At 62.9% G+C, this 57671-nt stretch carries 48 protein-coding genes and 1 pseudogene (1 of these 49 running past the window's edge); 22 read left to right on the forward strand and 27 right to left on the reverse strand.

What is annotated here, in order from left to right; translation table 11 throughout:
* Positions 1-107: 107 nt before the first annotated feature.
* From HU766_RS16175 to HU766_RS16200, 6 genes and pseudogenes are all read right to left on the reverse strand, one after another.
* A protein-coding gene (locus tag HU766_RS16175; protein WP_186658759.1) for an IS5 family transposase occupies positions 108-964 on the reverse strand; the annotation gives its coding sequence in 2 pieces (ribosomal slippage) (positions 108-616 and positions 616-964; 858 coding nt in all).
* Between the two features lie 1250 nt (positions 965-2214).
* Entirely contained in the window at positions 2215-2853 is a 639-nt protein-coding gene (locus HU766_RS16180) for a hypothetical protein (RefSeq protein ID WP_186658762.1), read from the reverse strand.
* Between the two features lie 148 nt (positions 2854-3001).
* Positions 3002-4903 carry a sulfate adenylyltransferase subunit CysN gene (cysN, locus tag HU766_RS16185; RefSeq protein ID WP_033702857.1) on the reverse strand — a complete coding sequence of 634 codons (1902 nt, stop codon included), beginning with the start codon at positions 4901-4903 and terminating at the stop codon, positions 3002-3004.
* A gap of 53 nt (positions 4904-4956) precedes the next feature.
* Positions 4957-5297 (reverse strand): annotated as a pseudogene (locus HU766_RS16190) (four helix bundle protein).
* 103 nt (positions 5298-5400) lie between these two features.
* Positions 5401-6318, reverse strand: a complete 918-nt coding sequence (gene cysD / locus HU766_RS16195) for a sulfate adenylyltransferase subunit CysD (protein ID WP_095064192.1) — start codon at positions 6316-6318, stop codon at positions 5401-5403.
* A 174-nt stretch (positions 6319-6492) separates the two neighbouring features.
* Positions 6493-7251 carry a Nif3-like dinuclear metal center hexameric protein gene (locus HU766_RS16200; protein ID WP_047582657.1) on the reverse strand — a complete coding sequence of 253 codons (759 nt, stop codon included), beginning with the start codon at positions 7249-7251 and terminating at the stop codon, positions 6493-6495.
* 214 nt (positions 7252-7465) lie between these two features.
* On the opposite strand from HU766_RS16200, the gene algW reads away from it, so the two are divergent.
* Positions 7466-8626: a Do family serine endopeptidase AlgW gene (algW, locus tag HU766_RS16205; protein WP_033702860.1), complete on the forward strand. Its 1161-nt coding sequence runs from the start codon at positions 7466-7468 to the stop codon at positions 8624-8626.
* Positions 8627-8667: 41 nt separating this feature from the next.
* On the opposite strand, the gene HU766_RS16210 is transcribed toward algW, so the two are convergent.
* The 4 genes from HU766_RS16210 to HU766_RS16225 all read right to left on the reverse strand — a co-directional run bounded on the left by HU766_RS16210 (position 8668) and on the right by HU766_RS16225 (position 12825).
* Positions 8668-9432 carry an amino acid ABC transporter ATP-binding protein gene (locus HU766_RS16210; protein WP_033702861.1) on the reverse strand — a complete coding sequence of 255 codons (765 nt, stop codon included), beginning with the start codon at positions 9430-9432 and terminating at the stop codon, positions 8668-8670.
* Positions 9433-9442: 10 nt separating this feature from the next.
* Positions 9443-10540: an amino acid ABC transporter permease gene (locus HU766_RS16215; protein ID WP_033702862.1), complete on the reverse strand. Its 1098-nt coding sequence runs from the start codon at positions 10538-10540 to the stop codon at positions 9443-9445.
* A gap of 10 nt (positions 10541-10550) precedes the next feature.
* Positions 10551-11729 carry an amino acid ABC transporter permease gene (locus tag HU766_RS16220; RefSeq protein WP_186658765.1) on the reverse strand — a complete coding sequence of 393 codons (1179 nt, stop codon included), beginning with the start codon at positions 11727-11729 and terminating at the stop codon, positions 10551-10553.
* A gap of 67 nt (positions 11730-11796) precedes the next feature.
* Positions 11797-12825, reverse strand: a complete 1029-nt coding sequence (locus HU766_RS16225; protein ID WP_186658768.1) for an amino acid ABC transporter substrate-binding protein — start codon at positions 12823-12825, stop codon at positions 11797-11799.
* A gap of 332 nt (positions 12826-13157) precedes the next feature.
* Between HU766_RS16225 and HU766_RS16230 the strand changes: the two genes are divergently transcribed.
* On the forward strand, positions 13158-13814 hold the full coding sequence (locus HU766_RS16230; RefSeq protein WP_186658771.1) for an alpha/beta fold hydrolase: 657 nt from the start codon (positions 13158-13160) through the stop codon (positions 13812-13814).
* A 100-nt stretch (positions 13815-13914) separates the two neighbouring features.
* Positions 13915-15384, forward strand: a complete 1470-nt coding sequence (gene rhlB, locus HU766_RS16235; protein WP_186658774.1) for an ATP-dependent RNA helicase RhlB — start codon at positions 13915-13917, stop codon at positions 15382-15384.
* A gap of 161 nt (positions 15385-15545) precedes the next feature.
* Here the strand turns inward: rhlB and moaE are convergent, their stop codons facing one another.
* From moaE to HU766_RS16260, 5 genes are all read right to left on the reverse strand, one after another.
* Positions 15546-15992, reverse strand: a complete 447-nt coding sequence (gene moaE, locus HU766_RS16240; protein WP_033702867.1) for a molybdopterin synthase catalytic subunit MoaE — start codon at positions 15990-15992, stop codon at positions 15546-15548.
* 2 nt (positions 15993-15994) lie between these two features.
* The gene (gene moaD / locus HU766_RS16245; RefSeq protein ID WP_033703011.1) at positions 15995-16240 is read right to left on the reverse strand and encodes a molybdopterin converting factor subunit 1; all 246 of its coding nucleotides are present in this window, start codon (positions 16238-16240) and stop codon (positions 15995-15997) included.
* Positions 16240-16710, reverse strand: a complete 471-nt coding sequence (moaC, locus tag HU766_RS16250; RefSeq protein WP_033702868.1) for a cyclic pyranopterin monophosphate synthase MoaC — start codon at positions 16708-16710, stop codon at positions 16240-16242. The genes moaD and moaC overlap by 1 nt, the downstream gene beginning before the upstream one ends.
* 181 nt (positions 16711-16891) lie before the next feature.
* Entirely contained in the window at positions 16892-18286 is a 1395-nt protein-coding gene (locus tag HU766_RS16255; RefSeq protein WP_033702869.1) for a PhoH family protein, read from the reverse strand.
* Positions 18287-18552: 266 nt separating this feature from the next.
* Positions 18553-19689 carry a polysaccharide deacetylase family protein gene (locus HU766_RS16260; RefSeq protein WP_186658777.1) on the reverse strand — a complete coding sequence of 379 codons (1137 nt, stop codon included), beginning with the start codon at positions 19687-19689 and terminating at the stop codon, positions 18553-18555.
* A 135-nt stretch (positions 19690-19824) separates the two neighbouring features.
* Between HU766_RS16260 and yaaA the strand changes: the two genes are divergently transcribed.
* From yaaA to HU766_RS16335, 15 genes are all read left to right on the forward strand, one after another.
* The gene (gene yaaA, locus HU766_RS16265; RefSeq protein ID WP_033702871.1) at positions 19825-20604 is read left to right on the forward strand and encodes a peroxide stress protein YaaA; all 780 of its coding nucleotides are present in this window, start codon (positions 19825-19827) and stop codon (positions 20602-20604) included.
* A gap of 799 nt (positions 20605-21403) precedes the next feature.
* Positions 21404-22720, forward strand: coding sequence for a UDP-glucose/GDP-mannose dehydrogenase family protein (locus tag HU766_RS16270; protein WP_095064190.1), 1317 nt, complete (start codon positions 21404-21406; stop codon positions 22718-22720).
* A gap of 81 nt (positions 22721-22801) precedes the next feature.
* Positions 22802-24283 carry a glycosyltransferase family 2 protein gene (locus HU766_RS16275; protein WP_177326484.1) on the forward strand — a complete coding sequence of 494 codons (1482 nt, stop codon included), beginning with the start codon at positions 22802-22804 and terminating at the stop codon, positions 24281-24283.
* A gap of 36 nt (positions 24284-24319) precedes the next feature.
* Entirely contained in the window at positions 24320-25486 is a 1167-nt protein-coding gene (locus HU766_RS16280; protein WP_033702874.1) for an alginate biosynthesis protein Alg44, read from the forward strand.
* A 12-nt stretch (positions 25487-25498) separates the two neighbouring features.
* Positions 25499-26926: an alginate biosynthesis TPR repeat lipoprotein AlgK gene (algK, locus tag HU766_RS16285; RefSeq protein WP_186658780.1), complete on the forward strand. Its 1428-nt coding sequence runs from the start codon at positions 25499-25501 to the stop codon at positions 26924-26926.
* Positions 26923-28401, forward strand: a complete 1479-nt coding sequence (locus tag HU766_RS16290; protein WP_047582654.1) for an alginate export family protein — start codon at positions 26923-26925, stop codon at positions 28399-28401. The genes algK and HU766_RS16290 overlap by 4 nt, the downstream gene beginning before the upstream one ends.
* 22 nt (positions 28402-28423) lie before the next feature.
* Positions 28424-29983 carry a mannuronan 5-epimerase AlgG gene (algG, locus tag HU766_RS16295; protein ID WP_033702877.1) on the forward strand — a complete coding sequence of 520 codons (1560 nt, stop codon included), beginning with the start codon at positions 28424-28426 and terminating at the stop codon, positions 29981-29983.
* Between the two features lie 13 nt (positions 29984-29996).
* A complete protein-coding gene (locus HU766_RS16300; protein WP_186658783.1) occupies positions 29997-31436 on the forward strand; it encodes an alginate O-acetyltransferase in 1440 nt (479 codons plus the stop codon).
* Between the two features lie 7 nt (positions 31437-31443).
* Positions 31444-32547, forward strand: coding sequence for a mannuronate-specific alginate lyase (locus tag HU766_RS16305; RefSeq protein ID WP_186658786.1), 1104 nt, complete (start codon positions 31444-31446; stop codon positions 32545-32547).
* Positions 32548-32743: 196 nt separating this feature from the next.
* The gene (locus HU766_RS16310; protein WP_033702881.1) at positions 32744-34201 is read left to right on the forward strand and encodes an MBOAT family protein; all 1458 of its coding nucleotides are present in this window, start codon (positions 32744-32746) and stop codon (positions 34199-34201) included.
* 11 nt (positions 34202-34212) lie between these two features.
* Positions 34213-35370 carry an alginate O-acetyltransferase gene (locus tag HU766_RS16315; RefSeq protein WP_186658789.1) on the forward strand — a complete coding sequence of 386 codons (1158 nt, stop codon included), beginning with the start codon at positions 34213-34215 and terminating at the stop codon, positions 35368-35370.
* A gap of 21 nt (positions 35371-35391) precedes the next feature.
* Positions 35392-36039: an alginate O-acetyltransferase AlgF gene (locus tag HU766_RS16320; RefSeq protein WP_033702883.1), complete on the forward strand. Its 648-nt coding sequence runs from the start codon at positions 35392-35394 to the stop codon at positions 36037-36039.
* Between the two features lie 37 nt (positions 36040-36076).
* Entirely contained in the window at positions 36077-37531 is a 1455-nt protein-coding gene (locus HU766_RS16325) for a mannose-1-phosphate guanylyltransferase/mannose-6-phosphate isomerase (protein ID WP_033702884.1), read from the forward strand.
* 152 nt (positions 37532-37683) lie between these two features.
* Positions 37684-38148 (forward strand): hypothetical protein, encoded by a 465-nt coding sequence (locus HU766_RS16330; protein ID WP_033702885.1) that lies wholly within the window; start codon positions 37684-37686, stop codon positions 38146-38148.
* A gap of 67 nt (positions 38149-38215) precedes the next feature.
* On the forward strand, positions 38216-39040 hold the full coding sequence (locus tag HU766_RS16335; protein WP_095064187.1) for an SDR family oxidoreductase: 825 nt from the start codon (positions 38216-38218) through the stop codon (positions 39038-39040).
* A gap of 28 nt (positions 39041-39068) precedes the next feature.
* On the opposite strand, the gene HU766_RS16340 is transcribed toward HU766_RS16335, so the two are convergent.
* The 4 genes from HU766_RS16340 to HU766_RS16355 all read right to left on the reverse strand — a co-directional run bounded on the left by HU766_RS16340 (position 39069) and on the right by HU766_RS16355 (position 44168).
* Complete coding sequence (locus tag HU766_RS16340; RefSeq protein WP_186658792.1) at positions 39069-40520, reverse strand: efflux transporter outer membrane subunit; 1452 nt, start codon at positions 40518-40520, stop codon at positions 39069-39071.
* Entirely contained in the window at positions 40517-41578 is a 1062-nt protein-coding gene (locus HU766_RS16345) for an HlyD family secretion protein (protein ID WP_186658795.1), read from the reverse strand. Before HU766_RS16345 ends, HU766_RS16340 begins: the two co-directional genes overlap by 4 nt.
* Positions 41579-41605: 27 nt before the next feature.
* Positions 41606-43147, reverse strand: coding sequence for an MFS transporter (locus HU766_RS16350; RefSeq protein WP_033702889.1), 1542 nt, complete (start codon positions 43145-43147; stop codon positions 41606-41608).
* A gap of 115 nt (positions 43148-43262) precedes the next feature.
* Positions 43263-44168, reverse strand: a complete 906-nt coding sequence (locus HU766_RS16355; protein WP_033702890.1) for a LysR family transcriptional regulator — start codon at positions 44166-44168, stop codon at positions 43263-43265.
* A gap of 169 nt (positions 44169-44337) precedes the next feature.
* Between HU766_RS16355 and HU766_RS16360 the strand changes: the two genes are divergently transcribed.
* Positions 44338-44787, forward strand: a complete 450-nt coding sequence (locus HU766_RS16360; protein ID WP_033702891.1) for a universal stress protein — start codon at positions 44338-44340, stop codon at positions 44785-44787.
* 126 nt (positions 44788-44913) lie between these two features.
* Here HU766_RS16360 and HU766_RS16365 read toward each other — a convergent pair whose 3' ends face one another.
* From HU766_RS16365 to HU766_RS16380, 4 genes are read right to left on the reverse strand one after another with little or no spacing between them, the layout of a single operon-like run.
* Complete coding sequence (locus HU766_RS16365) at positions 44914-45774, reverse strand: HlyD family secretion protein (RefSeq protein ID WP_033702892.1); 861 nt, start codon at positions 45772-45774, stop codon at positions 44914-44916.
* A 10-nt stretch (positions 45775-45784) separates the two neighbouring features.
* Entirely contained in the window at positions 45785-45985 is a 201-nt protein-coding gene (locus tag HU766_RS16370; RefSeq protein WP_027595286.1) for a DUF1656 domain-containing protein, read from the reverse strand.
* A 4-nt stretch (positions 45986-45989) separates the two neighbouring features.
* Positions 45990-48167, reverse strand: coding sequence for an FUSC family protein (locus tag HU766_RS16375; protein ID WP_186658798.1), 2178 nt, complete (start codon positions 48165-48167; stop codon positions 45990-45992).
* Positions 48164-49693, reverse strand: a complete 1530-nt coding sequence (locus tag HU766_RS16380) for an efflux transporter outer membrane subunit (protein WP_186658801.1) — start codon at positions 49691-49693, stop codon at positions 48164-48166. Before HU766_RS16380 ends, HU766_RS16375 begins: the two co-directional genes overlap by 4 nt.
* A 191-nt stretch (positions 49694-49884) precedes the next feature.
* Between HU766_RS16380 and HU766_RS16385 the strand changes: the two genes are divergently transcribed.
* Positions 49885-50832, forward strand: a complete 948-nt coding sequence (locus HU766_RS16385; protein WP_033702895.1) for a LysR family transcriptional regulator — start codon at positions 49885-49887, stop codon at positions 50830-50832.
* Between the two features lie 115 nt (positions 50833-50947).
* On the forward strand, positions 50948-51922 hold the full coding sequence (locus tag HU766_RS16390; protein WP_033702896.1) for a D-glycerate dehydrogenase: 975 nt from the start codon (positions 50948-50950) through the stop codon (positions 51920-51922).
* Between the two features lie 9 nt (positions 51923-51931).
* Here the strand turns inward: HU766_RS16390 and HU766_RS16395 are convergent, their stop codons facing one another.
* Positions 51932-52828 carry a DMT family transporter gene (locus tag HU766_RS16395; RefSeq protein WP_186658804.1) on the reverse strand — a complete coding sequence of 299 codons (897 nt, stop codon included), beginning with the start codon at positions 52826-52828 and terminating at the stop codon, positions 51932-51934.
* 181 nt (positions 52829-53009) lie between these two features.
* On the opposite strand from HU766_RS16395, the gene HU766_RS16400 reads away from it, so the two are divergent.
* The gene (locus tag HU766_RS16400) at positions 53010-53885 is read left to right on the forward strand and encodes an AraC family transcriptional regulator (protein ID WP_186658807.1); all 876 of its coding nucleotides are present in this window, start codon (positions 53010-53012) and stop codon (positions 53883-53885) included.
* 36 nt (positions 53886-53921) lie between these two features.
* Here HU766_RS16400 and HU766_RS16405 read toward each other — a convergent pair whose 3' ends face one another.
* The 3 genes from HU766_RS16405 to HU766_RS16415 form a co-directional block, all read right to left on the reverse strand.
* Positions 53922-56312, reverse strand: a complete 2391-nt coding sequence (locus HU766_RS16405) for a TonB-dependent receptor (protein WP_186658810.1) — start codon at positions 56310-56312, stop codon at positions 53922-53924.
* Between the two features lie 116 nt (positions 56313-56428).
* Positions 56429-57412 (reverse strand): FecR domain-containing protein, encoded by a 984-nt coding sequence (locus HU766_RS16410; RefSeq protein ID WP_186658813.1) that lies wholly within the window; start codon positions 57410-57412, stop codon positions 56429-56431.
* Positions 57409-57671, reverse strand: partial view of an RNA polymerase sigma factor gene (locus HU766_RS16415; RefSeq protein WP_033702901.1) — the final stretch only. The gene runs 313 nt beyond the window's last position; 263 of the gene's 576 nt are visible here — the last part of the coding sequence; its start codon lies beyond the right edge, outside the window; its stop codon occupies positions 57409-57411. Before HU766_RS16415 ends, HU766_RS16410 begins: the two co-directional genes overlap by 4 nt.

Here is a 57671-nt window from a genome sequence, read left to right on the forward strand (position 1 = left end):
GAAGCCATTTCGGTGGCACAAGAAGGCCGAGGACATCCTTGCCTCAGTCGCTCGCGCGGCGCGAGCGCTGGGCAAATGATTTTCAGTGGTATTTCTGAAACACCACACTAGGCTCTGTCTGAAAAAAGCCGTCGCATACACCGCATGACACAAGCCAGCGAGACCATCGCGGCGTAACTTTTTGCGAGCTTGTCGAAGCGCGTGACGATCCGGCGGTTCTCTTTCAGCCAGCCAAACATGCGTTCGATGATGTTGCGCTGTCGGTATTTGGGCCGGTCGAACAGTCTGGGTAAGCCAGGCTTGGGCTTGCGCTTCATCGAGCGCAGCGGGATGACGGGTTGCATTCGATATTGATCGCAGTAGCGGCGTAGCGCTTCGGCGTCGTAGCCCTTGTCGGCAAGTAGCCATTTACAGCGCTTGCGCGGGCGGCCACGTTGGCTCGATGGAATGCTGACCTCGTCCAGCAGTGGTTGTGCGTAGCTGATGTCACTGGCTTGACCGCCAGAGAGGAGAAAGCGCAACGGTATCCCGTTGGCGTCGCAGAGCATGTGGATTTTGGTTGTCAGGCCGCCACGACTTCGGCCTAGAGCGTGATCGGCAGGCTCGTCAGGCCCCCTTTTTTCCGCGCTCCAGATGAAGCACGGGTTGCTCTAACAGCGGTCGAATCGATCATCCAGGTGTGGGGATCGATCAAGCCTTTGTCATTGATTCTGAGGTGCAATCGTCTGAGCATCTGATCGAACGTTCCGCGGTTTCGCCAGACTCGGAAGCGGTGATAGACAGTCGCCCAAGACCCGAAACGCTCGGGCATATCTCGCCAGGCTGCTCCTGAGCAGAGCACCCAGAGAACACCATCGAGCATCAAGCGATCACTGCTGCGGGGCCTGCCCCTGACGTGGACTGCCGTAAAGAGGTCGGCGACCACCGCCCACGCTTCATCCGAGAGCTCATAACGCTTTGCCATCACAGAATTCCTTTCCGTAGATGGTCGGCGACTGTACCGAACCTGGGCTGTTCCGGGGCCACATTTCAGTTTCTTGGGATTTCAGACAGAGCCTAGGAGGGAGCAATACCCCACCCGAACCAAGGAACGGCTGATAGCTTATTTTTCGATACTTACCTCTTCCCATTACACACCTCAGGTCTATTGGCACACATGGCCCGCTTATTAAGCGATCCACGACCATGATGGCTATATAACGAGCACAATAACACGTAGAACTGCTCCCCCACTAAAGCTGGAAAAAATCCCTACAAACTAAAGCGAAATCCCCTTCACCTATTAGCCCAGATCAATCTTGAAAAACCAGCCATAATTCAAGCTCAGAAAGACATCCACGAGGACCCAAAAAGACCAGCCCATACTGAAACACTTAATTTCCCCACCAAAATAACAACTTTCGCGCACGCAAATATACGCCATGAAAAAGCTAGCCATCATGATTCTAATTGTTCTTAACGGATGCACCCACGAGATGCCTATATTATTCCCTGACAAACAAGACATCCATTTCAAATGCGACATGGACCCGTACAAGCAGGGTTGCGAGCGCCAGATGGATTACCAAGAGCACTTTCGATGGATGAATAACATAAAAAAGAAAAACAGTCAGGATGATGACTTGGAGCACGTACCATAAAAGAGTAGCGCGCAGCCAACGATAAACCAGGATTTAAAGCAGCGTGAATATAACACCCCACTCCTGCGGGGTGTTACTTCTTATAACCCATTATAGACGAAGCTCAGCAGGTGGCCACGCACTGCCTATGTCGCCGACCAACAAGCATTCAGCCAGATTAACTTTGGCCTTCACCCTCCTGCCCCCAAACGGCATATGAAGCGTATAAATGACCCCCAACATTTACGATTACAGAAATTTCCTACAGCTCAACAGAAAAGCGGCTAAAACACTCGCAGATCCCCAATGGAAAAAGTTGCGCTAGGATAAAAACCGAAAAAACAGCCAGGCATGCATGTACCAAAGCGGGGTTGATGGGCTGCTTTATCAGTCAGCGGTTTATACCGTCACCGGCTCCATGCAGGGGTGCAATCTCGTCTTGAACACAGGTCGCTCAACCCAGGTGGAAGCACTGAGCTATCAACCTCTCATGCAGGCGCTGCTGTCTAACGGTGAAACGGCCGTTGAATTCCTGGACAGCCTAGGTGTAGTGCTGGAGTAAACGTACAAGAAGCCTTGTAGACAGCCCCGGCTTTCACTGCCCCGCCGTCAAGGCATTCACATAGTCACGCGTGATGATCCTCAGGGCCACACTGTCATCCAACAATTCGAACCGTGGCACTTCATTGCTTGGCTCCCCTGGGTCTGAGTAATCCATTTTGCCGACCAGGTGCTGAACCAGAAAATTCATGGCTTCAAGGTCGGCAGGGTCTACCTCTAGCGCTTTGATCAGCCTTGCAACAACTGCCCGTGGCTTGTTATTGGCAAACTGAAACGTTGGGTAGAATTTTCTGCGGTTATCGGAATTTGTGTACGCAAGCAGGTTTCCAGCTTTTGTCTTCTGGCTCAGTGCCTGCTTTGTAATGCCCAGTATTTCGCAGGCCGCCTTGGCGTCCAGTAACTCGCAACGACCGTCGACCCGCTCGAACGCACGCGCGTTCATCCTGGACACGGCTTCCTGGTTGCGCGTTGCGATACTGCGTTTAGTCTCAACCTCTACCTTGGCAAGCGCCGCGAATGCTTTTTCGTCCGTAAGGGCCACAGCTTTCAGCACCACCGCTTCCGAAGCACGAGCAAGGTGCTCCTCAAAGCGCTCACGCAATGCGGCCTTCGCAGCTTCGATACGACCGATTTCCGGATGGAGTACTTCATGTGTGGTTGTCCCCTGTACCAACAGACTAGACCGGCCCTTGAAGAGCTATCAACTTGTCAACTTGTCAACTTGTCTATCCGTCAAGTCGCTAACTGATCGCCGTGCGTGTGCTTTAATCACAGCCATAAAAAAACCCGCCGAAGCGGGTTTTTTCATGCAGCTTCAGCGCTTAGATCGCGCCGCGCTGACGCAGCACATCCAGCACCTGCTTCACGCCTTCATCGACGCTGGTAGCCTGGGTATCAATCACCAGGTCAGCATCCAGCGGTACATCGAACGGGAAGCTCTCGCCCGGGATGTTGTCGCCACCGGCCGCATACAGGCCCTGCGGGTCGCGCTCGCGGCAGGCGATAGGCGAGGCCTGGACGTAAACGGTCACCAGGCGCTCCTTGCCGATCAGCGCCTTGGCCTGTTCGCGGCCTTCGGCATCCGGGGCAACGAACGCAGCCAGGGTCAGCATGCCGGCTTCGTTGAACTGGCGCGCCACATGGGCGGCGCGGCGCCAGTTTTCAGTACGGCCGGCGCGGTCCTGTGGCAGGCCCTTGTTCAGGTCGTGGCGCAGGTTCTGGCCATCGAGCACGTAAACAGCACGGCCCATGTCGAACAGCTTGCGCTCCACGGCATAAGCCAAGGTGCTCTTGCCAGCACCGGACAAGCCGCTGAACAGCACGGTGGCCGGCTGCTGGCCGAAGCGCAGGGCGCGCTCTTCGGTGGAAACGTGGGCCTGCTTGCCGTGCTGGCCGGTGCTGCCGTGTGGCAGTACTGGCGGCGCGATGATCATGCCGGCGCCGACGGTGCCATTGGTCAGGCGGTCGATGACGATGAACGCACCGGTGGTGCGGTTGCTGTCATAGCCGTCCAGCGCGATGGCGCTGTCCAGGGACACCTTGACCCGACCGATCTCGTTCAGTTGCAGCGCACTGGCAGCGTCTTTTTCGAGGGTATTTACATCGACCTTGTGGGTGATGCTGGCGATCGAGCCCGGCACATAGCTGGTGGCGCGCTTGATGTCGTATTTCTTGCCCGGGAGCATCGGCTCTTCAGCCATCCACACCAGCATCGCGTCAAACTGGTCGGTTACCGGCGGCACGTTGTCGGCATGCACCAGCAGGTCGCCACGGGAGATATCGATCTCGTCTTCCATGGTCAGGGTCACGGCCTGGCCTGGGCCGGCGTTTTCAAGCTCACCTTCGTAGGTGACGATGGACTTGACCCGGCTGCTCTTGCCCGACGGCAGCACGACGATTTCGTCACCCTTGTGCACCACGCCGCTGGCAAGGGTGCCGGCGAAGCCGCGGAAGTTCAGGTTAGGGCGGTTGACGTACTGCACCGGGAAGCGCAAGTCGGTGAAGTTGCGGTCGGCCGCGACTTCCACGGTCTCGAGGATTTCCATCAGCGCAGGGCCGGTGTACCACGGCGAACGCTCGCTGCGGTTGACCACGTTGTCGCCCTTGAGCGCCGACATCGGCACGAAGTGCAGGCTGCTCGGCGTCAGGTTGATGGCATCGGCAAACTTCAGGTAGTCGGCCTTGATTTCTTCGAAGACGCCCTCGTCGAAACCTTTGAGGTCCATCTTGTTGACCGCGACGACGATGTGCTTGATGCCCAGCAACGAGGCGATGTAGCTGTGGCGACGGGTCTGGGTCTGCACGCCATAGCGGGCATCGACCAGGATGATCGCCAGGTCACAGGTGGACGCACCGGTGGCCATGTTACGGGTGTACTGCTCGTGGCCCGGGGTGTCGGCAATGATGAACTTGCGCTTGGCGGTGGAGAAGTAGCGGTAGGCGACATCGATGGTGATGCCCTGCTCGCGCTCGGCCTGCAGGCCGTCGACCAGCAGCGCCAGGTCGACTTCTTCGCCGGTGGTGCCGGACTTCTTCGAATCACGGGTGATGGCTTCGAGGTGGTCCTCGTAGATCATCTTCGAGTCGTGCAGCAGGCGCCCGATCAGGGTGCTCTTGCCGTCGTCGACGTTGCCGCAGGTCAGGAAACGCAGCAGTTCCTTGCGCTCGTGCTGGGCCAGGTAGGCGAGGATGTCCTCGCTGATCAGATCAGATTGGTGACTCATTGCATTCAAGCTCCAAGCTGTAAGCTTCAAGCAGCAAGCTTGTCGGCGTACAGCTAGTTAGAAATTTTGTTGATCAACCCTGCAAGCATTCTGGAGAGCTCACGGGTTTCAGTAATCCAGTCGTTGGCCAATTCAGAAGGCAAGTAACCCATTTCACCGGCAATTATCAGTTGCGCCCGCACTCTGCGCAGGAAGCTTTCGCCACGCTTAGGAACCACGTCTTCTCCCGCGACCCTCTGCGCTCCATCCCTTCGGTAATGTTGGAAGGAACTGAAACCGCTGCACGGGTGATCTGAGATCTGAATCCAAAATCCCGGCAGTCGGCAAATGCCTGATACATCACAACGGCTAAGTTTTTACTTCTCTGCCAAACCAGCAACTTCTCAAAATCCACTGCAGACACTCCCTGTGCGCCCGCAGTGCAGGCGGCAGTCCACAAAAATCAGAAGCTACTCGTTCTGCTTCTGTCTTGCAGCTTGCCGCTTGTAACTTGAAGCTTAGAAATAGCCTTGGCGTTTCTTGTCTTCCATGGAGCCGGCGCCATCGTGGTCGATGACACGGCCCTGGCGTTCGGACGTACGGGTCAGGAGCATTTCCTGAATGATGTCCGTCAGGGTCTCGGCTTCCGACTCGACAGCGCCCGTCAACGGGTAGCAACCGAGGGTACGGAAACGCACCTTCTTCTTGACGATGCGGGCTTTCTCTTCCTCGGAGAGGTGCTCGAGAATGCGCGCGTCGTCGATCATGATCAGGGTGCCATTCTTCTCGATCACTTCACGCTCGGCGGCGAAGTACAGCGGCACGATCGGGATGCCTTCGAGGTAGATGTACTGCCAGATGTCCAGCTCGGTCCAGTTCGACAGCGGGAAGACGCGGATCGACTCGCCCTTGTTGACCTTGCCGTTGTACACGTTCCACAGCTCGGGGCGCTGGTTTTTCGGGTCCCAGCGGTGCTTGCTGTCACGGAACGAGTAGACGCGCTCCTTGGCCCGGGACTTTTCTTCGTCACGGCGGGCACCACCGAAGGCGGCGTCGAAACCATGCTTGTCCAGCGCCTGCTTGAGGCCCTGGGTTTTCATGATGTCGGTGTGCTTGGAGCTGCCATGGGTGAAGGGGTTGATGCCCTGCGCCACACCCTCGGGGTTGACGTGGGTGATCAGTTCCAGGCCCATTTCCTCGACCATCTTGTCGCGGAAGCTGTACATCTCCTGGAATTTCCACTGGGTGTCGACGTGCATCACCGGGAACGGCAGCTTGCCCGGGAAGAAGGCCTTGCGCGCCAGGTGCAGCATCACGGCGGAATCCTTGCCGATCGAGTACAGCATCACCGGGTTGTCGAACTCGGCGGCCACCTCGCGGATGATGTGGATGCTCTCCGCCTCCAGCTGTTTCAAGTGCGTCAGTTTGTCGACCATGGCTACTCACGAAAAACGATCTTATGGACGGCCTGCGGGCCGTGTTCGAGCGAGCCACTTTATCACAGCGGCTGCTTCTATTTAGGAGGCGGGCTAGATCGAAACAATCTAACGATATGACTGGGGGTTTGGGGGAAATGGGGCCGCTTTGCGGCCCTTCGCGGGCAAGACCGCTTAGATAGGGTTGGGGCAATCGATGAACAGGTGTTCTACGGCAAACCGCCGTGCCAGGTAATCGCCGAGTGCCTGTACGCCATAGCGCTCGGTGGCATGGTGCCCGGCGGCAATGAAGCTGATGCCGTTTTCGCGGGCACTGTGGTAGGTCTGCTCCGACGCTTCGCCACTGATGAACAGGTCGACACCGGCGGCAATCGCGGTATCGATATAGCCCTGCCCGCCCCCCGTGCACCAACCGACCCGGCGAATCATCTGCTCGCCTTCGACCAGCAACGGCTCGCGCCCCATCACCTCTTGCACCCGTCGGGCAAAATCGCGCGCCGTGATCGGTTCGGCCAGCGAACCGACCAACCCGACCACTTTTGGGTTTTCAGGGTCCAGTGGCCCCTCCACGGTAATGTCCAGCTGGCGCGCCAACTGCACGTTGTTGCCCACCTCCGGGTGCACGTCCAGCGGCAGGTGAAACGCCAGCAGGCTGATGTCGTGCTTGAGCAGGGTCTTCAGGCGCCGCTGCTTGATACCCGTGATGCAAGGGTTCTCGCCCTTCCAGAAGTAACCATGGTGAACCAGCACCAAGTCAGCCTCGGCCTCGACGGCGGCATCCAGCAACGCCTGGCTGGCTGTGACGCCGCTGACGATGCGGCTGACCTGCGGGCGGCCCTCGACCTGCAGCCCGTTGGGGCAATAATCCTGGATCTTCGCGCTGCCCAGGTAGCGCTCGGCTTCCTCGACCAGGGTGTTCAGAGCGACGGCCATGAAAATCTCCTCGAAATCTGCGTTTTTGCCGGGTTCAACACCCGTATACTGGCCGCCATTATGAGCCGTCGCCGGCCTTGGGGAAACCGGCGGCAGCCGCATGAGGGCAGGCCAGACAAGCCATCGCCGATCAGCGGTTTCAGGTGTATGATCGCGCGCGCTCGCGCCCCGTGGCGCGGCTACTTGGCTCCCGCCCTACTCCCAGGATTCGTTCATGTTCAAGGCTCTGCGTTACTTTGGCTGGCCCCTGCTCACCGGTGTGCTGATCGCCATGCTGATCATCCAGCGCTTCCCGCAATGGGTCGGCCTGCCAAGCCAGGACGTCAACCTGCAGCAGGCACCGCAGACCTCGCGGATCATGCAGGGCCCGGTGTCGTACGCCGACGCCGTGACCCTGGCCGCGCCGGCGGTGGTCAACTTGTACACCACCAAGGTGGTGAACAAGAGCGCCCACCCGCTGTTCGAAGACCCGCAGTTCCGCCGTTTCTTCGGCGACAACCTGCCCAAGCAGAAGCGCTGGGAATCGAGCCTGGGTTCGGCGGTGATCATGAGCCCCGAGGGCTACCTGCTAACCAACAACCACGTCACCAGTGGCGCCGACCAGATCGTGGTGGCGCTCAAGGATGGCCGCGAGACCTTGGCCCGGGTGATCGGCAGCGACCCGGAAACCGACCTTGCGGTACTGAAGATCGACCTCAAAAGCCTGCCGGCCATCACTATCGGCCGCTCCGACAACATCCACATCGGCGACGTGTCGCTGGCCATCGGCAACCCCTTCGGCGTCGGCCAGACCGTGACCATGGGCATCATCAGCGCCACCGGCCGCAACCAGCTGGGCCTGAACAACTACGAAGACTTCATCCAGACCGACGCGGCGATCAACCCCGGCAACTCCGGTGGCGCACTGGTCGATGCCAACGGCAACCTGATCGGCATCAACACGGCCATTTTCTCCAAGTCCGGTGGCTCCCAGGGCATCGGCTTCGCCATCCCGGTGAAACTGGCATTGGAGGTGATGAAGTCGATCGTCGAGCACGGCCAGGTGATTCGTGGCTGGCTGGGCATCGAAGTGCAGCCGCTGAGCCAGGAGCTGGCCGAATCGTTCGGCATGCAGGACCGCCCGGGCATCGTTGTGGCGGGGATCTTCCGCGAAGGGCCGGCGCAAAAAGCCGGGTTGCAGTTGGGTGACGTGATCATGAGCATCAACGGCGAGCCGGCCGGTGACGGGCGCAAGTCGATGAACCAGGTGGCGCGGATCAAGCCCAATGAGAAGATCACCATCGAGGTGATGCGCAACGGGCAGCAACTGAAGCTGATTGCCGAGGTGGGGCTGCGGCCGCCGCCTGCGCCGGCTGCCAATCCGGAAGAGAAGTAAAGCTGCATGGGGCCGCCCCGATGGGGCGGCCCCTGGTTACATCAATGCAGGATCTGGCTCAGGAACAACTTGGTCCGGTCACTGCGCGGCCGGTCGAAGAACTCATCCGGGGCCGCCTGCTCCACGATCTCCCCCTTGTCCATGAAGATCACCCGGTTCGCCACGGTGCGGGCAAAGCCCATCTCGTGGGTCACGCACAGCATGGTCATGCCATCCTCGGCCAGGCCCACCATGGTATCGAGCACCTCCTTGACCATCTCCGGGTCCAGCGCCGAAGTCGGCTCGTCGAACAGCATGATCTTCGGCTTCATGCACAGCGCCCGGGCAATCGCCACGCGCTGCTGCTGCCCGCCAGACAACTGCCCCGGGTACTTGTGCGCCTGCTCCGGAATACGCACCCGCTCCAGATAATGCATGGCGATTTCCTCGGCCTTGCGCCGTGGCATCTTGCGCACCCACATCGGCGCCAGCGTGCAGTTCTCCAGGATGCTCAGGTGCGGGAACAGGTTGAAGTGCTGGAACACCATGCCCACCTCACGGCGGATCGCCTCGATCTGCTTGAGGTCGTTGGTCAGCTCGACGCCATCGACGACGATGCGCCCCTGCTGATGTTCCTCCAGGCGGTTGAGGCAACGAATGGTCGTCGACTTGCCCGACCCGGACGGCCCGCACAGGACGATGCGCTCGCCTTGGCGCACATTCAGGTTGATGTCCTTGAGCACGTGGAACTGGCCGTACCATTTGTTCACACCCTGCATCTGGATGATGCCTTCGGGGCCAGCAGGCTGCTTGATCGCTTCACTCATTTCGAAACTCCTAACGCTTGTGGCCAGTGTCCAGCTTGCGCTCCAGATGCATGGAGTAGCGGGACATACCGAAACAGAAAATCCAGAACACCAGGGCGGCAAACACATAACCCTCGGTCGCCATGCCCAGCCAGGCCGGGTCGGCCGCGGCCTGCTTGACGCTGTTGAGCAGGTCGAACAGGCCGATGATGATCACCAGGCTGGTGTCCTTGAACAGGGCGATGAAGGTGTTGACGATGCCGGGGATCACCAGCTTCAGTGCCTGGGGCAAAATCACCAGCCCCATCGCACGCCAGTAGCCCAGGCCCATGGCCGCAGCCGCTTCGTATTGCCCCTTGGGGATGGCCTGCAGGCCGCCACGCACCACCTCGGCGATGTACGCCGACTGGAACAGGATCACGCCGATCATCGCCCGCAGCAGCTTGTCGAAGCTCATGCCCTCAGGCAGGAACAGCGGCAGCATCACCGACGACATGAACAGCACGGTGATCAACGGTACGCCGCGCCAGAACTCGATGAAGGTCACGCACACCACCTTCACCGCCGGCATCCTGGAGCGCCGCCCCAATGCCAGCAAAATGCCCAGCGGCAACGCACCGACGATACCCACCGTGGCGATCACCAGGGTCAGCATCAGCCCGCCCCACTGGCTGGTCGGCACGCTTTCCAGGCCCAGGTAGCCGCCATGCAGCAGCGTGTAGGCAAGGACCGGGTACAGCACCAGGAAGCCCAGGCCATACACGGCCTTGCGCGGGAAGCGCTTGATGAACAGCGGCGCGGCGCCAAGTACCGCCAGCCACACGGTCAGGTCTACGCGCCAGCGCAGTTCCGCCGGGTAGTAGCCGTACATGAACTGGCCGAAGCGCTGCTGGATGAACACCCAGCAGGCGCCCTCCTTGGTGCAATCGGCGCGGGTCGTGCCGACCCAGTTGGCGTCGATCAACGCCCACTGCACCAGCGGCGGCACGATCAGCCACACCAGGTAGACGGCGAACAAGGTCAGCAGGGTGTTGAGCCAGCTGGAGAACAGGTTGGCCCGCATCCATGCGAGCACGCCGACGGTTTTTACCGGTGGCGGCATGTCAGGTTTGAAAACATGAGCATTCACGGGCGTATCCTCACCGCTCGATCAGCGCAATGCGCTTGTTGTACCAGTTCATCAGCAGCGAAATGCTGATGCTGATGGCGAGATAGACACTCATGGTGATGGCAATCACCTCGATGGCCTGGCCGGTCTGATTAAGCACGGTACCGGCGAACAGCGAGACCATCTCCGGGTAGCCGATACCGGCCGCCAGCGACGAGTTCTTCGCCAGGTTCAGGTACTGGCTGGTCAGTGGCGGAATGATCACCCGCAGTGCCTGGGGGATGATCACCTTGCGCAGGGTCGGGCCCTCGCGCAGGCCAAGCGAACGCGCAGCTTCGGTCTGGCCATGGCTGACCGAACGGATGCCCGAGCGCACGATTTCGGCGATGAACGCCGCGGTATAGATGGTCAGCGCCAGGGTCAGGGCCAGCAGTTCGGGAATCAGCACCCAGCCGCCAACGAAGTTGAAACCCTTGAGCTGCGGCACTTCCAAGTGCACCGGGCTGCCAAACAGCAATACGCACAGACCAGGGATGACGACCAGCAGCGCCAGCCCTGCCCAGAACTTGTGGAACGGCTTGCCGGTCTCGTTGAAGCGTTTGTTGGCATAGCGCACCATCGCCACCGTGGCCACGATCGCCAGCCCCAGGGCAACGGCAAACGGCCAGAAGCCCTCGGCCATCGAGGCACCGGGCATGTTCAGCCCGCGGTTGCTGATGAAGAACATGTCGTCGAAGTTGATGCTGCCCCGCGGTCCTGGCAGGGTCAGAAACACCGCGAAGTACCAGAACAGGATCTGCAACAACGGCGGGATGTTGCGGAAGGTCTCCACATACACGGTCGCCAGCTTGTTGATCATCCAGTTGGGTGACAGCCGCGCCACGCCGATGATGAACCCCAGGATCGTCGCCAGGATGACGCCGATGAAGGTGACCAGCAGGGTGTTGAGCAGGCCGATGACGAACACCCGCGCGTAGCTGTCGGATTCCACATAAGGGATCAGGTGCTGGGCGATGCCGAAGCCGGCACTGCGGTCGAGGAAGTCGAAGCCGGAGGTAATGCCCCGGTGCTGCAGGTTGGTTTGCGTGTTGTGAAACAGGTACCAGCCCAGGCCCACCACGAACAGGATCGTGAGTACCTGGAACAGCCACGCGCGCACACGTGGATCACTCAGGGATAGCCCCTTTTGTGCGCCGATTCGATTTTGCATGAAGTGCCCCGGAAAGTAGGGATTCGAACAGCCTGCGACGGCGGAATGCCGCCGCAGGGTGCAACCATCAGCGCACAGGTGGCGCGTACTGGATGCCGCCGTTGTTCCACAGGGCGTTCATGCCACGGTCGATCTTCAGGTCGGTGCTCTGGCCCAGGTTCTTCTCGAACACTTCGCCATAGTTGCCGACTTGCTTGACGATCTGGACTACCCAGTCTTTGGGCAGCTTGAGGTCTTTGCCGTACTCGCCGTCAGCGCCGAGCAGGCGGGCGTTGTCCGGGTTCTTGGTGGACTTGGCCTCGGCTTCGACGGTTTTCGAAGTGATACCAGCCTCTTCGGCATTGATCATGGCGAACAGGGTCCACTTGACGATGCTGAACCACTCTTCGTCGCCCTTGCGCACCACCGGGCCCAGCGGTTCCTTGGAGATGGTTTCCGGCAGCACCACGTAGTCGGTCGGCGCGGCCAGCTTGGAGCGCTGGGCGAACAGCTGCGACTTGTCCGAGGTCAGCACGTCGCAACGGCCCGATTCCAGCGACTTGGCGCTTTCGTCGGAGGTGTCGAAGGTGATCGGGATGTACTTGAGGTTATTGGCGCGGAAGTAGTCGGACACGTTCAGTTCGGTGGTGGTACCGGCCTGGATGCAGATGGTCGCGCCGTCGAGCTCCTTGGCGCTGGATACACCCAGCTTCTTGTTGACCAGGAAACCGACGCCGTCATAGTAGGTGACACCGGCAAACACCAGGCCCATGCCGGCATCGCGCGAGCTGGTCCAGGTAGTGTTGCGCGACAGCACGTCGACTTCGCCGGACTGCAGTGCGGTGAAGCGTTCCTTGGCGTTGAGCTGGCTGAACTTGACCTTGGTCGCATCGCCGAACACGGCGGCGGCCACGGCGCGGCAGACATCGGCGTCGATACCGACGATCTTGCCTTGCGCATCAGGTACCGAGAAGCCTGGAAGACCGTCGCTCACGCCACACTGGACGAAGCCCTTCTTCTTTACCGCATCAAGCGTGGCGCCGGCCTGGGCGGTAGTCACGGCGCCCAGCGCAGCGGCAGCGGTCAGGACTGCCAGGGTGGTTTTCAACATCTTCATTCACAACCTCCAAATCGCTCTTGTTGTACCGAGCCGGAATTGCACCGCACCCTTTTGAGGCGTATCCGACCCGTGTTGGCTTGTTATTGGGTCAATTGGCGCAATGGGCTGTTCTATGACAGCCTTCGCTTGCAAAGGGTGTTACCGTCACGGCCTGACCCTTGCATCGTATGTTTCGTAGCAAAGGGCGTACCACAGTTGGCGGCTAAAGCGTTTAAGCGCACGTCAAGTAGGCAAAGTTGTATCGTTGCGACATTATTTTTCCGACAATCATTTGCAGCGCCTTCTTTTTAAGCACGCCATAACAAGACCCGCACATTTTCGGAGCAGTCATGACCAACCCGCTGATTCTCGAACCGCAGAAAACCGCCGACGCCTGTGTGATCTGGTTGCACGGCCTGGGCGCCGACCGTTACGACTTCCTACCGGTTGCCGAATTCATGCAGGAACGACTGCTCAGCACCCGCTTCATCATGCCCCAGGCCCCCACCCGCCCCGTGACCATCAACGGCGGCTATGCCATGCCCAGCTGGTACGACATCAAGGCCATGACCCCGGCACGTGCCATCGACGAGGCGCAGCTGGAGGAATCGGCCGAGCAGGTCATCGCCCTGATCAAGGCAGAACAGGCCAAGGGCATCAACCTGACGCGGATTTTCCTGGCCGGCTTCTCCCAAGGCGGCGCGGTGGTACTGCACACGGCTTATATAAAGTGGCAAGAAGCCCTGGGCGGCGTGATCGCCCTGTCCACCTATGCCCCGACCTTCTCCGACGCCCATGAACTGAGCGCCTGCCAGCAACGCACCCCGGCCCTGTGCCTGCATGGTGTGCATGACCCAGTGGTGATCCCCTCGATGGGCCGCACCGCGTTCGAGTACCTCAATACCTGGGGTGTCGCCGCCCGCTGGCACGAGTACCCGATGGAACACGAAGTGGTGGTCGAAGAGCTGGGCGACATCCATGACTGGTTGAGCAAGCAGCTGCAATAAGCCTGATCGCCTGTAGTTGTGGGTGTATTCCGCTACGCCGCGTCGGGATCTTGCTTTACACTGCCCGGCGTACATTCCTTAACCAGTTGATGAGACGATCGTGCTCAAGGCACTCAAAAAAATATTCGGCAAAGGAGACGCCGCGCCCCAGGCCGTCGATCCCGCTGCCAGCGTGAAAACGCCCGAGCCTGCGCCCGCTGCTGTGGCTCAGCCCCAGCCTCAGCCAGCGCCCCAGCCGGCCCCACAACGCGCCGACGCCAGCCAACAGGCCCAAGCGCCTGCCGCTGCCGACAACCCGGCCAAGGACAAACCGCGTCGCGAACGCAAGCCCAAGCCAAAGCCACAGGCCAGCCTGTGGAAGCTGGAAGACTTCGTGGTCGAGCCGCAGGAAGGTAAAACCCGCTTCCACGACTTCAAGCTGTCCAACGAAGTGATGCACGCGATCCACGACCTGGGCTTCCCCTACTGCACGCCGATCCAGGCGCAGGTATTGGGTTACACCCTGCGTGGCCAGGACGCGATCGGCCGCGCTCAGACCGGCACCGGCAAGACCGCAGCGTTTTTGATCTCGATCATTTCCCAGCTGCAGCAGACGCCGCCGCCCAAGGAGCGCTACATGGGCGAACCGCGCGCGCTGATCATCGCGCCGACCCGCGAACTGGTGGTGCAGATTGCCAAGGACGCCGCCGCCCTGACCAAATACACCGGCCTGAACGTCATGAGTTTTGTCGGCGGCATGGACTTCGACAAGCAGCTCAAGGCCCTGGAAGCACGCCATTGCGACATTCTGGTTGCCACCCCGGGCCGCCTGCTGGACTTCAATCAGCGCGGTGAAGTGCACCTGGACATGGTCGAGGTGATGGTACTGGACGAAGCCGACCGCATGCTCGACATGGGCTTTATCCCCCAGGTGCGCCAGATCATTCGCCAGACCCCGCCGAAAAGCGAACGCCAGACCCTGCTGTTCTCCGCCACCTTCACCGAAGACGTGATGAACCTGGCCAAACAGTGGACCACCGACCCGGCCATCGTCGAGATCGAACCGGAAAACGTGGCCAGCGAAACCGTCGAGCAGCACGTGTACGCGGTGGCTGGCAGCGACAAGTACAAGCTGCTGTACAACCTGGTGACCCAGAACAAGTGGGAACGGGTGATGGTGTTTGCCAACCGCAAGGACGAGGTGCGGCGCATCGAAGAAAAGCTGGTGCGCGATGGCATCAACGCTGCGCAACTGTCGGGCGATGTGCCACAGCACAAGCGCATTCGCACCCTGGAAAGCTTCCGCGAAGGCCGGATTACCGTGCTGGTGGCCACTGACGTGGCGGGCCGTGGTATTCACATCGATGGCATCAGCCACGTGATCAACTTCACCCTGCCTGAAGATGCCGATGACTACGTGCACCGCATCGGCCGTACTGGCCGTGCCGGGACCAGTGGTGTGTCGATCAGCTTTGCCGGTGAGGACGATTCCTACCAGTTGCCGGCGATCGAAGAACTGCTGGGGCGCAAGATCAAGTGCGAGATGCCGCCAGATGAGCTGTTGACGCCGGTACCACGCAAGCACCACTGATTGCCCGAATGCTGACGCCGCCCTTGTAGGAGCGGCCTTGTGTCGCGATAGGGCAGCGCAGCGGCCCCAGCAATCTCTGCACCAAAGCTGAAATTTTGGGGCCGCTGCGCGGCCCTATCGCGACACAAGGCCGCTCCTACAGGGAATCGGCGCAACCTTGCCTACCAGCGCCCCGCCGCTTCCTGGTCACTCTGCTTGCCTTCCACCCAGCGCGGCCCTTCCTGGGTGTTTTCCTTCTTCCAGAACGGCGCCCGGGTCTTCAAGTAGTCCATGATGAAGTTGCAGGCATCGAACGCCGCCTGCCGATGGGCACTGGCCACGCCGACAAAAACGATCGGCTCACCGGGCTCGAGCGCACCAATGCGGTGCAACACGTCGACCTTGAGCAACGGCCAGCGCTGCTCGGCCTCGACCACGATCTTGGCCAAGGCCTTCTCGGTCATCCCCGGATAGTGTTCCAGGAACATCCCCGCTACGTCCCGACCATCGTTGAAGTCCCGCACATAGCCGACGAACCCCACCACCGCGCCCACGCCGACATTCGCGGCGTGCATGGCATTGACCTCGAAACCTGGGTCAAACGCTTCTGGCTGCACTCGCACCGTCATGTTCAGCCTCCGGTCACCGGCGGGAAGAACGCCACTTCATCGCCCTCCGCCAGCGGCTCATCAAGTTTGCACAGCTCTTCGTTGCGCGCGCACATCAGGTTCTGCTCAGCCAGCAACGCATACTGCTCGCCTTTGGCCACCAGCGCCTTGCGCACATCGTCGACTACCGCGAAGTCGCCTTCCAGGCGCTCGGCGTCGAGCCCGAGCAACTCCCGGTAACGGGCGAAATACATCACCTTGACCTTGATCATGCGCCCACCTTGTAGTGGCCGCTCTTGCCGCCGAGTTTTTCCAGCAGGCGCACCTGCTCGATCACCATGCCTTTGTCCACGGCCTTGCACATGTCGTAGATCGTCAGCGCGGCAACGCTGGCAGCGGTCAGTGCTTCCATCTCGACACCGGTCTGCCCGGCCAGCTTGCAGCGGGCTACGATACGCACCGCGTCCTGGCCTTCGGCGCTGAGCTCGACCTTGACGCTGGTCAGCATCAGCGGATGGCACAGCGGAATCAGGTCGCTGGTCTTCTTCGCCGCCTGGATGCCGGCGATGCGCGCCACGGCGAACACATCGCCCTTGGGGTGCTCGCCATCGACGATCATCTGCAAGGTCTGCGGCAACATGCGCACCCGCGCCTCGGCAATGGCCTCGCGCTCGGTCACGGCCTTTTCAGTGACGTCGACCATGTTGGCCCGCCCCTGGGAATCAAGATGTGTCAGCACTGCTCTGCTCCTGTGAAGGGAACAAAGAGTGTAAACCCGTGGGTCAGGTTTGAGCAGCGGAATGTACTGTCAGTGGTGGCCTCTTCGCGGGGCAAGCCCGCTTCCACGGGTTCACCACTCAATTCCAGATCAGTGAAGGCCCCGCTAAGAGGCCGGGCGGCACGCCGCCCGGCTCGAAGGGTTACAGATGCGACTCGGCGTACTCGGCCAGCACCGACCGCGGCACACCCTGCAGGGTGATGTGCACGCCATGGGGGAAGTCCTTGAAGCGCTCGGTCAGATAGGTCAGGCCCGAGCTGGTCGCGGACAGGTAGGGGGTGTCGATCTGCGCCAGGTTGCCAAGGCAGACCACCTTGGAACCGGAGCCGGCACGGGTGATGATGGTTTTCATCTGGTGCGGCGTGAGGTTCTGGCATTCATCGATCAGGATCAGGCTCTGCTGGAAGCTGCGACCGCGAATGTAGTTCAGCGACTTGAACTGCAGTGGCACCCGTTCAAGGATGTACTCGACGCTGCCGTGGGTGCTCTCGTCATCCATGTGCAAGGCTTCGAGGTTGTCGGTGATGGCGCCCAGCCAAGGCTCCATCTTCTCCGCTTCGGTGCCCGGCAAGAAGCCGATCTCCTGGTCCAGCCCCTGCACGCTGCGGGTGGCGATGATGCGCCGGTAGCGCTTGCTGACCATGGTCTGTTCAATGGCCGCCGCCAGGGCCAGGATGGTTTTGCCGGAGCCGGCGGCGCCGGTCAGGTTGACCAGGTGGATATCCGGGTCGAGCAGGGCGAACAGCGCCAGGCTCTGATGGATGTCTCGCGGTTTCAGGCCCCAGGCTTCCTGGTGCAACAGGGGTTCCTGATGCAGGTCGAGCAGCAGCAGTTCATCGCTGCGAATGCCCTTGATCCAGCCGACGAAACCTTGCTCATCGATGATGAATTCGTTGACGTGCACGGCCGGCAGGTTGTCGATCAGCTGTACCCGATGCCAGGTGCGGCCCCGCTCCTGACGGGTGTCGACCTTGCTGACCCGGTCCCAGAACGAGCCGGTGACCGAGTGATAGCCCTTGGACAACAGCGACACGTCATCGACCAGCTGGTCGGTGCTGTAGTCCTCGGCCGCGATGCCACAGGCGCGCGCCTTCAGGCGCATGTTGATGTCTTTGGTGACCAGCACCACGTCAAGGTCGGTGCGCTTGGCCCGCAGTTCCAGCAACTGGTTGATGATGATGTTGTCGTTGAGGTTTTCCGGCAGCAGCCGGTTCGGTTCGTTGCGCGGGCTCATCAGGATCGACAAGAAGCCTTTGGGCCCACTCTTGCCACGCTGGATCGGTACCCCCTGTTCGACATCGCTGGGCGAGGCGTCACCCAGGGTCTGGTCGATCAGGCGGATGGCCTGGCGACATTCGGCGGCGATGGTCTGCTTGCCGGTCTTGAGCTTGTCGAGTTCCTCCAGCACCGTCATCGGCAGGGCGACGTGGTGCTCCTCGAAGTTGAGCAATGCGTTGGGGTCGTGAATCAGGACGTTGGTATCGAGCACATACAGGATTGGCTTGCTGGAGGAAGGGTTGCGTCCTTGGTCATCCATACTCGGTCACCTTATATCGAAGCCACACGGCGCGGTCTGCTGCGCCGCAGAGTGACTGCCGGTCTTCCCGTATCCGCGTTGCTACGGGCGGGAAGCGAACCTGACACGGTGGATGACGCCACCTGTGCTGCAGGGATCGGCTGTCTGGTTTCTTCATACCGCATAAACCATGACTAGAAAAAGTTTTTTTACGTGTCGGTGAAGTTTATTTTTCCGAATGGCAATCAGGGGTTGGCGAGGGGGCAAGGCGGGTCTACAGTCAAATATTAGTCCCCCTGTCGAGCCTGGCCGTAGGCGTGGCAATCCTCCCAACCGATGCCGCTCTGCGCGGTATTTTGCAGCAACCATTGCACCGCCGGCTGGGCCTTGGGCAGGCTGTCATGGAACTGGATCACGCCCTTGCGCCACAGCAGCATCAAGGTCAGCACCCGTTGCGCCGAGGCCTCCGCGCTCAGCGCGCCATCGTCCTGGGCATCGATATCCCATAACGACACGCGCAACTGCTGGCTGGCCATGAAGGCTTCGCCATCGGCCCGACGCTGGCCATAAGGCGGGCGGAACAGCGGCACGTACTGCTCGGGCAGGTCAGCCTGCACCCGTGCCTGGCTGCGCCGCAGCGAGTCCTGCCAAGCCGTCCACTGCGCATGGGAGCGATATTCCCAGCCCTGGATACCTACGCATTGCCCACGATAGAGCTGGCGCAGTGCATTCGCCGCACCGGCATCGCGGCGCTGCTGCAGGCGGTTGCCAAGCACGAAGAACGTGCCCTCGAGCTTCTGCCTGCGCAGGTAGGCGGCGAGCGTGTCGGTATTACCCCCATCAGGGCCGGGGCCGCCGACGAAGGTCAGCAAGAACATGCGATCGTTGAGCTCATCGCCATTGCGTTCACGGTTGGACAGGCGCTCGACCTCGCTGCTGGTTTGCCCCAGCAGCGCTGCCTTGCGCAGCTGCTCGTCCAGGTAACGGACATGGAACTGGTGGCTAGGCTCGACCCAACCGGTGTAGAACGTGCCGACATCAGCGGCAAACGTGGCCGCCTGGGTGCGCAATTCTGCCATCGAAGTAACCGGGTAGCAGAACGAGGCATCTTGCGCGCAACTGCGCTGGGCCTGTTGATAACCCTGCCACAAGCGCTGCCACATGCGCGCCCGCACCAGGCGCACCTTCTGCAGGTTGACCTGCCGCAGGCCCAACCGCGCCGCCAGTGCGCCATCGTCGAGCAGCTCGCTCTCGTGCAGCACCTGGGCGAACGACAGGATCTCCGCGCGCGACGCGACATCGAACAGCGCCGGGCTGTCCAGCTGCTCGGGCCACAGGCTGCGGTCCAGGCTCACCTGGGGCGAAGGGGCGGCCTGCACGGCCAGGCTCAACAGCGCGGCCAGCAGGGCCGATGCAATGCGCACGGTGGGAAGCTCCGCAACAGCAAAACGCGCACTATAGCGCCTGGCATGCCGATGGTCTGTGACTATCGTCGGCATAGTTTGGACTTGCCTGCCCCAGCCCGTAGAATCGCGCCAACGATTCCAGGAGCCGACCCGATGCTGACGGTGATTTCCCCCGCCAAGACCCTCGATTACGACACCCCGCCGGTGACCGAACGTTTCACCCTGCCCCAGTATCTGGACGACTCCCAGGAACTGATCGTGCAACTGCGCGAGCTGTCGCCCGCCCAGATCAGCGAACTGATGCACCTGTCCGACAAGCTCGCCGGCCTCAATGCCGCCCGCTTCGGCAGTTGGACCCCAGACTTCACCCCGGCCAACGCCAAGCAGGCGCTGCTGGCGTTCAAAGGCGATGTGTACACCGGCCTCGATGCGCAAAGCCTTGGCGAAGATGACTTCAGCTATGCCCAGGGCCACCTGCGCATGCTCTCTGGCCTGTATGGCCTGCTGCGCCCGCTCGACCTGATGCAGCCTTATCGGCTGGAAATGGGCACCAAGCTGGCCAACGCCCGCGGCAAGGACCTGTATGCCTTCTGGGGCACGCGCATCAGCGAATGGCTGAACCAGGCCCTGGCCGACCAGGGTGACGACGTGTTGCTGAACCTGGCCAGCAACGAGTACTTCAGTGCGGTGAAACGCAGCGCTTTGAAGGCGCGGGTGATCAACGTCGACTTCAAGGACTTCAAGAACGGCCAGTACAAGATCATCAGTTTCTATGCCAAGAAAGCCCGGGGCATGATGAGCCGCTTCGTGATCGAGCAGCGCATCAACGACCCGGAGCAGCTCAAAGCGTTTGATGTGCAGGGCTACTACTACAGTGCCGAGCAGTCCAAGCCTGATCACCTGGTGTTCCTGCGCGACCACCCTGCCGAGTGATTTGATGAGGGCCTCTTCGCGGGCTTGTTCGCGATGAGGCCACCTGCAACACCCCTCCCCAGCCCTGCAACAGGGCGAGCTTCATTTCGCCACCAAGCCATGTTTATGACGCCAAAAAACCAACGAACCCACCTTTATCGCCAAACGCCATAAGACCGTTCGTACCTTTTTTGACGAATTTTGAAAAATATTTTTCGATACTGGCATAAAAACATCCCCCTCAGTCTCGCCCTTTATATACCGGGACGAAACTGCCCGGTGCTATCAGAATGAAACTATTTGCCACTGAAGAATTATTTAGAAATCTTTCATCGGTGCAGAATCCACCCAGGAACTTCTGCTACGCCCAATCGCTCATAGTGCCGTAACGATTTTCCTGCCTACGGGCTGTGAGAAATGACTTACAGATGACAACGGCAGGTATCCACTACCGGCCCCGGCAACTTCGACAGGAATAACGGGCTCCCCCCGACAGCCCTGTCCAAGCAGGAGAGACGCGCCCTTACAATTCGTCCTAGTGGTTGATTTCAAAGGATTTATCCACTTGAAAGAACAAGCACAGCAGTGCGCCAAGTAGCGCATTGCAATAAAGACGGCTGAAGACCAAGGCACGTTTTTTAATAATGGCTTTTGACTGCCAAGTTTGAGCGCATAACTTTTCGCGCTCCGGATTAATTTTGCCTGCGCTCGGCGAAGTGTGCATTCGCCATGGACCCGTGCGCCCGGAAACTGATGTTGATCAACCTGGCCCGGCTCTTCCTGAAGAGCTGGCGTGATAAACACACATGAGGTGATAGCGATGCGTATCAGCATCTTTGGTTTGGGTTATGTAGGTGCGGTCTGTGCAGGCTGCCTGACGGCGCGAGGCCATGAAGTGATTGGCGTGGACGTGTCCAGCACCAAGATCGACCTGATCAACCAGGGCAAGTCGCCCATCGTCGAACCTGGCCTGGAAGCACTGCTGCAACAAGGCATCGCCAATGGCCGCCTGCGCGGCACCACCGACTTCGCCGAGGCCATCCGCGCCAGCGATGTGTCGATGATCTGCGTCGGTACGCCGAGCAAGAAGAACGGCGACCTGGGCCTTGAGTACATCGAATCGGTGTGCCGCGAAATCGGCTACGTACTGCGCGACACAACCCGCCGCCACACCATCGTGGTACGCAGCACCGTGCTGCCAGGTACCGTCAAGAACGTGGTGATCCCGATTCTGGAAGATTGCTCGGGCAAAAAAGCCGGGGTCGACTTCGGCGTTGCGGTAAACCCTGAGTTCCTCCGCGAGAGCACCGCGATCAAAGACTACGACCAGCCACCGATGACCGTCATCGGCGAACTGGACAGCGCCAGCGGCGACGTACTGCAAAGCCTGTACGAAGAGCTCGACGCACCGATCATCCGCAAGCCGATCGAAGTGGCCGAGATGATCAAGTACACCTGCAACGTGTGGCACGCCACCAAGGTCACCTTCGCCAACGAAATCGGCAACATCGCCAAGGCCGTAGGTGTCGATGGCCGCGACGTGATGGACGTGGTCTGCCAGGACAAGGTGCTGAACCTGTCCCAGTACTACATGCGCCCAGGCTTTGCCTTCGGCGGCTCGTGCCTGCCCAAGGACGTACGCGCCCTCACCTACCGCGCCGCCAGCCTCGACGTGCGAGCGCCACTGCTCGATTCGCTGATGCTCAGCAACGAGTCGCAAGTGCAAAACGCCTTCGAGCTGATCGAAGCCCACGACAAGCGCAAGGTCGCCCTGCTCGGCCTGAGCTTCAAGGCCGGCACCGACGACCTGCGCGAAAGCCCGCTGGTGGAGCTGGCCGAGCGCCTGATCGGCAAGGGCTACCAGTTGGACATCTACGACGAGAACGTCCAGTACGCCCGTGTCCACGGCGCCAACAAAGACTACATCGAGTCGAAGATCCCCCACGTATCAAAGCTGCTCAACGCCGACTTCCAGCAGGTCATCGACAACGCCGACATCATCGTCCTGGGCAACCGTGACGAGCAGTTCCGCGCCCTGGCCCAGCAGGCACCCGCTGGCAAGCAGGTGATTGACCTGGTCGGCTTCATGAACAACGCCACCTGCAGCACCAGCCGTACCGAAGGCATCTGCTGGTAACACCCCTGGCCGGGCAGCGCGGGTACTCCTTACCCACCAAGCGCTGCCCTTCCTTCCCTGATTTCGCGACGGATGCTGAACATGCAAAGGCTCCAGACAGTGCTGTTGCAGTGCGCCGGATGGCTGCTCTACATGAGCCTGCTCATGCTGATCGCCCTGGCCCTGCCCGCCGATATCTTCGACTCGCAGTCGAAGCACTTCATCTTCCTGGTCGGCGCAGTCGGCATCTGGCGCTACTCCATGGGCGCCACCCATTTCATCCGCGGCATGATCTTCCTCTACGCCGTCTACCCGTACCTGCGCCGCAAGGTGCAGAAACTGGGCAAGGCCGCGGACCCGTCCCATGTGTACCTGATGGTCACCAGTTTTCGTATCGATGCGCTGACCACCGCACAGGTGTACAGCTCGGTGATCCGCGAAGCCATCAACTGCGGCTTCCCCACCACCGTGGTCTGCTCGCTGGTGGAGATGTCGGACGAACTGCTGGTGAAAAGCCTATGGGCCAAATACAACCCGCCAGAGCACGTCAAGCTGGACATCGTGCGCATCGCCGGCACCGGCAAGCGTGACGGCCTGGCCTATGGTTTTCGCGCCATCTCGCGGATGCTCCCGGACGAAAACGCCGTGGTGGCCGTGATCGATGGCGACACCGTGCTGGCCGATGGCGTGGTGTGCAAGACCGTGCCCTGGTTCAAGCTCTACCCCAATGTCGGTGGCCTGACCACCAACGAATTCTGCGAAGTGCGCGGCGGCTACATCATGAGCGAGTGGCACAAGCTGCGCTTCGCCCAGCGCCACATCAACATGTGCTCGATGGCCCTGTCCAAGCGCGTGCTGACCATGACCGGGCGCATGTCGATGTTCCGCGCAAGCGTGGTGACCAACCCCGAGTTCATCGCCGACGTCGAAAGCGACTCGCTGATGCACTGGCGCCTGGGCCGCTTCAAGTTCCTCACCGGTGATGACAAGTCCAGCTGGTTCAGCCTGATGCGCCTTGGCTACGACACCTTCTACGTGCCGGATGCCGCGATCAACACGGTCGAGCACCCGCCGGAAAAAAGCTTCCTCAAGGCCAGCCGCAAGCTGATGTACCGCTGGTACGGCAACAACCTGCGGCAGAACTCGCGCGCGCTGGGCCTGGGCCTGCAGCGCCTGGGGCTGTTCACCAGCATCGTCCTGTTCGACCAGCGCGTGTCGATGTGGACCAGCCTCCTGGGCCTGACCGTGGCGGTGATCGCCAGCCTCAAGTTCGGCCTCGGCTTCTTGCTGGTGTACCTGCTGTGGATCGGCATCACCCGCCTGATCCTGACCGTGATGCTGCTGTGCTCGGGGCACAAGGTCGGGCCGGCCTATCCGCTGATTCTTTATTACAACCAGATCGTCGGCGCGATGATGAAGATCTACGTGTTCTTCCGCCTCGACAAGCAGTCCTGGACCCGCCAGCCCACTGCCCTCAAGCGTGACCTCGCCAGCTTTCAACAATGGTTCAACACCTGGTCCTCGCGGACCATGACCTTCTCGGCGGCCAGCATCTTCGTTGCTGTGCTGTTCATGGTCGTGTGAGCCCAACCGGATCGGATCTAACAGGAACAAACCACCATGAATACCGCCGTGAACGTCAACGTCGTGCATGAGTCCGAAGCCCAGCGCCAACACGCCCGGGTGCGCATTCCAGCCAAGCTGCGCTTCCTGGATACCCAGCGCCAAACCCACGAAGTGAAGGTCGATGACCTGTCCGCCGGTGGCCTGAGCTTCCACAGCAAACAGCCACTGTCGGTGGGCGATGTGCTGCGCGGGCGTCTGCAGTTCGTGGTCGACAACCTGGGCCTGTCGATCGACATCGAGTTCCAGGTGCGCTCCTTCAACCCGAGCAATGGCCGTACCGGCGCGCAGTTCCAGAACCTCGAACCGCGCGACATCGCCACCCTGCGCCACATCATCACCAGCCATCTGTCGGGCGAACTGATCAGCATCGGCGATGTGCTCAGCACGCTGCAGCGCGACAACTTCACCAAGGCGCGCAAACAGAAGGATGGCGGCAGCGGCCTGACCGCTTTCGGCCGCCTCAAGGCGGTCGGCGTGACCCTGGGTGTGTTCGTGGTCGGTGTGGCCGCCTTCGGCTTCGTGGCCAAGTCGCTGTACGGCATGTACTTCGTCAGCCACGCCGAAGCCGGCGTGGTCGCGGTGCCCACCACCAGCGTCACCATGCCCCGCGACGGCACCGTGAACAGCCTGGTCGAAAGCGGTGGCCTGGTGGTCAAGGGCGCGCCGCTGGCAAGCTTCAGCACCAGTATGCTGGACATGCTCAAGGGCCACCTGGACGACTCGCAACTGGAGCCGGCCAAGGTCGAGGAGCTGTTCGGCAAGCAACTCTCCGGCACCCTCACCAGCCCCTGCGATTGCGTGGTTGCCCGGCAATTGGTGGACGACGGCCAGTACGCCGCCAAGGGCCAGCCGATCTTCCAGTTGATCCCTCGCACCAGCAACCCGATGGTCGAGGCCCGCTTCAGCTACCGCCAGTTCGACGAGGTCAAGCCAGGTACCCGGGTCAACTTCCAGGTGGCCGGCGAAGACGAAGTGCGCACTGGCCAGATCGTCAGCAGCGCCAGCCTCGACAACGAGAACCTGGCCGCCGACATCCGCGTGCAAATCAAGCCTGACAGCGGCCTGCCGGCCGAACTGGCCGGGCGCCCGGCCTCGGTCAGCAGCGACCGTGGCCCGTCGCTCAACTGGCTGATCGACAAAGCCGCGGCCCGTGGGCTGTAAGAGGATCCAGCGATGATTCCCCATAAGAAAAGCGCAAGCCTGGGCCTCTGTGCACTGGCCACGGCCATCGCCCTGGCCGGCTGTGCCGGCCTGCCCGACCAGCGTCTGGCCAACGAAGCCCTCAAGCGCGGCGACACCGCCCTGGCTGAACGCAACTACAAGGCCCTGGCCGACCTGGGCTACAGCGACGCGCAAGTGGGCCTGGCCGACATCAAGGTGGCCACCCGTGACCCGGCGCAAATCCAGCAAGCCGAGGCCACCTACCGCGCTGCGGCCGCCACCTCGCCACGGGCCCAGGCGCGCCTTGGCCGCCTGCTGGTGGCCAAGCCCGACAGCACCCAGGCAGAACGCGAAGAGGCCGAAAGCCTGCTCAAGCGCGCCGCCCAACAGGGTGAGAGCAACACCCTGATCCCGCTGGCGATGCTTTACCTGCAATACCCGCAGAGCTTCCCCAACGTCAACGCGCAACAGCAGATCGACCAGTGGCGCGCGGCCGGCAATCCCGAGGCGGGCCTGGCCCAGGTGCTGCTGTATCGCACCCAGGGCACCTACGACCAGCACCTGGGCGAGGTCGAGCGGATCTGCAAGGCCGCCCTGAACACCACCGACATCTGCTACGTCGAACTGGCCACCGTGTACCAGAAGCGCGGCCAGGCCGACCAGCAAGCCGCACTGCTGGGCCAGCTGAAGTCCGCCTATGCCCGTGGCGCCGTACCGGCCACCCGGGTCGACAGCGTCGCCCGCGCGCTGGCCGACCGCAGCCTCGGCCAGACCGACGAAAAGACCGCCAAGGACCTGCTCGAACATGTGGCCCCGGCCAACCCGGCCTCATGGGTCAGCCTGGCGCAACTGGTCTACGACTTCCCCGAACTGGGCGATACCGACCAGCTCATGGCCTACATCGACAAAGGCCGCGAAGCCGAACAGCCGCGCGCCGAACTGTTGCTGGGCCGCCTCTACTACGAAGGCAAGACACTGCCGGCCGATGCTGCAAAGGCCGAACAGCACCTGCAGGCCGCCGCCGACGCTGGCGAAATCAGCGCCCATTACTACCTAGGCCAGCTGTACCGCCGCGGCTACCTGGGCAATGTCGAGCCGCAGAAAGCCGTCGACCACCTGCTGACCGCCGCCCGTGGCGGCCAGAACAGCGCCGACTATGCCTTGGCCCAGCTGTTCAGCGAAGGCCATGGCATCCGCAGCGAGCCGACCAACGCCTGGGTATTCGCCCAGCTGTCGCAGCTAAACCCGACGCCACAGTCCAGCGAGCTGCTGCAGCAACTCGACCAGCAACTCTCGCCTGACCAGCGCAGCCAGGCCCAACGCCTGCTGGCGCAGGAGAAGCAGGCACGCGGCAGCATGAGCCAAGGCGCCAACAGCACCCTGGCCCTCGAAGCCTTGCAAGACGACGAAAAAGAAGTAGACGGTGAGGACTCGCTATGACGCTCAATCCCTTCGTGAAAGCCGGCATTGGCCTGAGCTTCGCCCTGCTGTGGTCCTGCCCGACCCTGGCCGACATGACCGCCGAGAAAAACTTCGGCCTGGACGTGAAAATCACCGGTCAATCGGAAGATGACCGCGACCTGGGCACCCGCCCTGGCGGCGACGTCAACGGCCTGGGCCTCGACCTGCGCCCATGGGTGTATGGCGAGCGTGGCAACTGGAGCGCCTATGCCATGGGCCAGGCGGTTGCCGCCACCGACACCATCGAAACCGACACCCTGCGCCAGAACGATGACGGCACCACCACCGACACCGGCGACGACAGCCGCAAGCCAGACAAAAACTACCTGGCCATGCGCGAGTTCTGGGTCGGCTACAGCGGCCTCACCGCCTACCCGGGCGAGCAGCTGCGCTTCGGCCGCCAGCGCCTGCGCAGCGACGACGGCATGTGGCGCGACACCAACATCGAAGCGCTGAACTGGTCCTTCGACACCACCTTGCTCAAGGCTGACCTGGGCGTGGCCCAGCGCTTCAGCGAGTACCGCACCGACCTCACCGAGCTGGCCCCGGAAGACAAGGACCGCACGCACATCTATGGCAACGTCGCCACGCAGTGGACGCCTGGCCATTGGGTTGGCGTACGCGCCCACCACACCCACGACAGCGGCAGCCTGAAAAACCCCGGCGAGACGGTCGATGCGCTGGACAAGACCCGCACCGGCGACCTCACCTGGCTGGGCCTGGAGGCCAACAGCGACGCCTACAACTGGCGCAACGATCACACCGTCAACTACTGGGGCAGCCTGACCTGGCTGACCGGTGATCGCGACACCCTGAGCAGCCAGGCCGTAGGCGACGAGCAGGTGGCTACCGGCAAGCAGAGCGGCGACGTCAACGCCTGGGCCACCGACCTCGGCATCCGCCTGCGCCTGGACCCCAACTGGCAAGTCGGCGCGGCCTATGCCCGTGGCAGCGGCGGCGGTGGCGACGACGGTTCGAACAACTTCGAGCAGACCGGCCTTGAGAGCAACCGCTCCAACTTCACCGGTACCCGCTCGCGCGTGCACCGCTTCGGCGAAGCCTTCCGCGGCGAGCTGGGCAACCTGCAGGCAGCCACTTTGTTTGCCTCCTGGCAGCTGCGCGATGACTACGACGCCAGCTTCATCTACCACAAGTTCTGGCGCGTAGATGGCCAGCAGAACATTGGCTCCAGCGGCATCAATGCTGCAGTCAACGACAACGGCGTCAGCCGCCCGCTGGTCAACGGCGAGAAAGACCTCGGCCAGGAAATGGACGTGGTCGTGACCAAGTACTTCAAGCAGGGCCTGCTGCCTGCTTCGATGAGCCAGGCCATCGACGAACCGTCCGCCCTGGTGCGCTTGCGTGCCGGTGTATTCAAGCCGGGCGATGCCTATGGCAAGGAAGCGGACTCGTACATGCACCGTGCCTTCGTCGACGTGATCTGGCGCTTCTGAGGCCGGTAGAGGATTTGTTGCCATGACCCTTCACCCGCACCTACGTCACAGCCTGTTGGCCAGCGCCTTGCTGCTGGCCTCAGGCCTTGCCGTCGCCGCAGAACCCACGGCAGTCGCCAAGGAACTGCAGCAGGCCAAGACCTACACCATCTCTGCCGCACCGGTCGAACCGCTGCACATGGACCCGCCCAAGCTGCCCGACCTCACCGGATTCACCGCCGAGGCCGTGCAGAAAAAGATCGACCGCAGCCACAAAGGCAAGGTCAGCGTGCGCCGCATGCTGCAAGAAGTGTCGCTCAAGGAATTCATCGGCGGTGACAACAAGGCCGCCGAGTGGGTGCAGCGTCAGCATGGCATCCCGCAGGCGATTTTCGTCGACGACGGCCATGTCGACCTGGTCGAGTTGAGCAAGCAGGTACCCAAGCAGTACCTGCGCGAAGTCGAGCCGGGCGTGTACCTGTCGCGCCTGCCGATCGTGGTGGGGCACAAGGGCATCCTAGAGATCGACGGCAAGGTCAAGCAACTGCGCCTTTCCCAGGAAGGCGGCGCGTTCCTGGTCAACGACGGCAAGCTGTTCGTCACCGACACCCAGGTCACCGGCTGGCGCGAGAAGGACAACGGCCCGGCCACTTTCCGCTCGCCCAAGGAGTTCCGCCCGTTCCTGTTGTCGTGGGGCGGTACCGAGACCTACATCGTCAATACCAAAATGGCCAGCTTCGGCTACGCCAAGTCCAAGTCCTACGGTGTGAGCATCTCGCAGTACACGCCGAACATGTCCAAGCAGATGGGCCGCGCCGAACCTACCGGCTGGATCATCGGCTCGGAGTTCAGCGACATGTGGTACGGCTTCTACTGCTACGAGACCCAGGACTTCGTGGTCAAGGACAACACCTACCGCGACAACATCGTCTACGGCATCGACCCGCACGACCGTTCGCACCGCCTGATCATCGCCGGCAACACCGTGTACGGCACCAAGAAGAAGCACGGCATCATCGTCTCGCGTGAGGTCAACGACAGCTGGATCATCAACAACAAGAGCTACGACAACAAGCTCTCGGGCGTGGTGATCGACCGTAACAGCGTCAACAACCTGATCGCCTACAACGAGATCTACCGCAACCACACCGACGGCATCACCTTGTACGAAAGCGGCGACAACCTGATCTGGGGCAACAAGCTGATCAACAACCGACGCCACGGCATCCGCGTGCGCAACAGCGTGAACATCCGCCTGTACGAAAACGTTGCCATGGCCAACGGCCTGGTCGGTGTCTACGGGCACATCAAGGACCTCTCCGACACCGACCGCGACATCGCCCTCGACCCGTTCGACACCAAGGTGTCGCTGATCGTGGTCGGCGGTGAGCTGGCGGCCAACGGTTCCGGGCCGCTGTCGATCGACTCGCCGCTGTCGGTCGAGCTGTACAAGGTTTCCATGCTCGCGCCGCGCAAGGCCAACGGCATCAGCCTCAACGGCATCCTCGGCGAGCGCCAGGACGAAATCCTCGACCTGCTGGTGCGCCAGCAAAAGGCTGTGCTGATCGACCCGGTCGAACGCCAGACCGAAATGATCGATTAAGGAAGCCCAGACCATGACTCCACACCTGATGAAACTGCTGGGCCTGTCCGCCGCCCTCCTGGCGATCAGCCAGGGCGTGCGCGCCGACGAGGTGAAAGCCCCGACGTTCAGCGCCGAACCCTGCTGCCAGCTGTGCCCCGAGGCGCACGACGCCAGCCGCTACACCACCCGCTACCAGCAGAACTTCACCACGCTGGTGCAGGCCCAGGGCGACTGGCTGTTCCGTACCCGCGAAGACCTGCGCACCGAGTTCACCACCACGCCCGCCGGCTACAAACGCCTGCAGCAGGTGCACGACGCGTTCAAGAAACGTGGCGTGGAACTGGTCGTGGTCTACCAGCCGACCCGTGGCCTGGTGAACCGCAACATGCTCAAGCCCGAAGAAAAGGCCGCCTTCGACTACCAGAAGGCCCTGAGCAACTACCAAGCCATGCTCAAGCGCTTCGCCGGCATGGGCTACAACGTCCCCGACCTGTCGCCGCTGACCAACGAGCAACTGGCCGCCGCCGACCAGGGCAAGGACTTCTACTTCCGCGGCGACCAGCACTGGACGCCATATGGCGCCGAGCGCGCCGCCAAGATCGTGGCCGATACCGTGCACCACATGCCGGCTTTCGAAGGCATCCCGCGCAAGGAATTCGAAACCCACAAATCTGGGCGCATGGGCAAGACCGGCACCCTGCACAACGTCGCCGGCCAGCTCTGCGGCACCAGCTACGCCGTGCAGTACATGGACCAGTTCGCCACCGAGCCGAAAGGCGCCAGCGGCGGCGACGACCTGTTCGGCGACGGCGGCAATGCGCAGATCACCCTGGTCGGTACCAGCCACAGCGGCAAGAACTACAACTTCTCGGGCTTCCTCGAGCAGTACATCGGCGCCGACGTGCTCAACGTCGCCTTCCCTGGCGGTGGCCTGGAAGGTTCGATGATCCAGTACCTGGGCAGCGAGGAATTCCAGAACAACCCACCGAAGATCCTCATCTGGGAATTCTCGCCGCTGTATCGCCTGGACCAGGAAACCATCTGGCGGCAGATCCTCGGCCTGCTCGACGACGGTTGCGACGCGCGCCCGGCCCTGATGAGCGCCAGCAGCACACTCAAGCCTGGCAAGAACGAGCTGATGGTCAACGGCAAGGGCGGCGTGATCAAAGACCTGATCAACCGCAACCTGCAGATGGACGTCAAGTTCGAAGACCCTTCGGTCAAGGTGCTGCAAGCGACCCTCTGGTACCTCAATGGCCGCCACGAGGACATCAAGCTGGAGAAGCCGGAAACCTCCGACACCGACGGCCGCTTCGTCTTCCAGATGCGCGAGGACGAGGACTGGGCCAACCAGAACCTGCTGGCCTTCGAGGTCCAGGGGCCGGAAAACGGCACCCAGAAGGTCGAGGCCAAACTCTGCAAACGCAACAACTTCGCCGTGCCTGCGCACACCGCGCAAGCCGGCCAGTGAGGCGACCATGACCACGTTCAAGCACATCATCAGCCCCGCCCTGCTCGCCCTGGCCCTGGTCGGCGGCGCCGCGCATGCCGCGCTGGTGCCCCCTCAGGGCTACTACGAGGGGATCGAAAAGCTCAAGACCAGCGACGGTAAGTTCCGCTGTGAAGCGGCGCCCAAGCCTTACACCGGCGCGCTGCAGTTTCGCAGCAAGTACGAAGGCTCGGACAAGGCACGGGCGACCCTGAACCTGGACTCGGAACAGGCCTTCCGCGATTCCACCAAAGACATCACCACGCTTGAGCGTGGCGTCGCCAAGATGGTCAACCAGTACATGCGTGATGGCCGGCCGGCGCAGCTCGACTGCACCCTGACCTGGCTGGGGGCCTGGGCACGCGCCGATGCGCTGCTGTCCACCGACTACAACCACACCGGCAAGTCGATGCGCAAATGGGCGCTGGGCAGCATGAGCGGCTCATGGCTGCGCCTGAAGTTCTCCAATTCGCAGCCCCTGGCCGCGCACCAGACCGAAGCCGAGCAGATCGAGCGCTGGTTCGCCCGCCTGGCCGAACAGACCGTGCGTGACTGGAGCGACCTGCCGCTGGAGAAGATCAACAACCACAGCTACTGGGCCGCCTGGTCGGTGATGGCCACCGCCGTGGCCACCGACCGCCGCGACCTGTTCGACTGGGCCGTGAAGGAATACAAGGTCGGCGCCAACCAGATCGACGACCAGGGCTTCTTGCCCAACGAAGTCAAGCGCAAGCAGCGCGCCCTGGCCTACCACAACTACGCCCTGCCGCCGCTGGCGATGATCGCAAGCTTCGCCAAGGCCAACGGTGTGGACCTGCGCAGCGAGAACAACTTCGCCCTGCAGCGCCTGGGCGAAGGCGTGCTGGCCGGCGCCCGCGACCCGCGCCATTTCGCAGAGCGCGCAGGTGAAAAACAGGACATGAAAGACCTCAAGGTCGACAGCAAGTACGCCTGGCTCGAGCCCTGGTGCGCGCTGTACCAGTGCGTGGGCGACACGCTTGAGCGCAAGCACGGCATGCAGCCATTCGACAGCTTCAGGCTGGGCGGCAACCTGACCCGGGTCTATGACCCGAGCGCGGCTTCGAAGAAGTAACACCCCTGTCGGGGGTGATCTGTGTGGGAGCGGGCTTGCCCCGCGAAGGCGTCAGCAGCGACAACGCCTTTGCCCTTTCGGGCCTCTTCGCGGGACAAGCCCGCTCCCACAGGAAATGAGTTGCTCTCCAGTCATGAACTGGGGGGTTTGGGGGGCGCTTTGCCCTGGATGCTGTGAACAAATTAGGAGAACCGGGATGGTCTTCTCGTCCAACGTGTTCCTGTTCCTGTTCTTGCCGATCTTCCTCGGCCTGTACTACTTGAGCGGGCAACGCTATCGCAACCTGCTGTTGCTGGTCGCCAGCTACATCTTCTATGCCTGGTGGCGCGTGGACTTCCTCGCCCTGTTCGCCGGCGTGACCCTGTGGAACTACTGGATCGGCCTTAAAGTCGGCGCAGCAGGCGTACGCACCAAGCCGGCGCAGCGCTGGCTGCTGCTGGGCGTGGGCGTCGACCTGGCGATCCTCGGCTATTTCAAGTACGCCAACTTCGGCGTCGACAGCCTCAACGCGATCGTCAGCTCGTTTGGCCTGGAGCCGTTCATCCTCACCCACGTGCTGCTGCCGATCGGTATCTCGTTCTACATCTTCGAGTCGATCAGCTACATCATCGACGTGTACCGCGGCGACACCCCGGCCACCCGCAACCTGATCGACTTCGCAGCGTTCGTGGCGATCTTCCCGCACCTGATCGCCGGCCCCGTGCTGCGCTTCAAGGACCTGGTCGACCAGTTCAACAACCGTACCCACACCCTGGACAAGTTCTCCGAAGGCTGCACCCGCTTCATGCAGGGCTTCATCAAGAAAGTGTTCATCGCCGACACCCTGGCAGTGGTCGCCGACCATTGCTTCGCCCTGCAGAACCCGACCACCGGCGACGCCTGGCTGGGCGCCCTGGCCTATACCGCGCAGCTGTACTTCGACTTCTCCGGCTACAGCGACATGGCCATCGGCCTGGGCCTGATGATGGGCTTCCGCTTCATGGAGAACTTCAAGCAGCCGTACATCAGCCAGTCGATCACCGAGTTCTGGCGCCGCTGGCACATCAGCCTGTCGACCTGGCTGCGCGACTACCTGTACATCACCCTGGGCGGCAACCGCAAAGGCACCTTCAATACCTACCGCAACCTGTTCCTGACCATGCTGCTGGGCGGGCTGTGGCACGGCGCCAACTTCACCTACATCATCTGGGGCGCCTGGCACGGCATGTGGCTGGCCATCGAGCGGGCGCTGGGCCTCGACACCAACCCGCAGCGCTTCAACCCGGTCAAGTGGGCGTTCACCTTCCTGCTGGTGGTGGTTGGCTGGGTGATCTTCCGGGCCGAGAACCTGCACGTGGCCGGCCGCATGTACGGCGCCATGTTCAGCTTTGGTGAATGGCAGCTGTCGGAGCTCAACCGCGCCCAGCTCACCGGGTTGCAAGTAGCCACCCTGATCATCGCCTACCTCACCTTGGCGTACTTCGGCCTGCGCGACTTCTACCGCAATGCCAAGCCGACGCCGCAGGCGACCCCGGTGCAGATCAACGCCGACGGCTCGATTGGCCTGGACTGGACCCGGGTGATGACCCGCGTCCTGATCCTGCTGCTGTTCGTGGCCTCGATCCTCAAGCTTTCGGCGCAGAGCTACTCGCCGTTCCTTTACTTCCAGTTCTGAGGTTGATGACCATGACCCGGACATTACGCATTACCTATTCGCTGTCGTTCCTCGGCCTGCTGGTCGGCATGGGCGCCTGGTCCACTGGCGGCCTGGACAGCTTCCAGCGCACCGCGCAGATGACCTTGCTCAACGGCAAGCTGGCCAAGGCCGCCGAGACCCACTACGACGAGCAGTTCCCGATCAAGCGCCTGGGCACCAACCTCTGGGCGGCACTGGACTTCAAGCTGTTCAACGAAGGGCGCCCAGGCGTGGTGCTGGGCCGCGACCAATGGCTGTTCAGCGATGAAGAGTTCAAACCCACCGCCGGTGCCGAGCAACTGATGCAGGAAAACCTGGCGCTGATCCGTGGCGTGCGCGACACCCTGCAGCAGCATGGCAGCCAGCTGGTGCTGGCGATCGTGCCGGCCAAGGCGCGGGTCTACTCGGAGTATGTGGGCAAGGAGTTGCCAGCCAGCCTGCATGACGACCTGTACAACCAGTTTCATGCCCAGGCCCGCCAGGCCAACGTGTTCGCCCCGGACCTGATGGCGCCCCTGGAGCAGGCCAAGGCCCGTGGCCAGGTATTCCTGCGCACCGACACCCACTGGACGCCGATGGGCGCCGAAGTCGCCGCACAGGCGCTGGCCGAAGCGGTCAGCCGCCAGAGCTTGCTCAATGGTGACCCCCAGGCCTTCATCACCGAAGCCGGCAATACCGCGCCGTACAAGGGCGACCTGACCAACTTCCTGCCACTCGACCCGCTGTTCAGCAACCTGTTACCGGCGCCGGACAACCTGCAGCAACGCACAACACGCCCAGCCGAAACCGAAGGCGAGGCAGGCGATGCGCTGTTCGCCGACAGCCAGATTCCGGTCGCACTGGTAGGCACCAGCTACAGCGCCAACCCGCACTGGAACTTCCTCGGTGCCCTGCAGCAAGCCCTGCACAGCGACGTCGCCAACTACGCCGAAGACGGCCATGGCCCGCTGCTGCCGATGCTCAAGTACCTGCAAAGCGATGCTTTCAAAAATGCCGCGCCACAAGTGGTGGTGTGGGAATTCCCCGAACGTTATCTGCCCATGAAAAACGACCTCAGCAGCTTTGATCCGCAGTGGATCGCGCAGCTGAAAAACACCCGTAAATCCGAAGAAAACCTGGCCCTGTCGTCCACCCGGACGAACCACTGATCGATAGAGAGGAACACGCACATGACTACCAAAACTTCCATTGCCAAAGCCCTCACCCTCGCGGCCGGCCTTTCCCTTGCTTCGATGCAGGCCTTCGCCGGCGCCGATGCCGCGCTGTATGGCCCGACCGCGCCGAAAGGCTCGACCTTCGTGCGCCTGTACAACGCTGCCAGCGCCCCGGCCGCCGCCTCGGTCGGCAACACCCAGATCAAACAAGTCGGCGCCCAGGCCAGCAGCGACTTCAGCTTCCTGCCCGGTGGCGACTACACCGCCCAGGTCGGCGGCAAGAGCGTCCCGGTCAAGCTGGCCTCGGACAAGTACTACACCCTGGTCAACAGCGGCAGCGGCAACCCGCAACTGATCGAAGAGCCACCGTTCAAGAACAAGCAGAAAGCCCTGGTACGCGTACAGAACCTCAGCGACCAGTCGCTGACCCTGAAGACCGCCGATGGCAAGACTGAAGTGGTCACCCCGGTAGCAGCCAAAGGCCGTGGCGAGCGTGAGATCAACCCGGTCAAGGTCAACCTCGCCCTGTATGCAGGTGACAAGAAAGTCAGCGACGTCAAACCCGTCGCCCTGGAACGCGGCGAAGCTGCCGTGCTGTACGTCACCGGCTCGGGCAGCAGCCTGTCGCCGGTCTGGGTCACCCGCCCAGTGTCCACCCACTGATCCCCTGCCTCGTTAACGACCTTATTGGAGAAACATCATGATCCCGGTAATTCTTTCTGGTGGTAGCGGTTCGCGTCTTTGGCCTCTGTCGCGCAAGCAGTTCCCCAAGCAGTTCCTGGCCCTGACCGGTGAACACACGCTGTTCCAGCAAACCATCCAGCGCCTGGTGTTCGAAGGCATGGATGCGCCGATCGTGGTCTGCAACAAGGACCACAAGTTCATCGTCCAGGAGCAGCTCGGCGCGTTGAAACTTGAAACCCAGGCCATCCTGATGGAGCCGTTCGGCCGCAACACGGCGCCCGCCGTGGCGATGACCGCGATGAAGCTGGTCAGCGAAGGCCGCGACGACTTGATGCTGGTGTTGCCTGCCGACCACGTGATCGACGATCAGAAAGCCCTGCAGCGCGCCCTGGCCCTGGCCACCGTGGCCGCCGAGCGTGGCGAGATGGTGCTGTTCGGCGTGCCGGCGACCAAGCCTGAGACCGGCTATGGCTACATCCGCTCCAGCCAGGACGCACTGCTGCCAGAAGGCGTGGCGCGGGTTGCGCAGTTCGTCGAAAAACCCGATGAAAAACGCGCCGCCGAGTTCGTCAAGGCCGGTGGCTACTTCTGGAACAGCGGCATGTTCCTGTTCCGCGCCAGCCGTTTCCTCGAAGAGCTGAAAAAGCACGACGCCGACATCTACGACACCTGTGTGCTGGCCTTGGAACGCAGCCAGGAAGAAGACGATGTGTTGAGCATCGACGAAGCCACCTTCGCCTGCTGCCCGGACAACTCCATCGACTATGCGGTGATGGAGAAGACCCAGCGTGCCTGCGTGGTGCCGATGTCGGCGGGCTGGAGCGACGTGGGCTGCTGGTCGTCGCTGTGGGAAGTGCACGACAAGGACGACAACGGCAACGTCACCAAAGGCGATGTGGTGGTGCAGGACAGCCGCAACTGCATGATCCATGGCAATGGCAAGCTGGTATCGGTGATCGGCCTCGAGAACATCGTCGTGGTCGAGACCAAGGACGCCATGATGATTGCCCACAAGGACAAGGTCCAAGGCGTCAAGCAGATGGTCAAGACCCTGGACGAGCAGGGCCGCAGCGAGACCCAGAACCACCTGGAAGTGTACCGCCCATGGGGCTCGTACGACTCGGTGGACATGGGCGGCCGCTTCCAGGTCAAGCACATCACCGTCAAGCCGGGCGCCAGCCTGTCGCTGCAGATGCACCACCACCGCGCCGAGCACTGGATCGTGGTGTCCGGCACTGCCGAAGTGACGTGCGACGAGAACGTGTTCCTGCTGACCGAGAACCAGTCGACCTACATCCCGATCGCCTCGATCCACCGCCTGCGCAACCCAGGCAAGATCCCACTGGAGATCATCGAAGTGCAGTCTGGCAGCTACCTGGGCGAGGATGATATCGAGCGCTTCGAGGACGTCTACGGGCGCACCTCGACGCCGGTCGAGCGTGGTGTTTCGGTGAAAACCATCGCGCAGTAAGTGAAACCCCGGGGCCGCACCTGCAAAGGTCACACGATCCGGCAGGAGCGGCCTTGTGTCGCGAAAGGAGGGCAAAGCCCTCCCGCTTTTGAGCCCTCCCCCATTTCAAGCTACGATGGTCAGACCCCGCGCAACCAAGGTCTGCAAGCCCCATGATCATCGGTGCCTTCCTCATCCTCACCTGGCTGGTGCTGCTGCTGCGCTACCCGGCCAAAGCCCTGCCGATATCCCTGGCCGCTGTCTGTGGCCTGGGCCTGGTCGCCCTGTTCGTCGCCTGGCAAGACACCCGCGAAGCCACGCAACTGGCACGCCTGGACCTGCGCCTGAGCTACGCCCCTGACAAGTGCCCCGCCGACCGCGCGCTGCACGTACACATGAAAAACGGCAACAAAGTCCCGCTCACCGAGCTGCGATGGCGCGTGGGCGCGTATGCGCCGGGCGATACCGTCAACCTTGCCGAAAACACCTACAGCGCGCCGCGTTATCGCGGGCCGGGTGAGCTGCAACCGGGTGCCGAATGGAACGATTGCCTGCCGGTACCGCCTCTGCGTTCCGGCTACCGGGCACAGACGCTGGAGTTTCGTGCCGAGCGGCTGCAAGGTACATTTGCCAATTGACGCATTGCCTGCCTCGCGAAGAGGCCGGTGCAGGCCACACACAATTCCCAGACCCAAGGCCCTCCCCATGCCCACCGTCCTGATCACCGGTTGTTCCAGCGGCATCGGCCGCGCCCTGGCCAACGCCTTCCGCGATGCCGGCCACGAGGTCTGGGCCACCGCCCGCAAGCCTGAAGACGTCGAGCAGTTGTCCGCTGCCGGCTTCACCGCCCGGCAACTGGACGTCAATGACAGCGATGCCCTGACGCAACTGGCCGATGAGCTGCAAGCGCGCCACGCCGGCCTCGACATCCTGATCAACAACGCCGGCTACGGCGCCATGGGCCCGCTGCTCGACGGCGGCGTAGACGCTATGCGCCAGCAATTCGAAACCAACGTATTCGCCGTGGTCGGCGTGACCCGCGCGCTGTTCCCGCTGCTGCGTCGCGCACGCGGGCTGGTGGTGAACATCGGCAGCGTTTCCGGGGTGCTGGTCACGCCATTCGCCGGTGCCTATTGCGCTTCCAAGGCCGCGGTCAACGCCCTGAGCGATGCCCTGCGCCTGGAGCTGGCGCCGTTTGGCATTCGGGTGATGGAAGTGCAACCGGGGGCGATCGCCTCGCAGTTCGCCAGCAATGCCCAGCGCCAGGCCGAGCAGGTACTGGCGGCGGATTCTCCGTGGTGGCCGCTGCGCGAGTACGTCCAGGCACGCGCCCGGGCGTCGCAGGACCGGCCGACGCCGGCAGCCGTGTTTGCCCAAGGGGTGCTGGCGGCCACGCGCAAAACGGCGGTGCCTGCGGTGGTGAGGTTGGGCAATGGCAGCACAGCGTTGCCGCTGATCGCCAGGCTGTTGCCGCGGCGGCTGCTGGGCTGGGTGTTGCGCAAGCGGTTCGGCTTGCTGCGTCCGCTTTGATGTTTGGCCAGCACAGCCAGCGCAACCGTCACACCTTTTTCGACGGCTGAGTATCAAACGCCTGCCAGCCCCCGCCCAGCGCCTTGTACAACCCCACCAAGGCCTGGGAAACCGCTGCCGAGCTGTCGATCCACTGCTCTTCGCTGGCCAGCAACGCACCCTGAACCGTCAGCACATTGAGAAAGTCCACCGCCCCTTCCACATACTGGCGCTGGGCAGTCTCCAGGGCGATGCGGTTCTGCCGCACCGCCTCGGCCAGGTGGTCGCGGCGCAACTGGCTGGCGTTGTACAGGCGCAGCACATCGTCGATCTCATGCCAGGCGCCGAGCACCACCTTGCGGTAGTTGAGCGCCGCTTCCTGCTGCTGCGCCTCGCGCAACTCCAGCGTGCCTTTAAGCCGCCCCCCTTCGAAGATCGGCAACGACAGTTGCGGGCCGAAGGCGAAGCGGCGCGAGTCCCAGCCGCCGAAGTCGGACAGCTGCATGGCCTGGAACCCCATGCTGCCCGACAGCCGAATGCTCGGGTAGAAGTCGGCCTTGGCCACACCGATGCTGGCGGTTGCCGCGTGCAACCGCGCCTCGGCCTGGCGAATGTCCGGGCGGCGCTCAGCCAACTCGGACGGCAAGCCGATGGCGAACTGTTGTTGCGGCGCGGGCAGTTCACCGCCTTCGAGCAGCTGCGCCTGCAGGCTGCGTGGCGGTTCGGCCGCGAGCAGGCTGAGGGCGTTGATCAGGTCGTCGCGGCGGGCCTCCAGGCTGGGCAGGCGGGCTTCGATCGAAGCGACCTGGGCACTGGCCTGGGCCACGTCGAGGCGGGTGGCGACACCTTCGGCCTGGCGGTTTTCAGACAGCTTCAAGCTGTGCTGCGCCACCTTCAGGTTGTCACGGGTGACATCGAGCGTGTGCTGTACCGCACGCAATTGAATGTAGTTGCCGGCGGTTTCCGACAGCAGCACCAGCAGCACGCCACGGCGGTCGTTCTCGGCCACTTCGACCGTCGCATCGGCAGCCTCGACATGGCGCCGCACGCGGCCCCAGAGGTCCAGCTCCCAACCCGCGACCAGGTCACCCTGCCACAGGTTGAAGGCAGACTTACCGGCATGGCCAGAGGGGTCGCTCAGGCCTTCGGCGCTGTTGCGAGCACGGCTGTAGCCCGCGTTCACATCCACCGAAGGCACTTCGTCCGCCGCCACCGTACTGCGCAGGGCGCGGCTTTGCAGCAGGCGTGCACTGGCCATCTGCAGGTCCAGGTTGCGTTCGGTGACCTGCTGGATCAGCGCGCTGAGGCGGGCATCGTGAAAGGTTTCCCACCAGCGCAGCTCCAGCGGCTCGGCTTGCGGCTGGCTTGCTGCGGCCTCGCCTTGCAGCGCCGCCCACTGTTGCGGGGCCTGGCTGGCGGGGCGCTGGAAGTCCGGCCCCAGGGTGCAGCCGGCCATGAGCACAGCCAGCAACAACGGGCTCAAGCGTAATGCTGGCTTCATCGCGCGCTCACCTCTTTGCCCTCGAGCTTGTCGCCACGGGTATCGATGGTGGCTTCCACCGACATGCCCACGCGCAGCCGTGCAAGCAGCGCCTGGCCGTCATCGAAGACGATCTTCACCGGAATGCGCTGCACCACCTTGGTGAAGTTGCCGGTGGCATTGTCGGGTTTGACGGCGGCAAAGGTGACCCCGGTGGCCGGCGCAATACTCTCGACATGGCCCTTGAGTTGCTCGCCAGAGAAGGTGTCGACCGTGATGCTCACCGGCTGACCAGGCTGCACGTGGGTCAGCTGGGTTTCCTGGAAGTTGCCGACCACATAGGCCTGCTGCAACGGCACCACCGACAACAGGCGAGCACCCGGGTTGACATAGGCGCCCACGCGCAAGGCACGCTCACCGACCATGCCGTCCACCGGTGCGGTGATGCGCGTGTAGGACAGGTCCAGCAGGGCCTTTTCCAGCCCGGCTTCAGCACGCTTGAGCTGGCCATCGGCACTGGCCACCTGGGCGGTGAGGATATCCACCTGTTTGCGTGTCGCCAGCAAGGCCGCCTGGGTATTGGCCAGGCGCGCACGGGCCTGGTCGACCCCACTGCGCGCTTGCTGCGCGTTCTGCACGGTGCCGGCGCCCTGCTCGGCCAGGCGGCTGTAGCGGTTGACTTCATGATCGGCGAAGGCGGTTTCGGCCTGGGCCGCTTTTACCGCGGCCTCGGCCTGGGCGATCAGTGCCGCCTGGCGCTCCAGCGTGGCGCGGGCGTCGGCGCTCTGCGCCTTGGCCACCAGCAATTGCGCCTGGGCAGCGTCGAGCGCGGCCTGGTAGTCGCGGGCATCGATGGTCGCCAGCAACTGGCCGGCCTTGACCTGCTGGTTGTCCTCGACCAGCACCTCCTTGATAAAGCCTGCGACTTTGGGCGCGACCACGGTGTAGTCGGCGATCACGTAGGCGTCGTTGGTGCGCTGGCGGTGGTCACTGCCAAACATCCAGGGGCCGACGATGCCGGCCAGCACGGCCACGGCGAGCACCGAGCCGATGATGATTGTCTTGCGGTTGTTGGTCATCTCAAGTTCTCGAATTCATTCACGGGCTCAAGCCACCGCACGCGGCGGGAAGATCCGGGTAGGCACGAAGGGGATCAGGCAGATCAAAGCGACGGCGATGCAGGCCATCACCAGGTACTGGTCGGCCGAGGTCAGTACCTGGGCCTGTTCATGAATGCGTCGGGCAAGGCCGGTGGCGCTGCCATCGATCAACGGCGCGTTGCCCAGGCTGTCGACCAGGTGGTTGGAATGAAAATGCCGGCGCACGGTGCCCAGGGCATCCAGCAGGCCACCGGCAATCACCGCCGACAGCCCTTTGACCGTGTTGAACCAGGCCGAGGCGAACGGGCCCTCCTGCGGGGTCATGCCATTGGTGGAAAGCATCAGCAACGGCAACACCGCCATCGGCTGGCCAAACACCTGCAGCAGGTAGAAGGGGTAGAAATCGCCGCGAATCCATTCGGAGGTCAACAGGCTGCAGCCCACGCACGACACCGCCAGCATGCCAAGCCCGATCGCCAGCACCCAGCGGCAATCCACCACGCGCAGGTTGCACAGCGCGGCCGTGAGCGGCAGGGCGATGAGTTGCGGCATGGCCACCAGCATCATCAGCGGGCTGGTCTGCGCCGGGCGGTAGCCCTGGATCTGCGCCAGGTAGGCTGACGGGATGGTGCCCACGCCAGACAACACGACCAACACGCCGGCCAGGGTCAACAAGGCAAAACTCAGGTTGCGCCGCGAGAGCATGCGCAGCTGGAAGAACGGCAGCGGCTCGGACCATTCGTTGTACATGAACAGCACCAGCAACAGCAGGCCGCCCCCCAGCAGCCAGCAGATCAGCGGCGAGTCGAACCAGCCCCAGCGGTCACCCAGCGACAAGCCGAGGACGATGCAACTGATGGCCGGCAGGCCAAGCAGCACGCCACGCCAGTCGAGCTGCTTGAAGCGTTCGAGGCGCAGTGGGTCTTGCGGCAGGCCCCAGCCGACACAAGCCATGGCCAGCAGCGACGGCAGGATGATCTGCCAGAACGCCCACTGCCAGCCGACATACTCGGTCCACAGGCCTGCCAGCGGCGTGCCGAGGTTCGGCCCGAAGGTGGCGGTCAGGGCATAGCAGGCCAGGCCATAGACCTTGATGCCCGGTGGCAGAAAGCGCAGTGCGACGCTCATCAGCATCGGCGGCAAGGCGCCAGAGGCGAAACCCTGCAGCACCCGCAGCAGCATCAGGCTGTGCAGGTTGGGGGCGAAGGGTTGCAGCAGGCCCAGCACGGCGAACAGGCCGACGGCAGACAGGGTGAAGCGGCGCAGCGAAAAGGTCGTGGCGAGCCAGGGTGCGAAGGCCATCGCCGACACCGACGCAGCGCTGTACACGGCCAACAGCCAGGCGCCCTCGTCGGCACCGATGCCCATGGCGCCACGGATGTCGTTGAGGGAAATCTTGGTCACCGCCTCGTTGAGGCCGGCGCATAACACCGCGAGCAACACGCCGAACAGCCCCACCACCACCTGCAGGCCGAACGCCGACTGCGCAGGGGCGGCCGGCGCAGGGGCGGCGGCCAACGCAGCAGAAGGCGCGGTCAGGGAACTCATGGGATACATCTCCAGCAACAATTTTAGGGCTGGAGCAAGTCTAAGAAGATCGAATGCTGACGAAAACTGACTTGTTGGCAGCTTTATATTGCGTCAGACGCAATTGATGGTGCGCTCACGGGTCCAACCGGCCACACGCCCTCAAGGTCTGGCGCAGCCACCGATGCGCTGGGTCGTTGTCGAACCGCGGGTGCCAGGCCTGCATTACATTGACTTTTGCCAGCGGCACCGGGATCTCGAACGAGCGCAAGGGCAGCTTCAAGCGCTGCACGCTGTTGAGGATATTGGCCGGTATCGGCAGGATCAGGTCCGAATCCGGCAACGAGAACATCGCCGAGTGGAAGCTGGTGGTGATCAACGCCACGCGCCGCTCCACCTTGTGCTGGGCCAACGCCTCATCGATCGGCCCATTGGCCCGGCCGCGGCGCGACACACTGATCTGCGGGTAGGCGGCAAAACGCTCAGGAGTGATCGGGGCGTCGAAGATCGGGTGCCCCACACGCGCCAGGCCCACGAAGTAGGTGTTGAACAGGCTCTGCACCTTGATTTCCGGGCCCAGCTCAATGGCCGAGCTGATGATCAGGTCGATGTGCCCGTTGCGCAGCACCGCATCATCATCGCCACTACCTTCCGGCACGAAACGCAGCACCGTACGCGGCGCCTGGGCCAGCATCATGCGCAGCAACTGGGCACCGTACAGGGCAATGAACAGGTCGTTGGTGCGGATGTTGAAGGCACGGTCCAGGTTCACCAGGTCGACATCGTCGCGGCTGCGAAACACCTGCCCAGCCTGCTCCACCAGGCCATGCACCTGCTCGCGCAAGGCCAGCGCACGGGGGGTGGGCACCAGGCCACGGCCGGCGCGTACCAGAATCGGGTCACCCAGCGCATCGCGAATGCGCCCCAAGGTGCGGCTCATGGCCGCCGGGCTCAGGTTCATGCGCTGCGCCGCGCCCACCACGCTGCCCTCGTCGAGCAAGGCATCGAGGGCGACGAGCAGGTTCATGTCCGGGAGTTGCATGGCCGTTTTCCGTTACAGCTGTGGGAAAGGCGATGGTAGCAGGTTGGTTGATTGCGTCTGACGCAATAAGGTCGTGCGTGAGGGAGCATTTATTCGGGGTGCGGGATGGGCCATAAGTGACGCAGTGGCTGTACAGCCAACCGACTAGCCAGCTTCGACAAGGATTCACATGCCCAGCACCGTCTTGATTGCCATCGATGCCTCCCCTGCTGCTGCCGCCCTGCTCACCCTCGCCCGCCGCTACTGCCGCCCTGACGAACATGAACTGCACGTGCTGCTGGCCATCGACACCACCTTTACCGTGCACGACCAACCTGCGCCCTATACCGCCGAGGAACTGGAGGAATACCCGGCTGCCTGCGAGGAGCAGCACTTGGGCGAAAGCGCCGTGGCGGATGCCGTGCGTGTGTTGCAAAAGGCGGGTTTTGCCAGCCAAGGGGCCATGGTGGCCGGGCAGCCGGTGGAGGTTATCGTTGGCCAGGCGCAGGAGCTGGGGTGCGAGTTGATCATCATGGGGCACCGGCATTTGTCGCGATTGGGGCGGTTGCTGGATCCGTCGATCAGCGCGAAGGTGATTGACCGGGTCGAGGTGCCGGTGTTGGTGGGGGTTGCGGGGTAGAGATTGGGGGTGCGCCTGCGAGGGTTCGCCTTGAGTTTTGCAGCGCCCATGAGATCGAGCGCCGCGCGGGCGGCGCTCGATCTCATGGGCGCCAGAAGGGTTGCGGCGAACACTGGGGCAAACACCTCACTCCTCACCCGGCTTCACCACCACCGTACAGGTCGTCCCCGCCGCCAGCAAAAACCCTTCTGGCACTTCATCAATGTGAATCCGCACAGGCACCCGCTGCGCCAGCCGCACCCAGTTGAAGGTGGGGTTCACGTCAGCAATCAGCTCGCGGCTCTGCGGGTTGTCGCGATCATAAATACCGCGGGCGATGCTCTCCACATGGCCGGTGATGCGCTCGCCGCTCATCATCTGCAACTCGGCCCGATCACCTACCTTTACATGCGGCAGCTTGGTCTCTTCGAAAAAGCCGTAGACCCAGAATGAGTGCTCATCGACCACCGCCATCACCGCCTCACCGGTGCGCGCATAGTCGCCCTTGTGAATGTTCAGGTTGGTCACGTAGCCATCCACCGTGGCCACGATATGCGTGCGCTTGAGGTTCAGCTCGGCCGCCGCCAGCTCGGCCAGGGCCTGTTGATAATCCGCCTGGGCCGAGTTGGCGATGTTGCTGGCGTCGTCGCGGTTTTCCTTGGAGATCACCAAGTTGTCCATGTCGGCCCGGCGCTTGGCGTTGACCTTGCGCATCTCCCAGGTGGCCTTGCGCGAGGCGACCAGGGCCTTGGCCTGGTCGACGGCCAGCTGATAGTGCTCAGGGTCGATCTGGATCAGCAGGTCGCCCTTCTTCACCCGCTGGTTGTCCTTGACCGGCACACCCACCACATAGCCCGGCACGTCGGCGGCGACGTTGATGATGTCGGCACGCACACGGCCGTCGCGGGTCCACGGCGTGGTCATGTAGTGCAGCCACAACTGGCGGCCGATCGCCACGGCAGCCACCAGCACCAGCAGGGTGGCGATCAGGCTGAAGAACTTTTTCATCGAGGGTTTCTCACCAGTAGACAGACAGCGCCAGGGCGCCGAAAAGGCAGACGAACAGGCTCAGGCGCAGCAGCGCCGGGTGCCAGAAGAAGCGGTAGCCGTCATGGCTGGCGATGAAGCGGTCCAGGCCCCAGGCCAGGCCCAGGGCGAACAGGAACATCAGGGTCATGGTGGGCATGTACACGCCATGGAAGGCGATCTCACGGGGCATGATTTCACGGGGCATTGTGCAATCCTTTCGCCGGTGCCAGCGGCGACTGAGGGTCCAGCAGGGAAGAACGGATGAAGTGCAGGTAGCTTTGCGCGCGGCGCAGCACCGAGGTGTCGAAGTGCCGGGCGAACGGCTCATCGGTGGCCTGCACGCGGCTGATGGCGTGGTCCACCGCCACCAGGGCGCGCTCGTGGTTGCTGGCGCTGGGCTGCAGGAACAAGCGCGCCAGCGCCCGGCCCATGACGCGAATGGCCTGACGCCACGGCTGGGATTCGGCATACGCCGGATGGATCGGCGCGCGGGCCTGCTCCTTGCGCAGTTCGATGATGGCGTGGCCGACCTCCAGCACGGTGAACATCCAGCCCATCAGCTCGCTCTGCACCTTCGGTTTGCCGGCCGCCAGGCCATAGGCCTGGTGCAGCAGGTCGCGGGTGCGGCTCTCGAAGGCCGAGCCCAGGCCTCGCAAGCGGCCGCTGATGGCGAACAGCACCTGCTCGCGCAGCTCCTGCTCCAGCCGGCTCCACAGCCAGCGGCTGTTGGGCGGCAGGATGATCGCCCCGGCTGCGGCGCAGACGAACATGCCGATGACCATGCCGATGTAATCGTTGATGAAGGTGTAGGGGTCGTAGACGGTCAGGTTGTTCGGCACCGAACCGATGGCGAAAAACACCAGCAAACCGATGCCGTAACCGGCATAGGCAGGCCGCGACGAGAGGAACGCCCCAAGCACGAAGACCGGCGCCAGGACCATGCACAGCAGCGGGAAGCCGTCGATCCAGGGGAATACGAAGAACGTCTCGAAGAAGCCGACAAAGGCCCCGATCGCCGTGCCGCAGGCCATCTGGAACGACATGCGCTTGGGGTTCGGCGAAGCCGCCGACAGGCCCACGGTGACCGTGGCGATCAGCGTCATCATGCCGCCGCTGGGCCAGTCGCTGAGCAACCAGTAGCTGCCCAACAGCAACAGCACCGCCGAAGCGCGCACACCGGCCGCCAGTGACACCAGCCAGCTGGTCTGCGCCACATAGGGCTCGTCCCACTGCTCGCGCTGATGCGTGTGCGCGGCCAGCGAGGCATGGGTCTCGGCATAGCTGTACATCTCGTCGACGAAGCGGTAGAGCAGCTCGAAAGCGGTATGGAAGTCGAGCAGGTCGGACTCGCTGGGTGCGGTCTGCTGGTACTCGGTGCGCAGCCCACGCACCTGGGCTTGCAGGCCCTCTTTATAGGCGGCCAGCTCCAACGTCAGGCGCAGCGCGTCCGAGTCGGTCAAGGCGCGGCCCACGTAGGGTTCAAGCAACGCGACCAAGGTGTTCAGGCCGGGCTCGATGGCGCTGACGATCTGCAATGGGCCACGTGCGCGCAGGCGTTCGAGCAACCGGTGCAGGGCGTTGAAGCGCGTGGTGATGGCCATGAATTCGCTGTTCATGCGCACCAGCCGGCCAGAGCGCCTGCGCATGTGCGGGTCTTCGAAGGCGGTGACGTTACGCAGGCTCTCCAGGCCCACGGCCTCGGCAACGAAGCGCACGTTGCTGGTTTCGAAACGGTCACGCTGGCTGTCGCCACGCAAGGCTTCGACCACCACCCCGGCAAACACGCCGAAGCGCTGGTACAGGGCGTTGCGCATGGCCGCACTGGCCGACTGCGGCAAAATCGCGGCGCTGACAAAGGTTGAAACGAGAATTCCCAGGGCGATCTCCAGCACCCGCCACACAGCAGCCATGAAGGCCTGGTCGGGGTGTTGCAGCACCGGCAAGCCGATCATCGCTGCGGTGTAGCCGGCCAGCACGAAACCATAGGCACGGAAGGTGCGGTAGCGCATGGCGCCCGCCGAGCACAGGCCGACCCACAGGGCCAGGCTGGGCAGGAACAGCTCGGTGTTCTGCGGGAAGATGGCGATCAACGCAACCATCATCGCCGAACCTGCCAGGGTGCCGAGCACCCGGTAGAAGCTCTTGGCGAACACGTGCCCGCTTTGCGGCTGCATGACGATGAACACGGTGATCATCGCCGTGCGCGGCTGCGGCAGTTCCAGGCGCATGGCCAGCCACAGGGTGATGAAGGCGGCAGCCAGCACCTTGAAGATGTAGACCCAGGTCACACCATCGGTGCGCGCCCAGGCAAAGAAGCCCCGGCGCCACTCCAGGCTCTGCAGCCAGCGCACGGGCAGACTGGAAGTGCTCATTCGGCGTTATCCGGCTGCTTGTCGAAAACGGCCAGGGTGGCCGGGGTTTTCGGCGCAGCCTGGCGCCCTGGCTGCGGCACGTCCTGGCCCGCTTGCAGGCCGCCACCCAGGGCTGTGACCAGCTCGGCATGGGCGACCAGGCGGGCGGCCTGCACCTGCTGCTGCACCTGCTGCTGACGGAACAGCAAGGTTTGCGCGTTGAGCACATTGAGGTAGTCGGTCAGGCCACGCTGGAAGGCGACCATGGCGATGTCGTAGGTCTTCTGCGCGGCGGCGACCGATTCGGCGGCGAAGTGCGACTGTTCTTTCATCGACTCACGGCGGATCAACTGGTCGGAAATGTTTTTCAGCGCTCCGATCACGGTCTGGTTGTAACGCGCCACGGCCATGTCATAGCCCGCCGAAGCGACGCCCAGCTGCGAGCGCAGGCGGCCACCGTCGAAGATCGGCAGGCTGATGGCCGGGCCGACGTTGTAGTTGAACTTGCGCCCGGTGAGAAACTCCAGCGGGCCGCCGCCGGTGGCCATGAAGCCCAGGCTGCCGACCAGGTCGACATTGGGGAAGAAGCCGGCATGCGCCACGTCGATGCCGCGGGCTTGCGCGGCCACCTGCCAACGGCTGGCCACCACGTCCGGGCGCTGGCCCACCAGTTCGGCGGGCAGTGCCGAGGGCAGCTTCAGCGGGTCGCCGAGGGTCAGGCTCGGGCGCTCGATCTGCGCGCCGTCGCCCGGCCCTTTGCCGGCCAAGGCGGCCAGCTGGTTGCGGGTCAGGGCGATGTCTTCGTTGAGGCTGTCGAGCTGGCGATGGGTTTCCGGCAGCGGCGCTTGCGCCTGGCTGACTTCGAAATGGGTACCGATGCCCGCGTCCAGCCGGCGCTTGGCCAGGGCCAGAATCTGCTCTTGCTGCTCGAGCTCGGCCTTGACGATATCGCGCTGGGCAAAATGCAGGCTCAGTTGAATGTAGGCACGCACCACGTTGCTCTGCAGCTCGAGCTGCGCCTGACGGGCCTCGGCCACGCTCATGTGCGCCTGGTCCACGGCCTGTTCACTGGCATTGCGTTCGCGGCCCCAGAGGTCGAGGGCATAGCTGAAACCGAGGGCGGCATTGTTGTCCCAGGTATTGGCGCCCGACAGCGCGCCAGGGCCGTAGAACGGGTCCTCAGGCCAATTGTGGCGCTTGAGTGACGCCTGGCCGTTGGCCTGCAGTTTTTCCGCCGACTCGACCACACCGGCCATGGCCTTGGCCTCGCGCACCCGCGCCATGGCCATGGCCAGGTTCGGGCTGCCTTCGACGGCCAGTGCAACCCAGCGGTTCAGCTGCGGGTCGCGGTAGGCCTGCCACCACTGCTGGTCGGGCCAGTGCGCGTCAGTGGCGGCTTCGCGTATCGCCGCGTCGGTCGTCAGGGTGTTGGCGTGCAACGTCTTGCTTTGCGGGGCGATGCCCCAGGTTCCGATACAGCCGCTCAAGGTGAGGCTAAGGGCACAGGCACTGAACACTTGAAGCGTTCTGATGATGCGACGCGGCACAGCTGCGATTTCCCGAGGAAGAGGTGGAGGGGCCGAGCAATTCTAGGGGGCCGCAGGACTGGCGATAAGCGCATATTCCTGCGAATCTTTGTTACCAAACGCGCGATAATCAGCCTTTGGTCGAAGGTAACTTTTAATAACTTCGTCGTTACTTCGTGACACAATTTTGTCCTCTACCTTGAGAGCGACCCATGGACACCCTGCAAAATATGCGTGCTTTCAGTTGCGTAGCCCAACTTGGCAGCTTCACGGCTGCGGCGGCGCAGCTGGATACGACCACCGCGAACGTGTCGCGGGCGGTCTCCAATCTGGAAGCCCATCTGCAAACACGGCTGCTCAACCGCACCACCCGCCGCATCGCGTTGACCGAGGCTGGCAAGCGCTACCTGATGCGCTGCGAACAGATTCTTACCTACGTTGAAGAAGCCGAAGCCGAGGCCAGCGACGCCCATGCCCGCCCGGCCGGGCAGTTGAAGGTCCACTCGATGACCGGGGTCGGCCAGCATTTCGTGGTCGATGCCATCGCCCGCTATCGCGAATCGCACCCGGACGTGACCTTCGACCTGACCATGGCCAACCGCGTGCCGGACCTGCTCGACGAAGGCTACGACGTGTCCATCGTGCTGGCCACCGAGCTGCCGGACTCGGGCTTCGTGTCGCAGCGCCTGGGCATCACCTACAGCATCGTCTGTGCCTCGCCCGCCTACATCGCGCGCAACGGCATCGCGCACAAGCCTGCCGACCTGCTCAAGCACGCCTGCCTGCGCATGGTCAGCCCGGTGATTCCGCTGGAAAAGTGGCTGTTCGACGGCCCGGAAGGCCAGGAAATGGTCAACATCAGCACCTCGCCGTTCCAGGTGAACACGGCAGACGCCATGAAAACCGCAATCCGCAGCGGCATGGGGGTGGGCGTGCTGCCGATCTATTCGGCCATCGAGGGCCTGCGTGATGGCAGCCTGGTGCGGGTGCTGCCCGAGTACCGGTTGCAGGAGCTGAACCTGTACGCCATCTACCCGTCGCGCCAGTACCTGGATGCCAAGATCAAGACCTGGGTCGAGTACCTGCGCAACTCGCTGCCGGAAATTCTTGCAGCCCATGAGGCAGACCTGAAAACCCATCAGGTGCTGATCGCCAACTGAAAGTAGCTGCAAGCCATAAGCTTCAAGCCGCAAGAAAAAGCAGATCGTCGCAAGCGCGGCTTTTTCTTGTGGCTTGAAGCTTGTAGCTTGTAGCTTTTCTTGTGGAAGTTGCCCGATGAAAAAGACCGTCCTGGCCTTCAGCCGTATCACCCCGGCCATGGCCGAGCGCCTGCAGCAAGACTTCAACGTAATCCTGCCGAACCCCAAGCTCGGCGACATCAGCGCCCAGTTCAACGAAGCCCTGCCCGAGGCCCACGGGCTGATCGGCGTCGGCCGCAAGCTTGGCCGTGCGCAGCTTGAGGGCGCGGCCAAGCTTGAGGTGGTGTCCAGCGTCTCGGTCGGCTACGACAACTATGACGTCGACTACTTCAACGAACGCGGCATCGCCCTGACCAACACCCCCGACGTGCTGACCGAAAGCACCGCGGACCTCGGCTTCTCGCTGATCATGGGCTGCGCCCGGCGCACGGCCGAGCTCGATGCCTGGACCAAAGCCGGCCAGTGGCAGGCCACCGTCGGCCCGGCCCACTTCGGCAGCGATGTGCACGGCAAAACCCTGGGTATCGTCGGCATGGGCAACATCGGCGCCGCCATTGCCCGTCGCGGGCGGTTCGGTTTCAACATGCCGGTGATCTATGCCGGCAACAGCCGCAAGACCGCGCTGGAGCAAGAGCTGGGCGCGCAGTTGCGCAGCCTGGAACAACTGCTGGCCGAAGCCGATTTCGTCTGCATCGTGGTGCCGTTGTCCGAGGCAACCCGCAAGCTGATCGGGGCCCGTGAGCTGAAGCTGATGAAGCCAAGTGCCTTCCTGATCAACATTGCCCGCGGCCCGGTGGTCGATGAAGCGGCGCTGGTCGAGGCACTACAGAACGGCACTATTCGCGGCGCCGGCCTGGATGTGTACGAAAAAGAGCCGCTGAGCGAGTCGCCGCTGTTCAAGCTGCCCAATGCCCTGACCCTGCCGCACATCGGATCGGCCACCGCCGAAACCCGTGAGGCCATGGCCAACCGGGCAATGGACAACCTGCGTGCGGCGCTGCTGGGCGAGCGGCCGCGCGACCTGGTTAACCCGCAGGTGTGGAAGGGCTGAGGTTTCCACCTAGCGTGCCAACACGGCAGCCGGCTTGAGCGAAGGCTTGCGAAACACCAGCACGTTACCCGCCATGACCGCGACGAGCCCCAGCAACGCTGGGGCCGTCCATTGGTACCCTTCGGCAAACGCCGACACGTTCAACGCCACCAACGGGAACAGCACCGTGCAATAGGCTGCCCGCTCCGGCCCCATGCGCCCGACCAAGGTCAGGTAGGCGGTGAAGCCGATCACCGAACCCGGGATCACCAGGTACATCAACGAGCCGATGTAGCGGGTGTTCCATTCCATGGCGAAAGGGATGCCGTTGAACAGGCAATACTCGGTCAGCATCGCCGCGCCATAGACCATGCCCCAGGCATTGGTGGTCATGGGTTTGAGCCCGGCCTTCTGCTGCATGCTCGACAGCATGTTGCCAGCCGAGAAGCACAGCGTGCCGAGCAGCGCCAGGCCGAGGCCGTACAAGGTTTCACGACTGGCCGCATGGTGGCCGAGTTCGGGCCAGAACAGCAGGCCCAGGCCCAGCAGCCCCAAAGCGCCGCCGCCCAGCACATTGGCGGCGATCTTCTGGCCGAAGAACACCCGCGCATTGAGTGCGTTCCACAAGGTCGCGGTGGAGAACACCACGGCGATCAGGCCGCTGGCGATCCACTGGCTGGCGGTAAGAAAGCACATGAAGTTGACGCAGAACAGGCACAAGCCCTGCGCCAGGCAGATGAGGTGACCGCGGCGATTCATCGGTTGCAGGCGGCGGGTAAGCAGCAAAATGGCGAACAGGATCAGCCCGGCCAAGGCGAAGCGATAGACGATCGATACCGGGATGGCGACCACGCCCAGTTGCAGTTTCAGGGCGATCCAGGTGGTGCCCCAGATCAGGACGGTGAGCAAGTACAGGGACAGGTTCATGGCGGTGGTTCCTTGGGCCTTTCAAGATCGGTGCCCCGCGAATCGAGGGCGCAGCCCTCGCCGAGGCCCTCAGTGTTCGCCCTGCTGGCCCCTTCGCGCTTGCACAAACTTGCGCTTTTGTATTGCAGCTAGCTGCCTGCACGGCGAACTCGCAGTACGATGGCGCTCAGAGGAATCGCCCATGACCCCACTGTCCCAGTTGCAAGTGTTCAACGCCATGCACGCCTCGCCCCATGCCCGCCTGGAGCTGAGCGCGCACCTGGGCGACGGCCTGGCTGCGGCACTGTGGCGAAACCGCGACGATGCCCGCGACTACCAGGCGCCAAGCCATCACACGCTGTCGTGCTACATCGCCGATGGCACCGGCACGTTTCGCCGCCAGCGCCCGGCCGACAAGGGCGCGCCGAACAAGCTGTGCGTCATGCCGGCCGGCCACGAGTCGAACTGGGTGGTCAATGGCGAGATCCGCCTGGCCCACCTGTACATCAGCGAGGCGCAGTTCGCCCTCGGCTGTGTGCGCCTGCTGGACCGCGAACCGCGCGAGCTGCAGTTGCAGGAGGCGACGTTTCTCGACGACCCGCAGCAGGCGCTGCGCTTTCACCAATTGATCAGCCTGGCCTGGGATGAACCCGGCGAGCGCTTGCTGGCCAGCAGCCTGGCGCACGAGATCGTCGACCACGCGGTGCTCAGCCAGGTTGGGCTACGTGAGGGCTTGCGGTTGAAAGGTGGGCTGGCGCCGAACCTGCGTCGACAGTTGGTCGAATACATCGAGGCGCACCTGGACCAGCCCATCACCCTCGGCGAGCTGGCGGTGCGCTGCAATTTGTCCGAGCACCACTTTGCGCGCATGTTCCGCAGCAGTTTCGGCTTGCCGCCGCACCAGTACCTGCTGGCTCGGCGGCTGCATCGGGCTTGCCAGTTGCTGCGCCTGGGCCAGTTGCCACTGGGCGAGGTTGCGTTGCTGTGCGGGTTTGCCAGTGCCAGCCATTTCAGCAACCGGTTTCGTCAGGCACTCGGGGCCACGCCCGGCGCCTATCGTGCAGCCTTCACCCTTTGATGGGGCCGCTTTGCGTCCCTTCGAGGGGCAAGCCATTCAGAATTCCAAGGTGCTGGAAAGGCTCACCTGCCGCGCATCCCCCACCGCCACGAAGTACTGGTTCACCGCCGAGCTGTAGTACACCTTGTCGAACAGGTTCTTCACATTCAGTTGCAGGCGCACGTTGTGTTCGTCGAGCTTGGTCTCATACGTGGCAAAGGCATCGGCCACGGTATAGCTCGGCAGGTCGAAGGTGTTGGTCGCATTCCCCGCACGCTCGCCCACATAACGGGCCCCGGCACCCAAGCGCAGGCGGTCAGCGCCGAACAGGCTGCCAAAGTCATACACCGCCGACAACGAGCCGCTGTGCCTGGCCACGTTCTGCAGGCGGTTGCCTTCAAGGTCAGGGTCTTTGGTCACCTTGGCATCGGTAAAGGCATAGCTGCCGATCAGGCTCCAGCGTTCGCTGAGCTGCCCGGTCAGGTCCAGCTCGACACCGCGTGAATTGACCTCACCGGCATTGCTGTAGACCGTCTCGCCGGTGCCGCTGTCGAAATTGGCCACCAGCACGTTGCGCTTGGTGATGTCGAACAGCGCCAGGGTACCGGTCAGGCTGCCCGGCATGTCGAGCTTGGCGCCCAGCTCCCACGACTTGCCCTCCTCCGGCGCCACCGAGGCGTCCAGCACCACGCCGCCGGTCAGCGGCGCAATGCTGGAGTTAGGCTTGAACGACTCGCTGTAACTGCCATAGAACGACAGCTGGTCATCGACCTTGTAGACGATACCGGCATGCGGCACCCAGGCCTGGCCGCTGGTGTCGGTATTGGCCTTGAACGGGCGGCCGCGCCCGGCGTACTGGTCGAACTGCTGGAAGCGCGCGCCGGCCACCACAATCCAGTGGTCGTCCAGGTGCACCGCGTCCTGCATGAACAGGGCATCGGTGCGCAGTTTGTCGGTCTGGTCGCTGTCGCTGGCGCGCACGCTGCTGCCCTCCACTTCCTGGCCATACACCGGGTTCACATAGCTGAAGCTGGACTGCGCGGTCTGGCGAATCAGGTCGCCACGAAACACCTTGCGGTCTTCGTGATCGATACCGAGCAGCAGGTCATGCTGCAGGCCGCCCAGCTCGACGTTGCCCGCCAGGCTGACGGTAGCGAACTGGTCGCGGCTCATGGCGTTATGGGTGCCATCGATGCTGCGCGTCAGCGTGCCCTTGGCCTCGTTGACCCCGGTCACACGGACCTGGCTGGCATCGTAGGTTTCGCGGTTGAAGCTGTAGCCGAAGTGCAGCTTCCAGTCATCGGCCAGTTGATGGTCGACCTCCAGGCGGTACAGGTCGGAGCGCCCTTGCATGTCGTTGAACGGCTCGTCCAGACGACGCGTGGCCGGTATGTCCAACGGGTGGCCGTTGCTGCCAAATGCCGTGCCGCGGTCGAACGGGTAGCGAAACTCGCGGTGCTCGTAGGCCAGCACCACCTGGGTGTCCTCGCCCAGCCAGGCCAGCGACGGCGCCACCAGCGATTCACGGTGCACGCCGAAGTTGCGCCAGTAATCCTCATCCTCATGATCGACGATCAGCCGGTAGGCGAACGGGCTGTCGCCCAGTGCCCCGGTGCTGTCGAAGCCGCCGCCGCTGCCGTTCTTGCCGCTGCCATAGGTCGAGCCGCGCACGGTCAGGGCGTTGTACTGCTGCAGTTGCGGGCGCTTGCTGACCACGTTGATGACACCGCCCGGGTCCTGGATGCCATACAGCAACGAGGCCGGCCCCTTGAGCACCTCGACCCGCTCGGTACTGGCGTTGAGGCTGCGGCCCTGCACGATGGGCATGCCGTCACGCATGATCGAACCATCGCGGTTGTCACCGAAGCCGCGCTTCATCACGGTGTCGGAGGTGCCGCCGAAGTTATTGCCCTGGGTAATGCCGCTGACATGGGTCAAGGCGTCATCGAGGTTACGTGGGGCCTGGTCACGGATGACCTGGGCCGGGACTACGTTGATCGCCTGGGGGATGTCCTGGTTCGGGCCTTGGCCACGCATGATCGAGGCACTGGCCGGGGGCTGGTAGCTGTAAGCGTCCATTTGCGAGGTCACAGTGGTGGCCTGCAGGTTCAGTGCCCCATCGGTGCCCACTGCTTCGAGGGTCAGGGTGCGCGCATCGACGCGGCGCCAGGCCAGGCCGGAGGTGCCCAGCAATTGCTGCAGCGCCTGCTCGGCGCTGAACGTACCGTTGAGGGCGGGTGCTTGCACGCCTGGAAGCTCGAGGGTGTAGACCACGCTCTGGCCGGTGGCACGGCTGAAGGCATTGAGCGCCTGGGCCAAGGGCTGGCTCGGTTGGGCGAAGGTGTACGCCTGCATCTGCTCGGCGGCCCTGGCCAGCGGTGCGATGGCGATGACCGGGAACACTGCAAGACCGAGCCAGAGGGGGACGCAACGCGGGGTGAACTTCATGGACGCTGACCTGTAAGTGGGTATTGACTGCGAATGAATCGCACTTCCACTCATTACACGGATGCCACGTCCTGTTACCTCATCCGTTATCTGAAAAATTTTTGCGCGACCGGTGCCTAGCGGATAAGGGTCAAACGCCCGAATACGGTCTGCCGCGAAAAGCCCATCACCTTGCCGAGCGAGTCGAGCGCCGCCAAAGGCTCCTGCACCGGGAAACTGCCACTGACCTTGCGCTGCCCCAACGCTCCATCAAGCAACAGGATGCGCCCCGGGTAATAGCGCCCAAGGTCTTCGACCACCTGCGCCAGCGGCACCTGGTAGTAATTCAGCCAGCCCTGGCGCCAAGCCAGGCGGCTCTCGCTGTCCACGCTCAGGGTGCTGCCCGCTCGGCCGCCAACGTAGGCCAGTTGCTGATTGGCCGTCAGTTCACGGGCAACCTCGCCTTGCACCGGCGTCACCGCCACACGCCCACTGCGCACTGTGACTTGCGCGCCATCACCCTGCTCACGCACCTCGAACTGGGTGCCCAGCACCCGCACCTCGCCGCCCGCGGCGGCTACCAGAAACGGCTCACCCGTGTGGGTGACCTGGAAGAACGCCGCCCCGCGCAGCAGCCGTACTCGCCGCTCGCCGTGCGCGAAGTCGACCGCAATGGCGCTGCCCGCGTCCAGTGTCACTTGCGATTTGTCGGCCAGGGTCAGCTGGCGGACGTGCTCTGTGCTGCTGTGGTCGGCCTGCAGGTCCTGCAACCAGAAGCCGGGGTGCCAACCACCCACAACGCCGACCGCAAGCACCAGGCAGGCTGCCGCCGCCAAGGCGGTGACACGTTGCCGCCAACGGCCTTGGGCAGGTGGCCGGGCGATGGCATCCAGGTACTGCTGCAGGCCTTCGCGCTCTTCATCGGCCAACCGCGCCGCCGGCACCGCGCTCATCTGCCACAGTGCCTTGGCCTGGGCATAGGCTTCGCGATGCCCCGGGTCGGCCAGTAACCAACGCTTGAACGCCGCGCCCTGGGCTTGCTCAGGCTGCTCGTTGATGCGGATCAGCCACTGCAGGGCGGCTTGTGACTGCGCGGCAGTGATCGAATTCGGACGGCTCATCGACGGGCGCTCCCTGGCCTGCGCATGGTGGACGCGGGCTCGGCGATACTCGCCTTGCACGCTTCGAGGGCGCGCATCATATGCTTTTCCACAGCGCTCTGGGACAGTTGCATGGCCGTGGCAATCTCGCTGTACGTGCAGCCGTGGATGCGGTTGAGCAGAAAGATCTGCCGCGTACGCGCGGGCAAGGCACGCAATGCGGCTTCGATGCGTTGCAGGTCGTGATCGACCTCCAAGGCTTGCTCAGGCTCCGCGGCGC

The sequence above is a fragment of the Pseudomonas sp. SWRI77 genome, assembly GCF_014269105.1.
Classification (GTDB): Bacteria; Pseudomonadota; Gammaproteobacteria; order Pseudomonadales; family Pseudomonadaceae; genus Aquipseudomonas; species Aquipseudomonas capeferrum.

Excerpts from the sequence above, each read along its gene's own strand:
- cysN (WP_033702857.1), bottom strand. The coding sequence starts at position 4,903 with ATGAGTCACCAATCTGATCTGATCAGCGAGGACATCCTCGCCTACCTG.
- cysD (WP_095064192.1), bottom strand. The coding sequence starts at position 6,318 with ATGGTCGACAAACTGACGCACTTGAAACAGCTGGAGGCGGAGAGCATC.
- HU766_RS16200 (WP_047582657.1), bottom strand. The coding sequence starts at position 7,251 with ATGGCCGTCGCTCTGAACACCCTGGTCGAGGAAGCCGAGCGCTACCTG.
- algW (WP_033702860.1), top strand. The coding sequence starts at position 7,466 with ATGTTCAAGGCTCTGCGTTACTTTGGCTGGCCCCTGCTCACCGGTGTG.
- HU766_RS16210 (WP_033702861.1), bottom strand. The coding sequence starts at position 9,432 with ATGAGTGAAGCGATCAAGCAGCCTGCTGGCCCCGAAGGCATCATCCAG.
- HU766_RS16220 (WP_186658765.1), bottom strand. The coding sequence starts at position 11,729 with ATGCAAAATCGAATCGGCGCACAAAAGGGGCTATCCCTGAGTGATCCA.
- HU766_RS16225 (WP_186658768.1), bottom strand. The coding sequence starts at position 12,825 with ATGAAGATGTTGAAAACCACCCTGGCAGTCCTGACCGCTGCCGCTGCG.
- HU766_RS16230 (WP_186658771.1), top strand. The coding sequence starts at position 13,158 with ATGACCAACCCGCTGATTCTCGAACCGCAGAAAACCGCCGACGCCTGT.
- moaE (WP_033702867.1), bottom strand. The coding sequence starts at position 15,992 with ATGACGGTGCGAGTGCAGCCAGAAGCGTTTGACCCAGGTTTCGAGGTC.
- HU766_RS16255 (WP_033702869.1), bottom strand. The coding sequence starts at position 18,286 with ATGGATGACCAAGGACGCAACCCTTCCTCCAGCAAGCCAATCCTGTAT.
- yaaA (WP_033702871.1), top strand. The coding sequence starts at position 19,825 with ATGCTGACGGTGATTTCCCCCGCCAAGACCCTCGATTACGACACCCCG.
- HU766_RS16270 (WP_095064190.1), top strand. The coding sequence starts at position 21,404 with ATGCGTATCAGCATCTTTGGTTTGGGTTATGTAGGTGCGGTCTGTGCA.
- HU766_RS16275 (WP_177326484.1), top strand. The coding sequence starts at position 22,802 with ATGCAAAGGCTCCAGACAGTGCTGTTGCAGTGCGCCGGATGGCTGCTC.
- HU766_RS16280 (WP_033702874.1), top strand. The coding sequence starts at position 24,320 with ATGAATACCGCCGTGAACGTCAACGTCGTGCATGAGTCCGAAGCCCAG.
- algK (WP_186658780.1), top strand. The coding sequence starts at position 25,499 with ATGATTCCCCATAAGAAAAGCGCAAGCCTGGGCCTCTGTGCACTGGCC.
- HU766_RS16290 (WP_047582654.1), top strand. The coding sequence starts at position 26,923 with ATGACGCTCAATCCCTTCGTGAAAGCCGGCATTGGCCTGAGCTTCGCC.
- algG (WP_033702877.1), top strand. The coding sequence starts at position 28,424 with ATGACCCTTCACCCGCACCTACGTCACAGCCTGTTGGCCAGCGCCTTG.
- HU766_RS16300 (WP_186658783.1), top strand. The coding sequence starts at position 29,997 with ATGACTCCACACCTGATGAAACTGCTGGGCCTGTCCGCCGCCCTCCTG.
- HU766_RS16305 (WP_186658786.1), top strand. The coding sequence starts at position 31,444 with ATGACCACGTTCAAGCACATCATCAGCCCCGCCCTGCTCGCCCTGGCC.
- HU766_RS16310 (WP_033702881.1), top strand. The coding sequence starts at position 32,744 with ATGGTCTTCTCGTCCAACGTGTTCCTGTTCCTGTTCTTGCCGATCTTC.
- HU766_RS16315 (WP_186658789.1), top strand. The coding sequence starts at position 34,213 with ATGACCCGGACATTACGCATTACCTATTCGCTGTCGTTCCTCGGCCTG.
- HU766_RS16320 (WP_033702883.1), top strand. The coding sequence starts at position 35,392 with ATGACTACCAAAACTTCCATTGCCAAAGCCCTCACCCTCGCGGCCGGC.
- HU766_RS16325 (WP_033702884.1), top strand. The coding sequence starts at position 36,077 with ATGATCCCGGTAATTCTTTCTGGTGGTAGCGGTTCGCGTCTTTGGCCT.
- HU766_RS16330 (WP_033702885.1), top strand. The coding sequence starts at position 37,684 with ATGATCATCGGTGCCTTCCTCATCCTCACCTGGCTGGTGCTGCTGCTG.
- HU766_RS16335 (WP_095064187.1), top strand. The coding sequence starts at position 38,216 with ATGCCCACCGTCCTGATCACCGGTTGTTCCAGCGGCATCGGCCGCGCC.
- HU766_RS16340 (WP_186658792.1), bottom strand. The coding sequence starts at position 40,520 with ATGAAGCCAGCATTACGCTTGAGCCCGTTGTTGCTGGCTGTGCTCATG.
- HU766_RS16345 (WP_186658795.1), bottom strand. The coding sequence starts at position 41,578 with ATGACCAACAACCGCAAGACAATCATCATCGGCTCGGTGCTCGCCGTG.
- HU766_RS16350 (WP_033702889.1), bottom strand. The coding sequence starts at position 43,147 with ATGAGTTCCCTGACCGCGCCTTCTGCTGCGTTGGCCGCCGCCCCTGCG.
- HU766_RS16355 (WP_033702890.1), bottom strand. The coding sequence starts at position 44,168 with ATGCAACTCCCGGACATGAACCTGCTCGTCGCCCTCGATGCCTTGCTC.
- HU766_RS16360 (WP_033702891.1), top strand. The coding sequence starts at position 44,338 with ATGCCCAGCACCGTCTTGATTGCCATCGATGCCTCCCCTGCTGCTGCC.
- HU766_RS16365 (WP_033702892.1), bottom strand. The coding sequence starts at position 45,774 with ATGAAAAAGTTCTTCAGCCTGATCGCCACCCTGCTGGTGCTGGTGGCT.
- HU766_RS16370 (WP_027595286.1), bottom strand. The coding sequence starts at position 45,985 with ATGCCCCGTGAGATCGCCTTCCATGGCGTGTACATGCCCACCATGACC.
- HU766_RS16375 (WP_186658798.1), bottom strand. The coding sequence starts at position 48,167 with ATGAGCACTTCCAGTCTGCCCGTGCGCTGGCTGCAGAGCCTGGAGTGG.
- HU766_RS16385 (WP_033702895.1), top strand. The coding sequence starts at position 49,885 with ATGGACACCCTGCAAAATATGCGTGCTTTCAGTTGCGTAGCCCAACTT.
- HU766_RS16390 (WP_033702896.1), top strand. The coding sequence starts at position 50,948 with ATGAAAAAGACCGTCCTGGCCTTCAGCCGTATCACCCCGGCCATGGCC.
- HU766_RS16395 (WP_186658804.1), bottom strand. The coding sequence starts at position 52,828 with ATGAACCTGTCCCTGTACTTGCTCACCGTCCTGATCTGGGGCACCACC.
- HU766_RS16400 (WP_186658807.1), top strand. The coding sequence starts at position 53,010 with ATGACCCCACTGTCCCAGTTGCAAGTGTTCAACGCCATGCACGCCTCG.
- HU766_RS16405 (WP_186658810.1), bottom strand. The coding sequence starts at position 56,312 with ATGAAGTTCACCCCGCGTTGCGTCCCCCTCTGGCTCGGTCTTGCAGTG.
- HU766_RS16410 (WP_186658813.1), bottom strand. The coding sequence starts at position 57,412 with ATGAGCCGTCCGAATTCGATCACTGCCGCGCAGTCACAAGCCGCCCTG.